Consider the following 56204-nt stretch of genomic DNA (forward strand, 5'->3'; position numbering starts at 1 on the left):
GATTTGGGATATAGCACCCATGCAACGCTTGTCCAAGAGCCAAAGGCGATTGGCAACAAGCGACTGCTGGGGTCCGGGGTGAATCTTTTTTATCCGCTCCCTGACCGCGCGACACCACGTTGTCTACGCCCTGAACCGTGGCCCTTCGCCACGGTTTTTTACGTTAATCCCTTTTGCGCCACCACGCTATGCAGCTTATTACCTTTAAAGTAATAAATCACGAACACCACCGAGCGGACGGCCCAGTCCAGGATCATGGCCAGCCAGGTTCCCCAGACCCCCAGGCCCATTCCCTGGGCAAAAACATAGCTAAATACAATCCGGGCAAGGACCATGGAGAGGATGGACACCACCATGGGGAAGGCTGCATTGCCCATGGCCCTGAAAGCATTGGGCAGGGTGAAGGAAATGGGCCAAATGAGCATATCCATCATCCCGTGGGTCCACAGAATTCGAGTCGCTGTTTCCGCCGTTTCCGGGGTAAGGTTATACAGTATCATAATCCCTGGCAGCACTGCCAGAATCAGGATAGTCATCACCCCCATGGACAGATAGGTCAACCCCATGAGCCGCCGAATATAATACTTCGCCTGTGCCCCATCCCCGGCTCCGGCGCAGCGGCTGACCACGGTAACCATGGCGTAGCCCATGGACATTCCCGGTAAAATCATGAAATTGGCCACTGCCATGGAGACAGCGTTGGCTGCAATGGCAGAGGTCCCAAAGGTTGTAATCAGCCCCAGTACCACCAGCTTGCCAATTTGAAACAGGGAATTCTCCACCCCACTGGGGATACCGATGCGCAGAATCCGCCGAATCATGCCGCCATTAAATCGGAAATGCCGGATATGGTCGAGATACACCGCCTTATTGGGATGCCGAAGAATGACCAATCCGATAATGGCGGCCACCACCCGGGAAGCCAGGGTCGGAATGGCGACCCCTGCGGTACCAAAATGCAGCCCGTAAATCAGGAGGGCATTCCCGCACACATTGATGGCATTCATAACGATGGCAATACGCATGGGCGTGGCGGAATCTCCCTGGGTCCGGTAAATGGCCGCTACCCCACAGTACAGGGCAATCCCCGGAATTGCCGCTGAGCAAATGAGCAGATAGGTCCGGGCATGGACGTACACATCATCTGAGATCGCACCAAAAACCCCGTGGAGGATAAAGTCCTGACCCAGATACATAAAGGCCGTGATAGCCAGTGAAAAAACAAATAAAAATCCCATAAGCTGTTCTGCGGCCCGCCGTGCTTCTCCGGCACTGCGGCTGCCCAGATACTGTCCAATCACCACTGCGCCACCGGTGGCCAGCGCCGTCAGCACCTGGAGGATGAGGATAAACACATTGTCCACCAACGATACCCCGGAGACGGCGGCCTCCCCCACACTGGCAATCATAATAGAATCCGCCATCCCCACCAAAACAGTGAGGAACTGCTCCATCATCAAGGGAAGGATCAAGGCGATTAAAGCCTTTCGGGTAAATAAAAGCTTACTTTTATCCACCGTTATCCGATTAATCATTAAATTCTGTCACTTCCTTCTTTAAAGTATATTTTTTATTATACCATAGGCCCTCCCCCGGGAAAGCCAATTGCTCTGGGAATCTAAAAAAGCCACCGTGTCGGGGGCTCCAAACACTGTGGCTTTTTTACGCTTATCCTTCCATATCTGCCTTGGCCTTTTTCTGACCATAGGAATTATGGAACTTATCAATCATTTTTTCCATTTCAGCTTCATCCAAAATCACCGGAGTACCGATGGCTCGGGCATAAACATAGACCTTACAGCATTGTTCGATTTCTTCGACAATATTGAAGGCATTGAGAATATCCTCTCCACCGCCAATCAATCCGTGGTTAGCCATAATGGCCGCATAGCGATCCTTCATAGCTTCAAAGGTTACTGTGGCCAGCTCCGGTGTTCCGAAGGAAGCATAATCCCCACAGCGCACATCCAAGCCTGAGAAAGCAACCAGGTAACTGGAAGCCGGCAATCCTTCACGGATGGTCCCTAACACCGTTGCGTAAGTGGAATGGGTGTGGACTACCGCATCAATGTCATTCCGGTCGGTGTAGAAGATCCGGTGAAGGCCATGCTCGCTGGAGGGCTTCCGTTTGCCATCCACAATATTCCCTTCAAGGTCCATGACCACCACATCCTCAGGCTCGGTTTCAAAATAATCGATTCCCGAGGGGCTAATGGCAAACAGTCCCTTTTCCCGATTTAAAATACTGATATTCCCGCCAGTTCCCTTGGTCAAACCGGAGGTAATGAGTTTCTGACAATATTTTACGACGTCCTGACGTTCTTTTTCTAATAACATAAAAGTTTCTCCTTCACTTTTTTAAATTTTCCATTCAAAGGCAAATCTGCGGGCAACTACGCACGATACTCGTACAACAGCCGTCCGCCATCCACAAAGCGCTGTACATCCTCTACGAATTGACGGGTATGGTTCGTCAGTACCGCATCGGTGGCTCCGGCAATATGAGGGGTAATGACCACATTATTGAGTTCCGTAATATAAGGATGGTTACTGGCAATGGGCTCTGAGGCATAAACATCGAAGGCGGCGCCGGCAATGCGGTTTTCCTTCAGGGCATCCACCAGGGCGTCCTCATCGAGGATGGCGCCCCGGGAGCTATTAATAAAATATGCGGTGGGCTTCATTTTAGCAATCATTTCACGACTGATGATTCCCGTGGTTTCCGGGGTAATCTTCATATGACAGGTGATGAAATCGGAACCCGCCATGAGATCTTCCAGCTTTTCCACCTTTTTAATACCCACGCCTTCAATATCAATGGGACAGCAAAAGGGATCGTAAATCAGCAGCTCCATCCCGAAAGCACTGGCGATTTTACCGACTCTCCGACCAATACTGCCGTAACCGACAATCCCAAGGGTACTCCCCTTAAGCTGGGTCCCCTTAAAGACCATATAAGGCGCACCGGGCTTCATATCCCACACCATATCGACCTTTAATCCATCCTTGGTTTCCTTCACAAAATTGGGATCCGCAGTGAATTGACCCTCTTTAAGGGCCCGGTAAGCCATGGGAATCCGCCGTGCCACAGATAACATTAAACCAATGGTCATTTCCGCTGTGGTATCGGAATTACGCCCCGGGGTATAAATCACTGGGATGCCCCGTTCTTTCGCTGCTTCCATATCCACATTAACCGGGGTTGCCCGGGTCACAGCAATGAGCTTTAAGTTTGGTGCATTTTCAATGACCTTACGGGTGACATCGTCGTAGCTGGTGATGATGATATCCGCATCCCCTGCTTTTTCGGCAAACTCATCCTCTGGCATTTTGGCCAGGCCAATGGCCCAGCCGTCCTTGACCACTTCACCAATCTCATATAATGGGGTCAGTGCTTCCTCGTCGTACTCCGCTGTAAAAAAAATCTTCATGTCTTAGTCCTCCTGGATTGAAAATTCGCCGTTTTTAATCCGCTTTAACAGGCGTGCCCGTTCATGCCACAAATCGGCATTGGCCACGCGAATCGCCTTGTAAAGCGCGTATATCTCTTGGTAAATCGCCGTGTTTTCTAAATTGGGGAAATACACCTGGGTCGCCCGGCAGCATTGTCTGGCGGCATCAATATAATTCTTGTATTCGCCTGCCGCAACCCCCATCATCATGGCTGCTCCCTTGGCACCAAGCTCCGCCCCATCAGAGATAACCACCTGCATTCCCAACACATCGGCAATCATCTGCGCCCAAATGGCACTCTTGGCACCACCCCCGGCCAGATAAACCTTGGCGTTGGCATCCACCGCCACATCAGCCAGACAGTCTTTAATGGAGAGGGTAATGCCCTCATACACCGCATGGGTCAGCTCTGCCCGACCGGTTTTAGCGCTAATGCCGAAGAAATTAGCCTTGGCATCGGGATTGTAGAATGGAGCCCGTTCCCCTGCCGCACTGATGTAGGGATGGTAAATCACTCCGCCGCTGCCAGCGGGCACATCGGCAATCATAATGTCAATTTTAGAGAAATCCTTGGTCATGGCGATTTCTTCCAACACCCAGTCCAGATTGGGGGTCCCGTTCATGGTTGGCATAAGATTCATAAACAAATCTCCCACTGCGTGCTTTTCATAGCGGGTGCCTTCTTTGCCAAATTCACAACGTTCCCGTTTAATAAAGCTTTCATTGGCACAGGTCGTTCCAAGAATGACGCAAACATCGTTTTCCCCAACAGCGCCAATCCCCACTGCACTGGCCACCACATCGATGGCTCCGGTGATAACCGGTGTCCCAGGTGTCAGTCCCAGGAATTCTGCCATGTCAGCGGTCACACCGCCAGCAATGGTATCGGAGGTACTAATTTCCGGAATATAGGAAATATATTCTCCCAATCCCAGGGTTTCCAACAAATCTTCTGCAACGACACCTTTATCGGAATCCATCAAAGAAGTTCCGGTATCACTTAAATCGCCTCCCAGGAGACCCGTAAGTTTATACCGCACCCAGTCCTTACAGAAGAGCATATGGCTGGCTTGATCCAAGACTTCTTTTCGATTGTTTTTCATCCAGGATAACAGCATCAGCTGAGTGCCGGTTAGTGCTGGTGTTCCCGTAATCCGATGAATGAGCGCCCCTAACTGGGGGTCATCTTCAGTCACAACCCTGACTTCCTCTGTCGCCCGGCCATCACACCATAGAATTGCATCCTGGACCGGCTGACCGTCCCCATCAATGAGCCAGATTCCTTCCCCCTGGGCTGTTACGCCAATACCAAGGATTTCCTCTGCCTTTGCCGGGCCGCTGGCTACCAGATTTTTGATGCACAGGGCAACCTTATCCCACAGCAGATTCATGTTCTGCTCGACTTCAACATCCCCAATGTAGATTGGCTCGTTTTCCAGGCTTTCCACCGCCAGTTCTTTCCCTGCCGTATCAAACAGCACTGCCTTGACGTTGGACGTCCCGGCATCAATTCCAATGATATACTTCATCAGACCCTCCTCCTGAGTGTAGAATACCAGCTCCCCCCAAGGGTCTGATATTCCCGTTTAATTTATATCATCCACTACAGTGGAATCCATCGAATTTTGTGATAATGCGCTCACAATGGCGCTCGCTGTACAATCGTCCAAAATCAGGGTGTCAATGGCCCCGGAATTGAGACAGGCCATTATCGCCTCTACCTTGTCCAGCCCTCCCGCAATGGCGGTGACATTCGGAATGGATTTAATTAAATCCATATTCGCACTGACAAAACGTTTCCGGGCCGTACACCCCGTGTAGCTCCCATCCTGTCGAATGGGATTAATACACAAGTCTCCCACAAACCCCTCACCTCGGATTCTGTCAATATCCTCACTCCGCATAATGCCCCGGCTGTACATTGTGGCATTGTGGCTGAGCTGCCCGATTCCAAAGAGTGCCATATCACACTGGCGCATGATTTCAAAGGTATGTCGAATCGTCCGCTCCTCCATCAGGAGCTTCTTTGTTTCTTCTTTTTCCAGCATGGCTGGAGCGTAGAGCATGTAGGATACACAATCCAGCTTATCCGCCAAAATTCTGGCAATTTCATCGGACTTAACCATATCCACATCAATATTCTGAGCACCCACCATCTGAACCACTCGACAATCTCCGCGATTCATATAGGATAGCCGGGAGATGGTCCCTGCCAGGGTTTCCCCCCAGGACACCCCAATGGTCATCCCCTGGCCGATTTCTTCCTCTAAATAGCGGGCTGCCCGTTCAGCCAGAGCCGGTCGGAAATCTTCTTCACCATAGGTTTTGGCGATGATGACGCGCCGGAGGCCATAATGCTCCTCAATGGCCGCTTCTTCCTTTACCTTCCCACCATTAAAGCCATTGACTGTAATGGTCACAATCCCCAAATCCAACAGGGAATTGATAATCCGGTTAACCCGCTGCCGAGTTGTTCCCAGACGCTTTGCGATTTCATCCTGGGTGAGGCCCAGGGTGTAATACCAATGTGCAATTTTAATATACAAGCTGCGATCTTCCATAAAAACCTCCGTCAATCGTTATATTACCATTATGACATATGGTTTTTATCTCAACAACCGTAATACATTTGTATTTTTAAATTACTTTTGTATCGCATGGTCATTATACGACAGAATCGTTACATATGTCAAGAGCAAAAACATTTTTCTTCTCTTTCCTGCCCTAAGATTCCTAAAACTCGTCATTCACGCCTTACCCCCCCAGTTCAAATTTCCGGCTGCATCACCCATCCATCCCATTTAAAAAGGATCTGGACATCGACTTTATCGATGCTCAGATCCTTTTTGCTCGCCTTATTCTCTTTCTTTTTTCTTTTCTGGCAAATCCAGGAGCATGCCGCTAAAGGCTGGCAAATCCAGGCTGAGGGTAAAGGTGCCATCCTTGTCCTGCTTGTAGTGAAGCCCCCTTTGCCTCTCAGGTGATCCTCCGCCATAGATGGCTTCCTCTGTTCTGAATAAAATTTTCGGACGGCCGCCCGTCAATCCCCCCAGGGTATAGTCCGACTGGGCTTCCTCTCCAAAATTAAAGAGGGCCAGCAGGGCTTTCCCGCCGCCCCGGCGGATAAAGGCATAGGTACAGGTCCCGTCCGCCTCACAATCCAGCCATTCAAAGCCCTGGCGATGGTAATCCTGGGCGCTGAGGGCTGGATGCTCCAGATAGAGTTTGTTTAAATCCACCATAAAATGGTAAAACCCATCGTGAAGGGGGTATTTTCGCAGGTCCCAATCCTGCTCCCGCTTTTCATCCCATTCCCTAAACTGGCCGATTTCGTTCCCCATGAAATTCAGCTTTTTCCCGGGATGGGCCATCATATAGAGATATAGGGCCCGGGCCTGGGGGAATTTCATGGCATAATCGCCATACATCTTGTTAATAATCGTCGCCTTGCCGTGGACCACCTCGTCATGGGAGAGGGGGAGGAGATAGTGTTCATTATAAAAATAGGCCATGGAAAAGGTCAGCTTATGGTAATGGTCGATCCGCTCTTTCGGGGTCTTTTTAAAATAATCCAGGGTGTCATTCATCCAGCCCATGTCCCACTTATAGTCAAAGCCCAATCCCCCCTGGTTCACCGGGGTGGTTACCTGGCCATAGCTCGTGGAATCCTCGGCAATGAGCATGCAATCGGGAAAGAATGTCTTTAAGTCGCTGTTCATGGTTTTAAGGAATTCCACCCCATTGGCATTGACCCCCCGGGCTTCATCCCCCTGCCAATAAATAATGCGGCTAATGGCATCCATCCGCAAACCATCAACGTGATAGATGCGCAGCCAATAGTCTGCCGCAGACTCCAGGAAGCTTTGAACCTCTCCCCGGGAATGCATAAAGTTACAGCTTCCCCATTCGCTGACCCCCACAGCCTCGTGGGGGTATTCATACAGGGCGGTGCCATCGTAGTGGGCCAAGCCATAAGCATCCACGGCAAAGTGGATGGGGACAAAGTCCAGAATAACACCAATGCCATTTTGATGCAGCGTGTCCACCAGAGCCATCAGCTGGGTGGCGGTGCCGTAGCGGGAGGTTGGGCTGTAAAACCCCGTGTTCTGATAGCCCCAGGATTCATCACAGGGGTGCTCGGATAAGGGCATGAATTCCACGTAGTTATACCCCGATGCCTTGAGATAAGCTACCAGGGGTTCTGCCAGAGCATCGTAGGTGTACCAGCCATTTTCATCCTCGGCATTCCTCCGCCAGGAGCCCAGGTGCAGCTCGTAGATATTAACGGGCTCAACCAGCCCCGTCCCCCGGGCCGCCATCCAGTCCCCGTCCCCAAAGGTGTATTCCTCCAGATTCCGGATGATGGAGGCGTTCGCCGGGCGCAGCTCCATGCCGGTGCCGTAGGGATCGGCGTGGTCGATAATACTGCCGTCGGCCCCGGTGATTTTATATTTGTACATCATCCCCACTTCTGCCTCGGGGACAATGACCTCCCAGAAATTACCATCGTGGACCTTCTCCATGGGGATGGGGTCCCACCCGCTAAATTCCCCAATGAGGCTAACATTCCTCGCCATGGGCGCAAAGGTTCTAAAAACGTGGCCCGCCCCAGTGGGATGAACGCCGAGATAAGTATACGCATCAAAGCATTTTCCAGTATAGAAATTAAAAAAATCCATGGTGACTTCCCCATTTCTCTAAGGTTGTGTGTTAACCCTATTATATAATGGGAAAGTCGCCATGGCTATGGACAATTCAATTCTTTTGGTTACTTCATGCCAAGCTACTGCTCTTTTCCATAGCTGTAAAGAAAGCGATGGCGCTCTGATTCAACGTATTTCTCGGGAATGGTGGTCATTTCCACCCCGCCACAGAGGGCCAGATAACATTTTGCCGCCTTCTCTGTGACCTGACTGCACAACAGTGCTTCTTTTAAATCCCGTCCCACGCACACCGGGGCATGATTTCGAATGAGTACGGCATTCTTATTGCCAAGAGCTGCCACTGTCACCTCACCCAATCGCACATGCTGTTCGGCATTGACGTATTCATCGGTGATGGGGATTTCACCACCAATCATCTGGCTCATTTCTTCAAAAATAACGGGGATGCCGTGGGGTGCTGCACACATTGCCGAGGCATAAACCGGATGGCAATGAACAACCGCCCCCACATCCGGGCGATGAACGTAGATCAGACGGTGGACATGCATTTCAGAGGTCGGATTATTGTGACCTTCCAGCTTTGTACCCTCAAGATCCACAACGACCATATCCTCTGGCTTCAGGTCGGAATAATCAATACGACTCGGTGTCACCATGATATTCCCGTCGGGCAAGCGCATGCTGACATTGCCCCAGGTCCCGATAACCATTCCTGCCTTTTCAAGCCACAGACAGGCTTCAATAATTGCATGACGTCTTTCTAAATATTCCACAGGTTATTTATCCTCCGCTGTTTCTGCGATACTGCCATTCATTTCTATATTCCCGTCGCACGGATAAAGGACCGGAAAAGCCTTCTGGAGCAGGCGTCCTTCTCAAAAATCAACTCGGGATGCCATTGTACCGCTAAGCCATAAAACGATGTCGTCACACGAATGGCCTCAATCAGGCCATCGTCGCTTATGGCCTGGACCTCCAGGTCCTTTCCCAGGATATCGATGGCCTGATGATGAAGACTATTCACCCCCATTTGACCACAGCCACAAATCCGTTCCAAAAGCGTCCCCGGCTGTACCTGTACCCGATGATGATAGATCTGCTCCAGATGATCCCCTTGCTCATGGCAAAGGCCCAGGTTACTGTCCTCGGGCTTCAGGTCCGAATAAAGGGTCCCCCCCATGACCACGTTGATGAGCTGGAGGCCTCGACAAATCCCCAGAAAGGGTTTATTTTGAGCCATGACCTCGTGGAGGAGCTTCACTTCAAAACGATCCCGCTGACTGATGTCCTCTGGATCTGCTCCGGGGACATACAAGCCCGGGCCAATATCCACCCCACCGGTGAAAACGAAGCCATCCATGGCATCCACTAGTTCGATAATATCCTGGGCTTCTCCCGCAAAGGGGAGAATGACGGGAATCGCCCCTTCATCCAACAGGGCTTCCAGATATTGGGGAAAGAGACGCACCACCTTGGCATCGACCTCAAATCCCTTAAGCTTACCGACCTGGGGTGTTACCCCGATCAGCGGTTTACGCCCCCTCATTGCTGTGTCCCTCCTTGCCTCACACCGACTATTCGTATCTGTTCCTTCACTTTATCCTCGACCATTTCCTCGTCCTCTTAAATTTTCAAAGTTTTTCATATTATATCCTGTTTTCCTGCATTTTGTCTATGTTTATTCCTCCCATCCAGAGATCCCGACCAAAGATGATAAATTTTTAACAATTTTTCCCCTTTCATCATCTAATCTTGGCTATTTCTTTAGCGAGTATTTTCCCTTGTTTCTCCCAGGGCCTTGTCGTATAATTCTACTTGTAAGCATTTCGTTAATCATTTAACAAACAATCGACAATACAAGGAGGCTATTATGAATCGATTTACATTACCCCGTGATTTATACTGGGGCAAGGGTGCCCTGGAACAATTAAAAACACTCGATGGGAAACGTGCCATTATCGTCCTTGGCGGCGGCTCCATGAAACGCTTTGGCTTTGTGGACAAAGTCCAGGACTATTTAAAGGAAGCCGGGATTGAGACCCAGGTTTTCGAAGGGGTGGAACCTGATCCATCTGTGGAAACTGTAATGAAGGGGGCGAAAGCCATGCGGGAATTCCAACCCGACTGGATTATTGCCATGGGCGGCGGCTCCCCCATTGATGCGGCAAAGGCCATGTGGGTCTTTTACGAATACCCCGAAACCACCTTTGAGGAAATTATCCAGCCCTTTTCCTTCCCCACCCTGCGGCAAAAGGCAAAATTCCTTGCCATTCCCTCGACCTCTGGTACCGCTACCGAGGTAACGGCCTTTTCGGTCATTACGGATTACACTAAGGGAACCAAGTATCCTCTGGCTGACTTCAATATTACCCCGGATGTGGCCATTGTTGATCCGGAACTGGCTGAAACCATGCCAGCCAAGCTCACTGCCCACACCGGAATGGACGCCCTGACCCACGCCATTGAGGCCTATGTCTCTACCCTGCACTCACCCTTTACCGATCCCCTGGCCCTCCAGGCCATCGTTATGATCCGGGAGTACCTTAAGCCTTCCTACAACGGGGATATGGCTGCCCGGGAACAAATGCACTATGCCCAGTGTCTGGCGGGGATGGCCTTTAGCAATGCGTTGTTGGGTATTACCCACTCCATCGCCCATAAAACGGGTCCGGCTTACGCCGTCGGACATATCCCCCATGGCTGTGCCAACGCCATCTACCTGCCCTATGTCATCCGATTCAATGCCAAGGATCCCCAGGCCTGTGCCCGTTACGCTGAAATTGCCCGTGCCCTGGGACTCACCGGTGATGATGATGAAACCTTAAAAGAGGCCCTCTGTGCACTCATCGAGCAATTCAACCTCGCCATGGATATTCCCAATACCATGAAGGACTTTGGAATCCCTGAGGATGAATTCCTTGAAAAACTGAACTTCGTGGCCAGCTTAGCTGTGGAAGATGCCTGTACCGGTTCCAACCCCCGTGCCATTGATGTCCCACTCATGACACAGCTGCTTAAGGCTATCTATTACGGAACCCCCATCGATTTCTGAGTGATCTAAACCTTATAATTTCTGTTGATCGACCAAGGGACCACTCCGATACTCGGGGTGGTCCCTTAACTTTTATAGAATTTGGGGAAATCCTGGCAAATGCCATAAAATGTCTAAAGCATTCTTCAGTAATGAAGGCTATACTGGTATGAATGAACAGCATGAGAAAGGATTGTGATTAAAATGGCAGATAAAACGGTAAAGGAAACCATCAAGGCTTCTGCTGTGAATGTAGCACTGAATTATTTAGATAAGGACCCGGAAAAGAACCTTCCCAAGCTGCTGGATTGGGTGGATCGTTTTGATCGGGGGGACATGTTCCTTTCCTTCAGAAAGCTCTTTCGGGAGGTCCTTGACGACCCCGACAATAATTGGTATCAGCTGATGATGAGTCTCTGGAATGATGTGGACACCGACGTCCGCAAGACGACCTTCAAGAATTTTATTGTGAACAGCGCCCTTATCGGACTGCCCCGGGGAGATGCCTACCGTGAAAAATACCAGTGTAATATTCCCTGGGCCATCCTTTTAGACCCTACCACCGCCTGTAACCTCCACTGCATCGGCTGCTGGGCCGCAGAATACGGCAAGAACACCAATATGGATTATGCCACCCTCAGCGACATCGTCCGGCAGGGTAAAAAAATGGGTACCTATATGTATATCTTTACCGGCGGGGAACCCCTGGTACGAAAAAAGGACATCATCCGTCTCTGTGAAGAACACTCGGACTGTCAGTTCCTCTCCTTTACCAACGGGACGCTCATTGATGATGCCTTTGCCGAAGAAATGCTTCGGGTGAAAAACTTCGTTCCGGCCATCTCCGTGGAAGGCTTTGGGGAAGCCACCGACAGCCGCCGGGGTGAAGGGACCTACGATAAGGTCATTGCGGCAATGGAAATCCTGCGCCGGCATAAACTGCCCTTTGGTGTTTCCTGCTGCTACACCCGGACCAATACGGAAGTCATCGGCAGTGAAGCATACATCGATGATCTCATTGCCAAGGGGGCTAAATTCGCCTGGTTCTTTACCTATATGCCAGTGGGTAAAGATGCCGTCCCAGAGCTTTTGGCCACCGATGAGCAGCGGAAATTCATGTACCATCAAATCCGAAAATTCCGAAAAACCAAGCCCATCTTTACCATGGACTTCTGGAACGATGGTGAGTATGTCCGGGGCTGTATCGCCGGGGGAAGGAACTACCTCCATATTAATGCGGCCGGAGATATTGAACCCTGTGCCTTCATCCACTATTCCGACTCCAATATCTATGATAAAACCCTTTTGGAAGCCTACCAGTCCCCTCTCTTTATGGCCTACAAAGAAGGTCAGCCCTTTAATGACAATATGCTGCGTCCCTGTCCACTCTTAGACAACTACGGTGCCCTGGCCAAGATGGTGGATACCTCCGGTGCCCACTCCACGGATATGGAAAGTCCCGAGGATGTCCATGACCTCTGCGATAAATGCAAGGCTGTCTCGGAAAAATGGGCCGAAACCGCCGATGCCCTTTGGGAAGAAAATCCCCATTGGAATCGGACGGAACGGGAATTTAAGTATTAGGGGAACCTTGACACCCTCCATTCCCACCGTTATAATGACAGTACAACCATATATAAAGGGGAGCTTGTACACAGGCTGAGAGGAAGCGTGACGCTTCGACCCACACACCTGATATGGGTAATGCCATCGTAGGAAATAATATACGAACCGACTAAGGGAACACCCCATACCCATGGGTGTTCCCTTATCAATTTTTTGGAGGAAAATAATGTTAGAAAATTATCTTAACCAGGTCCGAAGCACCACACCTTTGGTCCACAATATCACCAACTACGTCACCGTTAATGACTGCGCCAATATCCTCATCGCTTGTGGGGGCGCCCCCATTATGGCCGACGATATAGACGATGCCGTGGAAATCACCGCCATTTGCGGGGGGCTGAACCTCAACATCGGCACCTTGAATTCCAGGACCATCCCGGCCATGATGGCCGCTGGTATTCGAGCGGGCGAACTAAACCATCCCATCCTTTTGGACCCCGTGGGAGCAGGCGCTTCGGCCCAGCGTACCCAAACGGCCCTAAACCTCATGGAAAACCTGCCCCTCACTGCTATCCGTGGCAATATCTCTGAGATCAAAACCCTGGCCACCGGCACCGGGGCCACCCGGGGCGTCGATGCCGATGTGGCGGATACCGTCACCCCGGAAACCTTAGACGCCGTTATTGCCTTCGCCCAGGAATTCGCTGCCAAAACCGGAGCCGTCATCGCCATCACCGGGGCCACAGACATCGTGGCCACCGGAGATCGGGCAGGAATCATCCGAAATGGAGTGCCCATGATGGCAGATATTACGGGCAGTGGCTGTATGCTGTCCGCCATGGCCACCGCCTATCTCACCGCCAATCCCGGGGATTCCTTTATGGCCATGGTTGCGGCAATCTGTGCCATGGGCGTGGCTGGAGAAATCGCCGTGAAAAACATGCTTCCCTCAGATGGGAACGCTACCTTCCGCAACCGCCTCATCGATGCCATCTACCATCTGGATGGGGATACTCTGGAAGGACGGGCCAGCTATGAATTGCGCTAAGGACCTCCTCCTCTACGCCGTTACCGACCGATACTGGCTGGGGAACCACACCTTGTCCCAGGATGTGGAAGCCGCCCTCCAGGGTGGTGCCACTATGATCCAGCTCCGGGAAAAGACCCTCTCCCATGAGGATTTTCTCGCCGAAGCCAAGGTTATCAAGGCACTGTGTGCCCAATACGACGTCCCCTTTATAATCAATGACAATGTGGCGATCGCCCGGGCCTGTGATGCCGACGGCATCCACGTGGGGCAACGGGACATGGAAGCAGATGATGTCCGGGCCCTTATCGGCAACACAAAGCTCCTGGGAGTCTCTGCCCAAACCGTGGAACAGGCCCTTTTGGCCCAGTCCATGGGGGCCGATTATCTGGGTGTCGGAGCGGTATACACCACCGGAACCAAGGCTGACGCCGACCATGTCTCCATGAATACCCTGGCCGATATCTGCGCCGCCGTGGATATTCCGGTGGTGGCCATCGGCGGCATCACCCGGGAGAACCTCTCTGGGCTTTCTGGTACGGGGATTGCCGGTATCGCTGTCGTCTCGGCCATCTTTGCTGCTGAAGATATTAAAGAGGCTACCCAGGAGCTGCTGACCATGACCCGGGAAATGATCCATGACCGCTAAGTCCATTTCCCTGGGGGACATTGCCATCCCCATCACCGGGGTCATCTTTGATCTGGATGGGACGCTATTGGATTCCATGCCCATCTGGGCCACCATCGCCTCGGACTACCTTCGCTCCCAGGGCATCCCGCCGGAGCCCGGTTTAGATCAGCGTTTTATGTCTTTGAGCATGGCCCAGGGTGCCGCCCACTACAGAGACCACTATGGCCTTGATAAGCCAGTGGATAAGATTATCGCCGAGGTCTGCGCCATGGTCTACGAGGCCTATGCCACCCGGGTCCCCCTAAAACCCGGGGCCCACGACTTTCTCACCACCCTCCATGCCGCCGGTATCCCCACGGTTATCGCCACGGCCTCGGAGAGGGATCTCATCCATGCTGCCCTGGCACAGCATCAACTGACCCACTGCATCGACCACATCCTCACTTGCTCTGAGGCGGGGTTTGGCAAGGATCGCCCGGAGATTTTCGAAGCCGCATTGGCTCTTTTAGGGACATCTAAAAAAAGCACCCTCGTCTTTGAAGATGCCTACCACGCCATAAAAACCGCTGCCGGGGCGGGCTTTACAGTCATCGCCATGTCCGATGACAGTGCCGCTGCCGATGCCGGGGCTATTGAGACCCTCTGCCCCATGACCATTCACACGTTTAAGGAGCTTTTATGAAAACCGTTTTGACCATCGCTGGATCGGACTCCAGCGGCGGTGCAGGTATCCAGGCGGATATCAAAACCATCGCCGCCCATGGGCTATACGCCACCAGTGCCATTACCGCCCTCACAGCCCAGAATACCCTGGGGGTCACCGCCATTCAGGAAACGACCCCGGATTTTCTGGCTGCCCAGCTGGATGCGGTTTTTACAGATATTCCCCCGGATGTCGTTAAAATCGGCATGGTGGCCAACGCTGCGTTGATCGCAGTCATTGCCGAAAAGCTGGTCCAGTACAGGCCCGCCGCCATCGTGGCAGATCCGGTGATGGTGTCCACCAGCGGCTCTGCCCTCCTGGTCCCAGAGGCCCGGGAGACCTTAATCCATACCCTCCTGCCTTTAGCCACTCTCATCACGCCGAATATCCCCGAGGCTGAGGTCCTTTGGGGACAGGCCATCCCCAATAAAAAGGCCATGGAGACCGCCGCTCAGGCCATCGCCCACCAGCTTAAGGGGCCGGCAGTTCTCATTAAAGGGGGACACCGGGTGTCTGATGCCACCGATCTTCTCTACACCCAGGACACCCTGACCTGGTTTTCCGGCCAGCGTATTGCGACGGAAAATACCCACGGTACTGGCTGTACCCTCTCCTCGGCCATTGCCTGCCAGCTGGCCCTCGGTGAGGATGTGCCCACCAGCATTAAAAGGGCCAAGGCGTACCTCACCGGCGCCCTTAGGGCGGGGCTTAACCTCGGTCAGGGCTCTGGACCTCTGGATCACGGTTGGCAAAGGGGTAATTAAACAGACAATCCCATGCTAAAAGAATCTTGACGATGCCCTTGCTGCGTTATACAATAAAAATATCAAATCAAAAGGGAGATTCCCATGAAAACCTATGAATTGGTCACCGATCTGATCAACCAATGCGGTGGCGCGGCCAACCCGGTCACCACCTTTTCTGACATAGAGGCCGAAAGCCCCGAGGCTTATCTCCAAGCCAAACATCCCGTGGATTACGCCGACTTCAAGAAAACCACCTTCGACAATGGCGATGTTCAGTTCGTTTTAGATAAATACGCCTTAACCTACCGGTATACCTTCAGCGCCTGACCCGACTGCTTCGGGTGGCAAAAACACCCCAGCGCATGGTCATTCACCACCCCCACAGCCTGGAGAAAGGCGTAGATAATGGTACTGCCCACAAAGCCCATCCCCCGACCCTTCAAATCTGCAGAAATGGCATCGGACAGGGGGGTCTTTGCCGGCAGAACATCATCGTTATTTACCAAAGTCTGACCCTGGGTAAAGCCCCAAAGATAGGTATCGAAGCTACCGTACTCCTCCTGGATCTCTAAAAAAACCTGGGCATTTTTAACCGCTGCATCAATTTTCCGGCGGTTACGCACAATCCCAGCGTCCTGCATCAAGGCTTCTTTTTTAGCCGTATCGTAGGCCGCCACCGCCGCCGGATCAAAGCCATCGAAGGCCTTTCTAAAATTCTCCCGCTTCTTTAAAATGGTCAGCCAGGACAGTCCAGCCTGGAATCCCTCCAAAATCAGCATCTCAAAAAGCAGGCCATCGTCATGGACCGGCACCCCCCATTGATTATCATGATAATTGATATATTCGGCAGATTTCAAATCCACCCAGGTACAGCGTTGTAAGATCACCAGTGTGAGTCCCTCCTCTTTTTTATCGATTATAATCGCCATCACTTCCTTTCACAACCCCCTTTTAAAATTTATCCCTCAATTCTAAAAACCCGCCCTTTGATTATGGTATAATAAAATTATTATTATTGTAAAAGGAAGGTGTAATGGACGATGGAATTAAAACAATCCACCCTTATGTATTTCAGTCCAACCGGCTCCACCGCCCAGGTTATCCGGTCCATGGCAGACTACTCTGCGGCCCCGGTATCTGAAGTAAACCTCACCCCGATTCAAGACCCCTGCAGACGATCCTTTGATGATCGAGAGCTCCTGATTATTGGGGTTCCTGTTTTTGGGGGACGCATTCCCCCGGTGGTTAAGGACCGTCTGGCCTATATTAAAGGCGCGGACACCCCTGCCGTCGTCGTCGCAACCTACGGAAACCGCCACTACGACGATGCTCTCCTGGAGCTTTCTGATTTCCTGTCGGCGAAGGGCTTTGTCACCATTGCTGGTGCCGCCGTGGTCACACGCCACTCCATTGTCCCCACCATTGCCGAAGGCCGTCCGGACGAGGGGGATTTTGCTGCCTTCAACGCCTTCACCCGCCAGATCTTCGAAAGGGTTGCGGCCATGGAACAGGGGCATCCCAAGGCGGTGACCCTGCCAGGCAACCCAGAATATAAGGATTTCAAAGGGATTCCCTTTAAACCCATTACCAATATGGACTGTGTGGCCTGCTGTGCCTGTGTGGATGTCTGCCCCATGGGCGCCATTCCCATGGATTCCCCCAGCAAGACCATTAAGGAAAAGTGTATCACCTGTATGGCCTGTGTTTGGGCCTGTCCAAAGGAAGCCCGGGCCCTGGGAAAGATGGATATCCTCTTTACCAAGCAGCATATCGGCAAAACGGCTAAAGTTCATAAAGACCCCACGTTTTTCTTATAAATTAAATCAATACAAAGGAGATGGAAGTATGATTGATGTCCGACTAGAAGGGGACAAGATGATTACCCCTGAAAAAGCCCAGTCCCATATTAAAAAGAGAATGGATTTTGAAGATAACTACGGTGCTACCCCCGACGCCCTTTGGGATGCCTTAAATGATATTGAAGAACCCACCGCCATCACCCTGTATGATACCCAAGCCATGTTAAATAACCTGGGACAATACGGCTATGATCTTTTGGATACCTTCCAGGATGCGGCAAAGGTCAACGGCGATCTGTTATTTGAAGAAGACTAAGGTATCCAATTTGTCAGTGCCAAACGCTATACCGATATCCCTCTTTAAACGCCTGGGATCAAACAATCTGGATAATATTCTTCCAGTGGATAATGCGTATACGAGGAGATAAACACAATGCCAAAAAATTCTCATCATAGGCCATCTGAAAAAAGTATTCATACCCTTGGACTGACCAGCGTGGATAATGCCCGGGATCTGGGCGGCTATTGTACGACCCATGGTCAGACCGTTAAATACAAAAAGCTTCTGCGCATGGGCAAGCTTTCAGCCATCAGCCAAGAGGATATCCAACGCCTGAGGGCTGAGGATGTCACCCTGGTATTGGACCTGCGAACGACCCAGGAAATTACCGATTTTCCGGACATTCATATCCCTGGCGCCCAGTATCTGAGCCTCAAAATCCTTGATGAAAATGCCAAGGATGAAAGCCGCCTGATGTCCAGCCAGTATGTCAATGCGATCGACTCCGTCCAGGGATTGGTGGATCTGATCGCCAGTGGCCGTCTCACCGACAATTTATACACTGGGATTCTATCCTCCACCTATATGCAAACCCAGTATCGTACATTTTTTAAACAGATCCTGGCCAATGCGGACCACAGTACGGTGTTCCATTGTACCGGAGGAAAGGATCGCACCGGGATTGCTGCGGTGCTGCTCCTCACCGCCTTAGGCGTGGACCAGGAAACCTGTTTGGCAGACTTCGCTTTAACCAATCTTTTTTATCAAGAAAAAATAGAAGCTGTTCTGGCTCAGACGAAACATCTCACTGAAGAGCCCAAAATTCTTGCTGGAGCCGCCGCCCTTATTGGTGTAGATCCTATCTACATGGAAAAGCTCTTTAATGAATCCAAAAGCCAGTATGGTTCAATGATGAATTTTCTTGTCCAAGGTATTGGCTTAACCCATGATGATTTTATTTCCCTTCGAAAGAACTTCCTCGAATAGTACCCAAAAGGGCCATGGCCCTTTTTTTGATGCCATATTGCTTTATAAGGCGCGCCCAGAGAGATGGATGGAAAATTCGTAGCGGCTGCCGTCCACCACCATACGCACAACCTCAATGGGATGATCCTCCATATAGGTCACCCGATTATTAATCAGTAAGGGGTGCCCCACGGGCACATCCAAAAGCTGGGCCTGGGTAAAATCCGCCACCGCTGCCCGGATGGTATCATCGGCATCGGTTATTCTGACCTGATGTTTTTTCTCTAAATAGGCATATAAAGAGGTAATCTGATCCTGATCCTCTAAAATCCCCGGGGCAATGTCCGGGTTCAGGTAATTCGTCATAATGGCGATGGGTCGGCCATCTGCCATCTGGATGCGCTGGATGCGGATCACTGCCGATCCCTCCGAAAGCTTGAGGGCCTTCAATACTAAAGGTGGGGGAATGATTTCATCAATATAAATCCCTTTGGAGGAAACATCATGCCCTTTTGCCCGCATGGTTTCCGTAAAAGAGGTCACCTGGTTGAGGCGCTGGGTGGCGGTGGCATCGACCACCTCGGTACCCCGGCCCTGCTGAACGTGGAGAAGCCCCTCCTGCTCGAGCAAGGCCACTGCCTTACGGATGGTGGTTCGGCTGACCTCAAATAGGCTGCAAAGCTCTGTTTCTGTGGGAATCAAGGTTCCCGGTGGATATTCTTTATTGGTGATACGCTGTTTTAATGCATCGTAAACACGACGATAGCTTGGATATCGGGACATGGCAAACCTCCTCTTATTTTTTAGAATAGCATAGCCCAAAACATTTGTCCAACCCTTAAATTAAACATCACTAAAACATTTCTATTGACATTCAAAAGATAACTATGTATAATCAAAAACAAATCCGGATAGAGGGACTTATTCCCAAAAAATCATTTTATGGAGGAAAGATCATGTCAGTTTTAGATATGTTTAGTATGAAAGGTAAGTGTGGGTTTGTAACCGGCGGCTCCAGGGGGATTGGCTATGCCGTGGCAAAGGCATTGGCCGAAGCCGGGGCTGATGTCGCCCTGGTCGCTACGAATATGACCATTGCCGAAAAAGCGGCGGCGGATATTCGCACCAGTACCGGGCGAAACATTACAGCAATCGGCTGCGATGTGACCAAGCCTGAAGAGGTAGATGCCATGATGGCGATTTTCCTGGAAACCTACAAAACCATTGACTTCGCTGTCAATAACGCCGGTATTTTCAACGGCTTTGCGGTGGAGGATATCCGACCCGAGGATTTCAAAGCCGTACTGGATGTCAATTTAAACGGTGTTTTTCTGACCGCCCAGGCGGCCGCCAAGGCCATGTTAAAGGAGGGGAAGAGCGGCAGCATTATTTCGACGGCCTCCATGTCCGGGCACATCGTCAATGTTCCCCAGACCATCGCCAATTACTGTGCCTCTAAGGCAGCCGTTATCCACCTGAGCAAGGCCATGGCGGTGGAATGGGCCGAACGTGGGATTCGCGTCAACACCGTAAGTCCCGGGTATATCACGACCGAGCTGGTGGCCGAACTCACCGATATGCACCCCATCTGGAATGAGATGGTCCCCATGAAACGCCTTGGGACTGTGGAGGATCTGGTGGGTGCCTACCTCTACCTCGCTTCCGATGCTTCCCGCTACACCACCGGCTCCGATATCATCGTTGACGGCGGCTATTGCTGCCGATAGGAGAAGCAATGACGTATTCAAAACACGATATTGCTCGGATGATTGACATCAGCGCCGTCCAGGCCCAGTCCACCCAGGCCGATGTGGATGCCATTATCGCCGCGGCCAAGGCCCATCGCTTTATTTGCGTTTTTCCCCTCCACGGCTTCTTAAACCGGGCCCTGGATGCCATGGCGAACGAACCGGATATTATGGTTGGCGGGGTCATCGGCTTTCCATCTGGTGGTGAATTGACTGAATTCAAAATCCATCAGGCCAAAATCTTGACCGCCATGGGTTGCGGTGAGGTGGATATGGTCCTCAATGTGGGGATGCTGAAATCTGGGCAGGACGGTGCCGTCGCCCGGGATATCCGCCGGGTCGCCGACGCGGCAGGGAATACCCCCCTAAAGGTCATTATGGAGGCGCCGCTTCTCACCAATGACGAAATCGCCCGGGCTGCAAAACTGATCTGTGACAACGGCGCCAGCTTTATTAAAACCGGTACCGGCTGGTCCGGCACCACCACTGACCACCATATCGACGTGATTAAAAAAGCGGTAGGGAATACCCTTCCCCTTAAAGTAGCGGGTGGGGTGCGCAATCTGGAAACCGTTCTGCGGATGGTGGATATGGGTGTCAGCCGTTTCGGCATTGGTTATGCATCCGCGCTGAATATCCTCAATGAAGTTAAAGAATAATGGAGTATCCTTCGATGAAAAAAACAGTGATTGCCTACGATTTAGGAACCGGAGGGATTAAGGCCTCCCTTTATGCCTCAGACGGAGCACCCTTAGCCAGTACCTTTAAAGCCTACGATACCACCTTTCCCGATGAATCCCGCCACGAACAACGTCCCGAGGATTGGTGGGATGCGGTGGTGGCCACCAGCCAAGAGCTCATCGCCACCAGTGGCATTGATGTAAATACCATTGAAGCCCTGGCCATTTCAGGCCACAGCCTCGGTGTTGTTCCCATTGGTACAGATGGCCAACTGTTGGCGGATACCACGCCCATCTGGTCTGATAAACGAGCCACCTGCCAGGCCGATCGTTTTTTTAAAAAAATTGATTACGAAGAATGGTATAACCGTACCGGCAGCGGCTTTCCCCGGGAATGCTACTCCCTTTTTAAAATCATGTGGTACCAGGAAGAACAGCCTGACTTATTCGCCAGGGTCCATAAGATCATTGGAACCAAAGATTATTGCAACTATCGTTTCACCGGACGACTGTGTACCGATTATTCCTACGCCTCCGGCTGCGGTGCCTTCGACCTGAAGACCTGGGACTATATCCCGGAATATATGGCTGCCGCTGGTATCGACCCCAGTCTCTTCCCTGAAATTTTAGAGTCCGACGCCATTGTCGGGACGATTACTCCGGAGGCGGCTGCCCTCACCGGTCTGCCCACCACGGTAAAGGTCATTGCTGGCGGTGTGGATAACGCCTGTATGGCCCTGGGTGCCCGGGGAATAAAAGACGGTCGGGTTTATACCTCCCTGGGAACCTCGGCCTGGATCGCCTTAACCTCCCAGGAACCTGTTTTGGATTTCAAATACAAGCCCTATGTCTTTGCCCATGCCATTAAAGGGATGTATGCCTCGGCAACGTGTATCTTTTCTGCCGGTAACAGCTACAAATGGGTTCGGGATACCCTCTGCCCGGATTTAAAGGCCGCCGAAGAGGCCGGTGGCCCCGATGCCTATATGGCCATGGATCAGCTGGCAGAAGCCTCACCCATTGGCGCCAATAAGCTCCTCTTCAATCCCAGTCTGGCTGGGGGATCTATGATCGAAGCCAGCGACGATATCGTCGGGGCCTATGCCGGGCTCAAGCTTTCCACCACCCGGGCAGACCTGATTCGATCGGCCATGGAAGGTGTTGCCATGAATCTGCGCATTGCCCTGGACATTCTGTGTGCCTATGGCAGTGAAGCCCTCACCGAAATGCTCATTGTTGGTGGCGGCAGCAAAAGCCCGCTTTGGCGTCAGATCTTTGCCGATGCCTACGGCCTGGATATCCTAAAAACCAGCGTGGATCAGGATGCTGCCTCCCTGGGAGCTGCTGCCCTGGCCTTTAAAGGCGTCGGTCTGTGGGAGGATTACTCCCCCATTGATGGCCTCCATACCCTGGAAGCCCGAACCCCGGTAAACGCCGAAAACCAGAAACAATACGAAGCCCTGCTTCCGATTTTTAAAACAGTTGCCCAGGCCATGGCCACTGCAGGGGATGCACTAAAGCAACAATGAGAATGTGATGATAGTGTTATTTTATAGCATTCCGGGTCAGCTTTTGATATTGGGAGTGGGGCAGTCCAGTACCGTAGAAAACCTGATAATATTCGGAAACTTTTTCTTCCAAATTATACGGGCACTGCTCCGGGTAAAGAATCGCGGTTAACCAGAGGAGCCCCAGATATCGGTTAACGGTTGGCGGATAACCCACCCAGCAATAGGGGCCTACCGGCGTTTCATAATACCGGCCGCTGCCGATGGCCGATAAATCCTGCCATTGGGGCAGGGTACCCACCTCACTATAAAGACTATCCTTTAAAAATAAAATGACATCCGGGTTCCAACGGTGGATTTCCTCCACATCCACCGTTCCGCTGTTTCCAGTGACATCTGCTACATTGGTGGCAACCATGTCCAGAATTTGAGAATGGGAGCGCCCCTTAACGGTAACTGTCGTGCCATCCGGACCAGAACACAGCAAAACCCTCGCTCGTTTATCCTGGGGGATGGCCGCTAGGATTCGGTTCACCTCTCCATTGGTTTTTTCACAATAAACCGCCAATTCTTCGCCGCGGTCCGCCCTGCCAAGGAGCTGGCCCAGGGTCCGAAAAGCCATTGGTGCAGTCTCCAGCGTCGAATTGATATGGATGGTCGGAATACCCGACTGGGCCTGAATTTTATCCATGTCCGACGCCGCATCAGTCTTGGTATCCCCCAAATCGATGATGACCTCGGCTCCACTGCCGGCCACTTCTTCCAAATTCAGATTCCGCTGGCCATAGTATTGCCCCATTACAGGAAGACCGGCGTAATCAAAATCCATATAGTCTCTGGCATCCACCTCGATGCCAGCGTTAATCCCCACCAAAAGCTCCGGAGCTAAGGATAAAAGCATACATTGCCCCGTTGTCCCCAGAGTCGCTACCCTGGTGAGGGTTTTCGGCAGGGTTACCCTTCGTCCCAAGTCATCGGTAAAGGACTGTGTCGCTCCGGATGTTCCCCCTGACCCGGGATTGATGCCACAGGCACACAGGGTGCATAATAGCAGGCTCACTAAAAGAATGGACAAACCCCTTTTAAAACCAGAAAATCTTCGATCTTTCATTTTTTCCACTCTCCTTTATTGACTTTTTTCCATTAAAACCTGCGCTGGAATACACACCTGCACCCGGTCACCGTAAAGGCGTTCAATCTGAACATCAATCTGGTAAAGCCGTTTCAGCAGTGCCGCATCCATCACCGCATCCGGCGGTCCAAAAGCTTCAATGCGCCCCTGCTGAAGGGCCAAAACCACATCAGCAAAAAGAAAGGCCTGATCCGGGTTATGGGTGGATTGGATGATGGTATAGCCCTCTGCTGCCAATTGCCGCAGGCGCCCCTGCACCATGATCTGATTGCCATAATCCAGATTTGCCGTGGGCTCATCCATCACCAGCACCTTCGCCCCCTGGACGATAGCCCGGGCGATGCAGACTAACTGCTGCTCACCGCCGCTGATTTTCATAAAGCTCCTGTCCTTTAAATGACTGATCTTCAAGTGCGCCATTACGTCATCAGCACGCTTCCTCTGAGCCGAACCAGGAGCTGCTACCAAATGAACCTGGGCAGCGGTCCCCATTAAAACCATATCGTAAGCACTGTAACTAAAGGCCGGTGCATTATTTTGGGGGATATAGGCCATTTGCCGAGCCCGCTCCTTTATAGACAGGGCACACACATCCCGTCCCGCCACTGTCACCTGACCAGACTGCCCCCGACTTAGCCCAAGAATGCACCGAAACAGAGTGCTTTTACCCACGCCGTTAGGTCCCAGCACGCAGAGCAGCGTCCCCGATGCCACCGCAAAGGTTACATCCCGGAGGACTGTATGCTTACCATAAGCAAAGGTTAAATGGCTGACCTCAATGCTCATTGCAGTCCCTCCCTTCGAAGTAGCAAATAAATAAAGAAGGGCACGCCGATCACCGCATTTAAAATGCCCAGAGGAAGCTCCGTGCTCAAAAGATTTCTTGAGATATCATCAACCACCAATAAAAAACATCCTCCCAAAAGCATGGTCACTGGAATCAGACTACGGTAATCATTGCCCACCAGACGTCTGGAAAGGTGGGGGATCACTAAGCCGACCCACCCAATCATGCCGCTGACAGCCACACTGGCCGCGGTCATCAATGTTGAGCAAACAATGACGATAAAGCGGACCATCCGGACATCCACCCCCATGGTCAGGGCTTCCGTATCGCCAATGGACAGCACATTGATACGCCAACGGATGAGAAAGAGGGGAATCATCCCCAAAAGCATTGGAAAAGCAGCAAAGCGAACATCCGCCATGGTGGATCCGTTAAGGCTCCCCATGAGCCAATAAGTAATGGCCGGCAGCTGGGTCTGGGTATCGGCAACCAGCTTGATGAAAGAAGTTCCCGCTGAAAATAACGAGCTAATCATAATTCCCGACAATACCAGCCCCAGGGTCTGATCGCCCTTAGCCATTCTGCTGATAATATAGACGACGAGAACCGTCACCATGCTGAAAAAAAAAGCACTTAGCATGATAAGAGCACCATTCCACCCATTAATAATGGCTAAGGATGCCCCAAAAGCGGCTCCTGCAGAAGCGCCCAAAATATCCGGAGCGGCCATGGGATTTTGAAATATTCCCTGATAGGATGCCCCGGCTGTTGACAGGCAGGCGCCTACCATCACCGCCAGCAAAATCCGCGGCAAACGGCTGTACAACACGATACTTTCCTGCTGCGCTGTCCAGAAGGGTGAGGCCCCCGTGAGGGGAGCACTTAAAATACCCAGGAGCTGCTCTGGCGTGATGGATAAGCGTCCCAGAAAAAATGATATGAACATCACAGCCAGTAAGGTGATGGATAGGCACAGGATACTGCGATGCGACTGCTTTAGTTTTGCTTTCAAACAAATCCCCCTTTGCGCTTTCAGTGCTATCCGGGATAGCATGTTCCGCTTTCTACAATGGTTGTTCTAACAACTTTTCAAAGGCTATTCCAACCAAAGTAAACGCTCCGGGTCCAAGCCCAGGATCACTGGCTGGCCAATGCTCAACCTGGACATTTTGCTTTTTTCCACCGCCACCACCAGACGTCCCTTTTGGGCCCCGGCCACTTCAACACGAACCACGGCGTTGCCCTCAAAGGGTAATTCCAACAGGCATTCAATCTTCCCTTTTATGAGAATGGGCGCTGATGATTCCGTTCTGCAAAGTATTTCGATATCATGGGCACGGATACCCAGATGTGCTCGTCCGTCAATCTGGGGAATCAGGGAAACCCCCCATTCCGGGCAGTCAACCTGTCCCCCCGGGACAGGTTCCACTGTCGCAATATTTTTACATCCGGTGATGTTGGCCCCAGACACAGTAATAGGGTCATGGAAGACGGCTTCCTTAGTCCCTACCCGTTCCATTTTTCCCTGGCTGATGATCCCCATCCGGGAGCATAGGCTATAGACCTCGTCCCGGTTGTGGGAAACAAAGAGCATGGGGGTGTGATATTTTTCAAAGACCTCCAACACCTGAAGCTCCAGGGTCATTTTCAGATTATGGTCCAGGGCAGAAAAGGGCTCATCCAGCAAAATCAGCTCTGGCTTAGCCGCCAGCATCCGGGCCAGGGCCACCCGCTGCTGCTGGCCGCCGGAAAGCATCCGGGGATATTTCGACTCCAGGCCGTCCAGGGAAAAATCCCGGATGAAGTCCGCCACCACCGCCTCCTGTTCACCCTTGGGTACCGCCACTCCAATGTTAGCGGCCACGGTCATATTGGGAAAGAGGGCATACTGCTGGAAAAGGTAGCCCACCCGACGCTCCCGGGGGGGCAGATCAATTCCTTTCCCGGAATCGTAGAGGACCCGGTCATTTAAGCAGATCCGCCCCGAATCCGGCTTCTCAATTCCTGCAATACATTTTAGGGTCAGGCTCTTGCCGCAGCCGCTTTCCCCCAATACCGCAAAGATTTCCTCCCCGGTTTCAAAGGCAACCTCCAGGGTAAAATCTCCGAAGGCTTTGACAATATTCACAGATAGACCCATTTAGCTCCTCCTTCCATCCAGCCGACGCTGTCTGCCATTGACCCAATTCATTCCCAGGATAGAAATCACGGAGATGGTCACAATAACGGCCACCCATTTGTAAGCTAAAGTCCGATTGCCGTTTTGTACGGCCGAGTACACCGCCACCGCCACGGTCTGGGTCTTCCCGGGAATGTTTCCCGCCAGCATGATGGTGGCCCCGAATTCTCCCAATGCCCGGGCAAAAGCCAGGATGGTCCCTCCGACGATCCCTGGCAAACAACTTGGAAAAACGATTTGCCAAAAGATCCGAATATCCGATAGTCCCAGGGTCTGCCCCGCATAAATGAGGGTTTCATCCATTTGCTCAAAGGCCCCCCGGGCGGTGCGGTACATCAGCGGAAAAGCCACCACCGTGGATGCCACCACCGTCCCCAACCAGGTAAAGACCACCTGGATACCAACCTGGGATAGCCAGACCCCCACACCACTGTTTTTCCCAAAGAGGACCAACAGAAAAAAACCCACTACAGTGGGTGGGAGCACCAGGGGCAGGGTAAAGAGGGCGTCAAACAACCCCGATCCCCGCTTCAGGCCAACCACCTTCCAGGCGGCCAGGGTCCCCAGTAAAAAGGTAAGCCCCGTGGCGATAAAGGCGGTTTTTAATGATAAGAATAAGGGTGACCAATCCATAAATGCTCCTTTCAGAATATACAAAACAGGGCTGTGTGCACACAGCCCCCAGAGCGTAGACAAAGTGCCTTAGCGCGGTCAGGGAACGGATAAAAAAGATTCACCCCGGACCCCAGGCGCTGACGAATGAAGGGAAAGCCCTCATCCGTCAGGGCGCAAAACCTACGGTTTTGATTGGGTTGTAGGCAGGTTTGCTTCCTTAATGTGATAAAAATCGAAAACGCCAGCCCGCAGGGGCGCCGGGGTTCTCGTATTTTTATCAGCTCCCCTCCCTGGGTTTGTCGACAAGCTGAGGGCTGTGTGCACACAGCCCCGGCTCACCAGAACCTATTTTTCCTGGTAGATGGTAAAACCGTACTTGGTCAAAATATCCTGAGCTTCTTTAGTTTGCAGGAACTCCGTAAAGGCCTTGGCTGCATCCTTTTGGGTGGAAGCCTTCACAATTCCCATGGGATAGATCACCGGGTCGCAGCTGCCTGCTGGTGCTTCAGTAATGACCGTTACATTATCTTCAATGGCGGCATCCGTGGCGTAAACCACACCGCATTCTGCATTGCCCGTAGCTACCCAATCTAAGACCTGACGAACGTTGGTGGCCAGATTCGCTTTAGCTTTGACAACATCCCAAATCCCCAAATTTGTAAAGATAGTTTCTGTATACTGCCCCACCGGCACATCCTCATTCCCAATGGCAATCATTTTCACCTTATCGGTTCCAACATCCTCAAAGGATTGAATGTCCAGGGTGGAATCTTTCCCCTTAATGAGGACAACTTTGTTCTCCAGAAGCTTGGCAATGGAATCGGAATCCATCAAGCCCGCATCATTTAAGGTATTCATCTGCTTCATGGCTGCAGATACAAAAACATCGGCATTGGCGCCTTCCTTGATCTGTTTGGCCAGGGTTCCCGAGGAATCAAAGCTGAAGTTCACCTTGACATCCGGATATTGTTCTTTAAATTTCGTTGCAATTTCAGTAAAAGCATCCGTTAAACTGGCCGCTGCCATAACGGTAATTTCACCCGTCTGATCACTGGTCTTTGCCTTGGAACCACAACCTGCCAACACACACACCATGGCCAGGATGGCCACCATCGCTAATACGATTCTCTTTTTCATTGTTTTTCTCCATTCATTTCAGTTGCATCACTTCGATCCCAAAATCCTCCAACACCCCTTACTTTACCACCGCCTCTATCCGCTCGATGGGATCCCCCACGGCAATTTCCCCACCGTGGATGACCTTGGCGAAAACCCCCTGGGTGGGCATAATGCAGGTTCCCATTTTTTTATGGATTGCACAATGGTTATGGCATTCCTTGCCGATCTGGGTCATCTCCAGAATCACCTCACCACACATAAAACGGGTCCCCACGGGAAGGGTACTGAAATCAAAGCCCTCTACCACCAGGTTTTCCCCAAAGGCACCATCCACCACATCGGCCCCCTGGGCATTAAAGGCAGCAATCCGCTCGTAGGACAGCAGACTGACCTGGCGATGCCAATTACCGGCATGGGCATCCCCTTCGATGCCATGATCCACCCGAAAGGTCCCCTTTCCCTGATTTTTCTTTTGAATCCCCTTACGCTCACTGGTACAAACCGCTCGTACAACTCCCATGATCATCCTCCTATTCCCACCATCCGGCGGGTTTCTTCATCCTCCTGTCCCTGGATTTCAAATCCATGGCGCAGGGGTTTGTTTAAAATAGCCGTTGCTAAGGCCTGGGTAAGGGCCCCATCGTCCCCACCGTCACGCAGCAGCTTCCGCAAATCCACATGCCCTGCCCGATTGAGGCAAAGCTTCAAAATCCCATCCGAGGTTACCCGCACCCGGTTGCAGGTCTGGCAAAATTCATGACTGACCGCACTGATAATGCCAATTCGCCCTAAATAGCCCGGAATTTTAAAGTACTGGGCGGGGCCATTCCCCAGTGGCTCTGACACGGCCGTCAAATTAGGATGCTTTTCCTTGAGCATGGCCATGACCGTATCCCCGGTACAGCCACTATAATCCCTGCCCATTCCGATGGGCATCATCTCAATATACCGCACGTGTACCGGCCAAAACCGGGCCAAATCGGCAATCCCCAGCCAGTCCTTCCGGTTCTGGGGCATCAGTACGGTATTGGTTTTTACCCGGATGCCCGCATCCACTGCTTTTTCCAGGGATTGCAGGACCCGGTCTAGGCCATCCCGTTTGGTAATCTCCCGGAACCGCTCCCGATCCAGGGTATCCAGGCTGATATTAATGCCATCGATCCCCAGCGCTTTCAGAGCTTCCACATACTGGCCCAGGACATATCCATTGGTGGTCAGGGTGACCTGCTCCACCCCAGGAAGGGCCTTCATCCGGGCCAAAAGGTCCACCGCCCCTTTACGCACCAGGGGCTCTCCTCCGGTTACTTTAAACCGGGTAATCCCCAGGTCCACCGCACTGCGGCAGATCCGAAGAATCTCATCAAAGGTAAGTATCTCATCGTGGGTGATGGGGGCCACCCCATCCTCCGGCATACAATACACACATCGAAAATCGCAGCGATCTGTAATGGACAGGCGCATATAGTCGATGTGACGTCCGTACTGATCCTTCATCGCATCACCAATCCTAATGGCCAAAGCCGCAATTGGGGAAGGTACATACATCGCAGAGAAGACACAGCCCGCCTTCGCCAAGGCGGATGAAATCCTCAGCCACAAGAACGTCATCTGCTAAAATCCGGGGCAGCACCAAATCAAAAATGGTGCGTCTGGCGTACATCACACAGCCCGGCAGACCCATGATGGGCACCCCGGCTTCGGTATAAGCCAGCATGAACATGGCCCCCGGCAGCACTGGCGCCCCATAGGTAATAATATCCGCTCCGGTATTTTTAATGGCCAAGGGGGTCCGATCGTCGGGGTCCACACTCATGCCCCCGGTACAAATAATCATTTCACAGCCCCTTTTGAGCATTCCCTGGATGGCCTCGGTAATGGTATGGGGATCGTCCCCGCTTAAAACATGCTCATCCATGGACAGCCCATACTCTAAGAGCTTCTCCACAATGACCGGGGTAAAGGAATCCTCAATGCGTCCCTTGGAAACCTCGCTGCCCGTGGTAATAACCCCAACCTTCTTCTTTTGAAAGGGAACAACCTGAAAAATAGGGGATTCCCCCGCCACCCGCTGGGCCGCTTCCATTTTATCCCGGGCAATGACCAAAGGAATGATCCGGGTCCCGGCAATTTTATCCCCAGCCCGGACCGGGAAATCCCCGTGCCGGCTGGCAATCATCATCTCACCCAGCCCATTGACTGCAACCAGGGCCTCCCGATTGATCTTAAGGAGCCCATCCCGATCTGCAATCAATTCGATTTTCCCCTCCTTCACCTCCGTGGGGTGCATTCCTTCCCCCTGGCAAATTCTGCGCAGAACCTCCGCCCCATCGTTTTCGTGGAGCATGGTTTCATCCGCTTCCCAAACGTAGAGGTTTTCCTTCCCCACAGAAAGCAGCACAGGGATATCCTCTTTTGTCACCACGTGACCCTTGCGAAACACCGCATCCTTGGTCACACCCTTAATGATCTGGGTGATATCGTGGCAGAGCACGTGCCCCACCGCATCCTCAGTTCGAATACTCTTCATCTTTCACTCCTCTATCTACAATTCTTTAATGCTAATATCCAATCGAAGGATGCCCTAGGCCCCGGCTTTTCCGGCCCGATGGGCAATGAGCTCCCCTGCAATACTAATGGCAATTTCATCCGGGGTTTCTGCCCCGATATCCAGCCCAATGGGATTATGGATTCGGGCGATATCCCCGTCCCCAAATCCCGCAGCCCGTAGCTTCTCGTGGGTTTTCGCAATCTTCCGGCGACTGCCAATCAATCCGATATAGGTGGCCGGCGTACGCAGTACCTGTTCTAGCACCGCATAGTCTGCCATATGGCCCCGGGTCATAATAATGGCATAATCCGATGCCTCCAGGGTGATCTTATCTCCAATTTCCTCAAAGCTCCCCTGGATGGTGGCCAGGGCCCCGGGAAATAAATCCAAATCACAAAACCGCTCCCGATCCTCGTAGACCACGGGCACAAATCCGATTTTTGCGATGACAGGAACCAGGGCCTGGGAAACGTGGCCCCCACCAAAGAGGTAGGCCCGGCCCTTCCGGGACAGGGGTTCGATGTAATATCTGATTTTCCCCGGAATATACAAAGAGCCGGAGCCAAACCAGTTGCCGGATTCTTCCAGGGCGATACCCTGACCAAAGACTAACCCGCCATCAGCATAAATCCCCATGGCCCCCTGGCCATCCTCTGCGATTTCTGTAATCAGCCAGGCATCCTCATTGGCCTCCACCTGCTGAGCCGCCATACGGGCAAAGGCCAGGGCCTGGGGATCATCACAGGCAAAATATTGGAAATACACGGTGGTATTTCCGCCGCAGATCATCCCAAGATCAGCCTTGGCGCTGTCGGATAAATCAAATTGCTCCACAAAGGAGCCCTTATCCTGATGAACCCGGGTTGCCAGCTCCACCGCCCGATGCTCCACGGCACCGCCACCAATGGTTCCCGTGGCACTGCCATCGGCCAAAACCATCATCTTCGCACCTGCTCCCCGGGGGGTCGATCCGCTGGCGGCCACAACGCTGCACAGCACCACATCCTGGCCCTTTTCCAGGAAATCACAAAGGGCTTTTATCGTATTTCTCATTTTTTCCTACCTTTTCATTTTTATCGGTTTTCACGAATTATTTTTTAAAGCAACTCGAAACCGTAACGTTACCACCGAATTCTTTTTTCAAGACACTCGATGGTAAAAATTTAAGACTGAAAATAGTCTTTGTATATTTCTTCCACCCGATCCTTGCATTCCCGTTCAAATCGGGTAAAGCGCAGGAGCAAATCCTCTCCCCTGGGAGTCAATTCTGCCCGTCCGCCGCTCTGGCCTCCCTGGAAGCGCTTAACCACCGGTTCGCCCATTTCTTTTTCCATCTTTCCAATCATCTTCCAGGCTTTGCTGTAGGATAAATGCATCTGTTCACAGGCAGTCCGAACCGATCCGGTTCTTTGGATGAGATGGAGCAGCTGAGCAGTCCCAGGGCCGAAGAACACCTCTTCCCGGGCCAGGCTCACCTTAATGAGGGGTCGAAGAAACACCTGATTATAGCTTGCAATCAAGGCTTCGGTTTCCGTCCCCAAGGGCTTTCCGATGCCGTCATCCATGATCTTAACACCTTTAACGCCGCATCTTTTAGCCAGGGCAATCAGAGATTCCGGGTCCTCTGCCGCCTCTACCGCCATCATCCCCGCCTCATCCATGCACAGGGGGTAGGGACAAGATCCCTCTTGGGTATCGGCCCAGGCAAAGGGTCTGGCCGCTGCCACCAGTTGTTCAATGGTTTCGCCCTTGAAAAAAGGGGTTTGTACACTGGGGACGACAATTCCATCACACTGATTTTTAATTTGGGCGATTCCCTGTTTAAGGGTTTCCAGCTCGGATGTGGATTCATAATCCACATCCCGCATGCAAATCACGCCAGTCCGCTCAACGTGCCGCTCCAATCGATCTGCCTCATAGCCTGTCATGACGACAATGGGCGAAACCTTTGCCTGTTGGAGGGTATAAATAATACGTTTGATGACAGAAATACTTCCTGCCTGGACCAGTGGGGCAAAGGACCCCGACGGTGGAGGCTGTTTTCCGGCAACAATCACGGCACCAAATCCCATAGCGGCCTCCTTTGTTGTGAATAATAACTTGTTCTCTTCCTAATATTTTTTTATTATAAACCATGTTGACAAGGGTTGCAATCCTTTTTAAGGAAGATCCTCGCCATCACAAAAATTTACTGTTTCTTCACGCCGGTCATCTTCCCCTTGTTTTTTATGTCCCTTGGCTTTACAATGAAGGTATTACTGAAATGGAGAAATCGATGAACGATCAACTTACCCATCTGGATGACCAGGGCAATGCCATTATGGTCGACGTGTCAGCCAAGGCAGCCACCAGCCGGAAGGCAGTGGCCCAGGGCTGCATCCAAGTCATCCCGGCCATCCTCTCTGCCCTGACAGCCGGAGAAAATCCCAAGGGGGATGTCTTAGCCGCCGCCCGGATTGCCGGCATTATGGCCGCTAAAAACACCTCGGGGCTCATCCCCCTCTGCCACCCTTTAATGATTACCCACTGCACCGTGGATTTTACCCTTGATGCTGTGGCCTCCACCATCACCGCCACCTGTACCGTCAAGGTGGGCGGGAAAACCGGGGTGGAAATGGAGGCTCTCACCGGGGTGTCCGTCGCCTTGCTAACCATTTATGACATGTGTAAAGCCCTGGACAAGGGAATGGTCATCTCCGACATCCACCTCCTCACCAAGAGCGGTGGAAAAGGCGGTGACTTTGAATTCGGAAAGGAATAAACCCATGAAAAAACGACTTGCCATCATCATCGCCAGCGACAAAGGTGCCGCTGGCACCCGGGAGGATCAAAGCGGACCGGCCATCGCCGCCTACATGGAAAACTTAGGCTATACCCTGGTCTCCACGGATATCCTCCCCGACGAACGCACCGTCCTGGCCGCCCGCATGGCAGAAATTGCCGATGGGAGCCAGGCTGAACTGATTCTGACCAGTGGCGGCACGGGCTTTTCTCCCCGGGATTTCACTCCGGAGGCCACTGCCGATGTCTGTGAGCGTATGGCCCCAGGGCTGGGGGAAGCCATGCGGGCTTACAGCATGCAGTTTACGGGACGAGCGATGCTTAGCCGGGCCACCGCCGGTATCCGGGGGACCACTTTGATCATCAACTTGCCCGGCAGCCCCAAGGCCGTGGTAGAATGCCTTAGCTGCATTGCACCCCAGCTGGACCACGGCATTGAGATTCTCACCGGTGCTGGCGGAGAGTGCGCCAGATCTTCTGAAAATCTTTAAAAAAACAATCAATATCCTTGACAGGCTAGCGTTTACTAGCTATACTAAAAGAAGCTAGTGAATACTAGCCTGTTCCCTTTTCGGATTTCACAGTATTGAATCATCGAGGATATAATGGAAGATCTCACACTACAGCAGTACTTAGAGGACGGCATCCGCCACCTCTCCCAGGATATTGTAAAGGCTACGGTAAAAAATCCCCAGACCAGTCTGGCCATGGCCCGATTTGCTAAAGGCCGGAGAGCTGCCGAGGCAAGGCGGGAGGCCTGCCAGGCCCAGGGTATCCACGTTCCTCCCTTTCTCATCGCCAGTATTACCAGTCGATGCAATCTGCATTGTAAGGGCTGCTATGCCCGGGCCGAGGGGACCTGTGTGGATGGGCCAGAGGAGCAGGGAATGGATGCGCCCCTCTGGAACCGCATTTTTGGGGAAGCCACTGACCTGGGGTGCAGCTTCATCCTCCTGGCCGGTGGCGAGCCCTTCCTCCGCCAGGATGTTCTGGAAGCAGCCGCCACCCATCCGGAGATTCTGTTCCCCATTTTTACCAACGGGACCCTTTTAACGGATCCGGCCCTAGATTTTCTAAAGAAACATCGCAACCTCATTCCAATCCTCAGTGTGGAGGGAGACGCCACCCTCACCGATACCCGCCGGGGTACCGGGATGTACCAGCGCTTGGTGGGCAGCATGACCACCCTCCATCAGCAGGGTCTCCTTTACGGTGCTTCGGTCACCGTCACCCGGGAGAATCAGGCTGTTGTCACCTCCTCGGATTTCCTGGATACCCTTACAGAGCGGGGCTGTCGGGTGGTTTTCTTTGTGGAATACGTCCCCATCTGCAAGGGTACTGGAGGCCTGGCCCCCACCCCAGCGGATCGAAGCCGCCTGATGACAGCCATTAATAACCTGCGGAGTCATTACAACGACTGCATCTTCATTGCCTTTCCAGGAGATGAGGCCCGAAGCGGGGGCTGTCTGGCGGCAGGCCGGGGCTTTTTCCATATCAATCCCAAAGGCGATGCCGAACCCTGTCCCTTTTCCCCCTATTCAGACACCAATCTGAAACAGGCTTCCCTTCTGGAGGCCCTGCATTCAAAGCTCTTTACCCAGCTGCAATCCCAGGGAACCCTCACCCAAGACCACGATGGCGGCTGCGTCCTCTTCGCCGAGGAGGCACAAGTGAAGGCCCTGCTGGAGGCTTAATGTGAAAACCCGGAATAAAATCATCTTCGCCGCCCTGGACCTTTTTTCTGTAGGGGGATACAGTCGCGTCAGCGTCAAGGATATCGCCGCCGCGGTGGGCATAAAGGATGCCTCTCTTTACAAGCATTTCAAGGGAAAGGAGGCCATTTTCAATACCATTGTCACCGAGATGGAGGAACGTATGGCCGAGATGTCCCACCGCCTCGCCCTCCCAGATGCCAATACGATCAATGTCGCTTCCTTTTACGCTGCGCTTAATGCCGATACCCTGATAGCCCTCAGTCGACAGGTTTTCCTCTTCTACTGGAAGGATGACTTTGCCGCAAAATACCGGCGAATGCTTTCCATGGAGCAATTCTGTAACCCTGAGGTCTGCACCATTTACCGAAGGACCTTCATGTCCGATGCCATCGAATACCTGACCTTAGTGTTCACCCAGCTTATCCAATGCGGCGCCTTCATCCCCGGAGACCCCCAGGTCATGGCCATGAATTTTTACGCCCCCATTTTTCTGCTCCTTAGCCGTTACGATGACTTCCCAGAAAAGGAGGACGAAGCCCTGGCCCTTCTGGATGTCCAGGTCCGGGAGTTTTATCGGATTTATCGGCGGGGTCCAAACACCCCACATATCACAAAAGCGTCGGAGCTTTAAAATAGCCTTCCGACGCTTTCATTATTTTTTAATGGTTTTATTTTGCCAATTCCAGCACCGCATCCTTGGGGATGGCCCCAACACTGCGGTTGACTAAAACACCGTTTTTAAAAACAACCAGGGTAGGGATGCTCATAACCTGGAACCGTCTGGCCAACTCCGGTTGTTCATCAATGTTTACCTTAGCGACCTTCAGCTCCTTTTGCTCTCTGGCAATCTCATCCACAACGGGGGAAAGGGCCTTACACGGTCCACACCAGCTTGCCCAGAAATCCACTAAAACGGTTCCCTGATGCATGGTCACTTCCTGTTCAAAATTATCATTGGTTAATGTCGTTACACTCATATCCATACCTCCAAATTTTATTACTCTCATTATACGCCCCAATCTTAAACTTATCGGTGACATTATCACATTGACACAGGGCGTATAATAAAATAAAAGAAACATTAAAGGAGTAAACCCATTATGAAAGTACTATTCGTGAATGGCAGCCCCCACAAAAATGGCTGTACCCACACTGCCCTTAATGAAGTGGCTTCCACCCTCGAGTCCCAGGGAATCCAAACCGAAACCTTCTGGCTCGGCAATCAGCCCATCTCTGGCTGTCTCGGTTGTGGGGCCTGTAAAAAAACAGGCCGATGTTTTATTGAGGACTGCGCCAATGTTTTCGCAGAAAAGGCAGCCTCCGCTGACGGCTTCATCTTTGGCTCCCCGGTCCACTACGCCGCGGCCTCTGGCGCCCTGACATCCTTTATGGACCGGGCTTTCTACGGGGGTAAGGCTCCGGTGGCCGGTAAACCTGCCGCAGCTGTGGTCAGCTGTCGCCGGGGTGGTGCCTCTGCGGCCTTTGACCAAATCAACAAATATTTTACCATCAGCAACATGCCCGTCGTCGGTTCCCAATACTGGAACCAAGTTCATGGCAATACCCCGGAAGAGGTCCGTCAGGATGCCGAGGGGCTGCAGACCATGCGGACCCTTGGCAATAACATGGCCTGGCTGCTGAAATGCATCGCAGCTGGCGCGGCTGCCGGAATCACCTTCCCTGAGCGGGAGCCCGGCATCCATACGAATTTTATTCGATAGAATAATCGTTCACCCAAAGAAAAAGCATCGAAGTCTTCTTTCTTCGATGTTTTTTCTTTAAGCCCTGAAATCTACTGGCGGCGGGCCTTGGCAGCGTACAGTGCCCGATCCGCCTTGGCAATGAAGTCCGGAATGTAGGAATACCTTGGAGTAAAACAGGCGTAACCGATGCTTACCGAGATGGGGAAGGGGAGACATTCTGCTTCGGCTTTCAGGGCCATATCAATCTGATCACAGAGTCCTTGGGCTGCGACTTCATTGGGAAATTCCCCAACCATGACGAATTCATCGCCCCCGTATCGGGCAATGAAACAGTTATTCTGATAGCCAATATCCTGAAGGACCCGGGCAACATGAATCAAGGCAACATCTCCCTGGACATGCCCGTAACGATCATTAATGGATTTAAAACGATCAATATCCATGATGAACAGGTACAGCTCCTGGTCATAACTACGAATTTTCCGGGCCAGATGCTCGAACAATTGACTTCGGTTATTGAGCTTAGTGAGGCTGTCTGTCGAAACCAGCTGTCCCTGGAAATCAAGGAAAACCTGAAGGAGCGCCAAGGTAATCCCCATACACAACAGTGGTATATTTGGACTGAAAATTTGCGCAAGACCACCAAGAAGCGGAAAAATGACGAATGAAGCCAAAGCCCGGTAGCGGGCACGCAAGGCATACTTTTGCTTCTGAAGTGATTTCCAAACCGCACGAATGGACGTCACAATGATATAGCCATAGGACAGCATCAATTGGAGAAGGAGCAGCTTTCCTTTCTGATAATGTCCAGTCTCATCAATATAGAAAAGCCATCCGGTCTGGACGGACAGAAGGGATAAAATGACAAAAATAAACCAGGGAATGGCACACAGCCATTTCTTCTCTGGTTCATTCACCCATGCACTCTGCTGGGTGGATTCAGAAAACAAGAACCAGAGAAGGGCCATGAGACCAGCTGCAGAAAAATAAAGACCTTTAATAATTGCACTCGTCTGATAGGCTACCTGAATATAACCAGAATCCATCAGTCCCCACAATAAATCCAGAGCCATAGTCGCAATCCCAACCACCACTGTTTTAATGAAAACAGACCACACCAAATCCTCTGTGAAAACTCGCTTCATCTGCTGAAGAACGATAACGAGCAGTATCATACAAAATAAATTGATTTCTGAATAAAGTAATTGTGGCATAGGAATCCTTTCTGCCGCAGCGGGAAATATTTGTGAATCAACCTGCAATGTAGTCGTATCTCATCATTCCTTTATTTTTATTATAGAGTATATAACTCTATAAATCAATAGAGTATATTCCTCTACGCTATGATTAACAGAGGAAAGGGGGTAGCCTATGCAGTATTTAAAACGAATTCGCGAACTGCGGGAGGACCATGATTTACGCCAATGCGACATTGCAGCGCTTCTCCATGTCGGACAAAAAACCTACTCGGACTATGAATTAGGAAAAACACGTATTCCCTTGGATTGCGTATTAATTCTTGCAAAATTTTACGACGTTGATGCCAATTATATTTGTGGGATCTCCACTATTAAAAGCCCATTTCCCCGGCGATAGGTAAGCTTCGTCAAAAGATCACCCCTCATTGCCATTCCGGGCCTTATACCCCTTTCCCCATATCTCCAGACTATCCAGGATGGGGTTGAGACTTTGGCCAAGGGCTGTGAGGGTGTCGTGGAGAAAAAAGCGGGGCAGAGCATTCGTCTTCAGCGAGCTTTGATTATACCGGAAAAGATACACCATGTATTTCTTGGATTTTACAGTAAAATATGGTTTCCGGGATCTGTACAGCGGCGGTTTCTATCCCTAGGATTTCCTGGACGATTTTGGGGCTATAAATAATGTGTAAAGCGAGCAACCATCATGCAGTTGCTCGCTTTACACTTATTTTGAATTGATTTTTTCCTTGTATTTTGCAATAAGCGCACCGAATTCGGGAGCCTGCTGAAGAAATGAATACTCTGGATTGCTTTCCAAATCCAACAATAGTGCCGGAAGAAAAGTATGCCACATATTGTTTGAACCTTCTTTGCGCGACTGATGAAGATAAAGCGGACACGCAGAAAAATCCCAAGTTGTCACTGTAGTCTCAAGCATTTTTCCAATTACAGTAATCGCCTTAGAGGTATCTTGCATCGAAACGGCCAATTGCATAGGAGCGAGATAGGCACTGTATTGCCATAATCCAAATGCTTCGTATTGTAGCTGACATGCTTTTGCAAGCTTCTCTGCTTCTGATAATTTATTCTCGTAGACCAATATGGGAATGAGTTTCGTAACTGCCATCAATGTTTCCTGTAAGCTACTTAAAGCCATGCGTTCTAAGATTACTGCGACATCACTGCTTTTTCCTTGCATTGAAAGGAGATTTGCTTGCAAGCTTTGTTTGTCAGGAATATCAGATTTCTTGGGTATTTGGTCTAACAATGCTTGTGCTTTATCATATTCTTTTCGTTTCAAGCATTTTGATGCCAACATGAATTTTGCGTTGTTGGCTAAATTTTCGTCATCGCATATGGCCACTTCCTCTTAAAGCCTATCTATTTGCAAAGTGAATTTTTGGCACTCATCTTCTGTTAGGTTAGCAGTAAGCAGGCCACCTTCCAAAACTAAAGCAAGGCTATGCTTTAGTTTTCCGCAGCGAGGATATTCCCTTATCTGCTCCATCGCCAAGAAAAATCCACGCTGAAAGCTATCGCTTTTGATAGCTGTACTCACTTCGTTTAGAAACACTCCAATCTCCTGATCAGACAGATTTTCTTCAAAGCACAGCAGAGTATTCGGATCTGTTTTTAGCAGTCGTGCTAATGCGGGCAATAAAGTAATATCGGGGCAAGATAAGCCCTTTTCCCATTTGTTCACGGCGGGGGCGGTAATACCAAGATAGCTTGCTACCTGCTCTTGTGTTAAATTTAATGCCTTGCGTTTATTACGCAGAATATCGTTCATATTCATAAAATCACCTCTGAGTTGAAATTCTTTATGTCTTTATTTTAGCATGGAGCGATTTGAAATACTATTGAGCAGTCGTTAAACCAGGGGTGTGTTTTATTTACCATCAGTTAATATCGTAAAACCCACCGTCTTTTTGCAAGGATACCCTGGACGATTTTGGGAATGTAAAAATCAAAAGCTGCTGCATTGAAATATAAATGCAACAGCCTTTTAGAATTTTATTCGTTTTTCGCCTTATATTGCAGGCCCCAGTCCCACATGGAGTCCAGAATTGGTTTTAAGCTGTACCCGGTCTCCGTTAATGTATACTCCACCCGTGGCGGCACCTCGGCATAGACTTTTCGATTTACAAGGCCGCTTTCCTCCATGGCGCGGAGCTGGGCGGTCAGCACCTTCTGGCTCACGCTGCCGATGGATTTCTTCAATTCTCCAAAGCGTTTTGTGCCGCCCATTAAGTCCCGCAGGACAAGGACTTTCCATTTGTCGCCAATTAAAGTCAGTGTTGTTTCCACCGGGCAGGCAGGCAGAACCTTCTTTTCTTCCATGATGTAATCCTCCTAAAAACGTCGTAATTGCACATTAGTTTCTTTTAGGTAACTATGCCACAATATTGTGCTTACTTTACAGCTTGGCTGTATGGATTTATTATAGTCTCACAGGCAAGCGAACGCAAGCCCCAAAATTAAGGAGGAACCCCTTATGGGATTTCTAAAAAACCTGTTTGGCAAAGGCCAGACACAAACAAAAAAATTGGAGGATAACACCATGAATGAAGTCGTAAATTTTTTGCAGGAGAACCCGGTGCAGTACCTGGCTACGGTCGGCCGTGACGGAAAGGCCAAGTGCCGCCCCTTTATGTTCTGCTTTGAGCAGAACGGAAAGCTGTGGTTCTGCACCAACAACACCAAAGATGTCTACAAGGATATTCAGCAGAACCCCAACATCGAGGTTTCCGTTTCCAGCCCCGCCTACGCTTGGATTCGTCTCAGCGGCAAGGCTGTGTTTGAAAACAACATGGCCGTCAAAGAGGGCTGCATGGATAACCCCATCGTCAAGGGCCAGTATCAGACCGCTGAGAACCCCATCTTTGAGGTGTTCTATCTGGAGGGCGCAAAGGCGGTGATCGCCGATTTCTCCGGCAATCCTCCCAAGGAGTACACGCTGTAAGCAAGTAATCAAATCTTCAGGGCGGGGTGCAACTCCCCACCGGTGGTAAAGGCCACGAGCCATAAGGCCGATTCGGTGCAATTTCGAAGCCGACAGTATAGTCTGAATGAAAGAAGATATGACAAGAGCGCCCGACTTGTTAAGCCAAGTTTGGCGCTCTTAATTTTTCTCATATCTCAGTAAGGAGCAACATGAAATCTCAAAATAAAACCCGTACTCTCGTATCCGTAGCCATGCTTTCCGCCGTGGCCTACTTGCCGGCATTTATCGAAATTCAAGTACCGCTGTCACCGACCTTTGCAAAATGGACATTTCCGATCTACCAGCACTCATTGCCGCATTCGCCTTTGGCCCCGTGTCCGGCGTGTTGGTGGAGCTGATTAAAAACGGCTTGCAACTGATTTCCACCAACACGGCAGGCGTTGGTGAACTGGCAAACTTTTTGATGGGCAGCGCCCTTACTTTTACAACGGGTTTAGTCCATCAGAAGCGCAAAACGAAAACGACAGCCTTATTCGGTTGTATAACCGGCAGCGTGGCAATGGCTTTTGCGGCCTTTATCCCTTTTATCCATACGAAGCTCGTTTGGAACGCCGTGCCGTTCAACCTGCTGAAAGGATTGGCAATCTGTCTTGTCACGATGCTGATTTATAAGCCGTTGACCCCTATTCTGAAAGGAGGATATGCGCATGAACGCAAAAAAGTATCTTCAATATCTGCAAAATGAAATCCACTCTACCGTCTTTGCCACAATAGATGAAAATGGTAATCCCACCACCTGCGTCATTGATATGATGCTGGCAGATGAAAACGGCCTGTACTTTTTGACCGCAAAGGGCAAGGCATTTTATACCCGCCTGAAAGCCCACGATGCAGTTTCCATCACAGGCTTTCATGGTGAAGATACCATGTCCTCCAAGTCTGTTACAGTACGCGGCCGAGTACGGGAACTGGGCAGTGAACTTCTGCCGGAGATTTTCAAGGTAAACCCTTATATGGCAGAAATCTACCCCGACGAAAAAAGCCGTGCCGCCTTAACGGTATTTCAAGTTTATGAGGGCGAGGGCGAATTTTTTGACCTCTCCGCAAAGCCTATTTTCCGAGAGAGCTTTTCTTTTGGCGGCGCTGCGGAAACCGTCAGTGGTTATCTGGTGACGGACAAGTGCATCGGCTGTAAGCGGTGTTATTCCGTTTGCCCGCAAAAGTGCATCGACATCACCACAAAGCCGGTTGTCATTGAACAGGCACACTGTCTGCACTGTGGGCGCTGCTCGGAGATCTGCCCGGCAAGCGCCGTTGAAAAGAGGACTTGATATGACACGCTTCAAGCAAATTGCATTTTTGAATCAAATACTGTTGGAGGAAATGCCCCAGTATCGGCAGCAAGCGGCGCAGTTTCCCTCTGAGGAAACCCAGCAACGGCGGCTTTTGCGCAGTCTCATGAATCTACGCCCGCCCATGCCGCTGAATACGAAGTTTCTCGCTGTGCAAGATTCACTGCTTTCTGCCGAGCGGGAGGAAAAGGGTGTTGTGAATGCTGACGCCCTGCCTGCAACGGCTGACCCACGTATCATCCTTTGGCAGGGCGACATTACCCGCCTTGCCGCCGATGCCATCGTGGACGCAGACAACAGCGCCTTACTGGGCTGCTTTTGCCCTTGCCACGGCTGTATCGACAATGCCATTCACTCGGCGGCGGGCTTGCAGCTTCGTGATGAGTGCAATCGGCTTATGCAAGCACAGGGACACGAAGAACCCACGGGGCAAGCCAAGATTACAGATGGCTACAATTTGCCCTGCCACTATGTGCTGCACACTGTCGGCCCCATCGTCCGTGAGGCACTGACGCCCAAACACCGTGATGAGCTTTCAAGCTGCTATCGCTCCTGCTTGGAGCTGGCAGCAAAAAAGCAGTTAAGTAGCGTGGCATTTTGCTGTATTTCCACCGGAGAGTTTCATTTCCCGGGTCAGGAGGCCGCCCAAATCGCCGTGGCGACCGTCAAAGAATTTTTAAGCCGGGACGGCAGCGGCATGAAAGTGATCTTCAATGTTTTCAAGGATATTGACTACCAAATCTACCATGAACTACTCTACACCGATTGAACGGCTGCAACAAGCCTTGCAGGATGCGGATGCCGTGGTCATCGGCGCAGGGGCGGGGCTTTCCACCTCGGCAGGATTCACCTATTCCGGTGAGCGCTTTGAAAGGAGCTTTTCAGATTTCATTGCCAAGTACCACTATTCCGATATGTACTCCGCAGGATTTTATCCATACCAGTCTTTAGAGGAATATTGGGCCTATTGGAGCCGCCATATCTTCCTCAATCGCTATGTGCCGATTCCAAAGCCGGTTTACAGTGATCTGTTCAATCTGGTACGCGACAAAGACTACTTTGTCATTACCACCAATGTTGACCATTGTTTTCAAAAATCCGGATTTGACAAAAAGCGACTGTTCTACACGCAGGGGGACTACGGCCTGTTTCAGTGCGTAGACGGATGCGGCGGCAAGACCTATGACAACGAGCCTGCTGTTCGGCAGATGGTGGAGCGGCAGCACGATTTACGCATCCCCTCGGAGTTGATCCCCCGCTGCCCGCTGTGCGGAAAGCCTATGACGGTTAATCTGCGCTGCGACAACAGCTTTGTGGAGGACGAGGGCTGGCATTTGGCAAAGACTCGTTACGAAGATTTTCTTCATGCACATAAAACTGCCCGCGTGCTGTATTTGGAGCTTGGTGTGGGCGGCAACACCCCGGTCATTATCAAGTATCCATTTTGGAGGCTGACCGCACAAAATCCCAAAGCAATCTATACCTGCATCAATCTGGGTGAAGCGGTAGTGCCGCATGAAATACAAAGTCAATCTATTTGTATGGATAACGATATTGGTACAATCATAAGCAGCTTGCGGTAAAAGTAAGAGCCTTCTTGATTTTAATATCAAAGGGCTCTTACTTTTTAGCATGATAAAGGAAACGATTCAAACGAAAAGCCAAAATCCGTTCACCCGCCTTTTTGCAAGGACGCTCTGAACGATACTTGGCCTGTAGAGAAAGTAAGAGCCAATGCACCGTTAAAAGTGCATTGGCTCAATTTAGATAAAGAGGGCTACAAATGCTGCTTATTTGGAACAAAACACCTCAATCGCAGCAGCCATAAACTCAGCTGTTCCTTTTCCATTTTGGTCTATTTTTTGGGTAAAACGCTCATCACCAATATACATCAGACCCAGGCAAGATAAAATCTCTTTTGTGCAATTGTAAAAATTAGCGGTAATATAATCTTGCCATTTCTTTACGAGAATCTGCGCTTCATTGCTGTCCGGCTGAATATTACGGTTTTCGCCAAAAGCTTGTAAAATTGCTTCGCCCTCACCGGATAGCATTTTCCACTGGGTTTGGTCATAACTGCTTGTTTTTTCCTCACTTTCAGCATAGGCGGCAGTGTTGCCCCAACGTTCCTTTACCTCGGTGGCATACTTTTTCTTAGTTGCTTCAAATTCGGTGTTATCAAATTGCTTGAAACTCATATCACGTTCTCCTTTTAATGTGTTATCCAGAAGGCCTATTAAATCGTCTATACGACTTCGCTTTTGCAAAAGCAACTCCCGATGTTTTGTTAAGGCGTTTGCCTTGTCGTAATTTGGATCGGTCATAATTTCTTTAATATCTTTAAGAGAAAAATCCAATTCTCTAAAAAACAGAATTTGCTGTAAGGTTTCCAGTACGGTGCTATTATAAAGACGATAACCTGCCGCTGTGGTTTCACTTGGCTTTAATAAACCAATTTCATCGTAGTAGTGCAGGGTTCGTACTGTCACACCGGTCAGCTTTGCAACTTCATTTATTTTCAATTCCAAAAATCCTCCGTTTCCTTTAAGATATCCGTGGTAGACGTGATGGTTGCCTCGTAAATTGATTTGCCTGTCTTTTTCAAATAGTGCGCAACAAGGGCATAGCCACAGGCGTATCCGCCGCAATAAGGCATCCCCACCGATGCCCCCCCACGCATCGCCATAATTTCATCTCCATAAAGGAATGATGACAGTTTATTGAAGTCAGACTCCATTAGGTTTTCTTTAATCCTTGGCTTTATAACAGTTTCAAGCATTTCGGGGCTGGTTTCAGTTACCCATTTTCCGATTTTATCCTCTCCAAACATGGCGGCAGAAAAATTCTCTGCAAGACCCTCGGAAACAATCATATCTGCCAGTGTGATATTGGGATTCCACTGCACAAATTGCCAGCGTACATTGTGATTTGCTTCATGTGCTAAGGCAACCGGCAACATTTTCAGAGATTTTTCATTTGGGATAATTGTTCCGATAATGTATCCGGGAATACCGCCATCGCCACAGTAATCATCCGTCATAGCAGACATCGGATTTTTTGGATTGTTCAGTATAACAGTGAAAACATAGTCCTGTGTCGGTAAGGTAATACCGTGCACCTCAAAGCCTTCTAATGTATTGTGAATACTGTTTTCGCAGTCATTCCAAAAGGCATTGTCGCTGATTTGCTCAATTTCCCCAAGGCGTTCATTTGTGATTTGTGATGGTGTATAATCGCCGCCCATTCCGGCAGCTGACACTACATCATAACCTCCCATCTCTTCAGCTTGCAATGGAATCCCGATACATTGCCACTTGAATTCAAATGGTTTCATTAGCTCATAGCGATAAATGCTTTCTTTTTCTTCATTTGTTACGCTCATCATTTTTGTGTAGATTTTATCAGAACGGATTGCTTTTATATTCATAATCAAATTCCTCGTTTCGTATTTTTAGTGCTGTGTTCGAACCACAATTATACTGTACACTATTACGCAACGTCAGAGTCAATCGTTTTTTGAAAAAATACTGTACTCAATTAAGATAGGAATATGCCTGCTTGTAATTATCCAGATTTTATTGTGCAGGTGAAATTAAGTACCGGTAGAGGCTGTGTTCATTATCTCTCCAAGAAGATTATCTGTTCGTCAAATTACCTGTTCTTCTTTGCTGTTCTTCAGAATTTTGCCGACAATTTTGCAATTTCTTAATTCATTTCATCTTTGTCTATCGTAAAACAAGGCCTCCTATCAGCCTTCCTCATGTTTATTGCAAACATAGGCTACTTTTCTAAAAGTACAGCAATCGTTTGGCTTTCCTGGGAATATGTAGTACCTGCCACATCAGAGAAAACACCGCATCGCTTAAAGCCTGCCGCCAGCGCTTCTTCTATCAAGCTCTCCGGTGTGAAGTAAGTGGTCCACAAATAGTAGACCGATACTTCACTTTGCGTGAGTACCACAATCTGCTCCAGCGTTACGTTGTCACAATAGCGGTAATTGCCGTTTATCACAGTGTGTGGCTGTTCCGTCCAAAAGCCGCCATCGGGGCATCGTTCCCATGTTTGTCTCTCTGCAAAAGCCGCAAATTTTTTCATGGAAAACACATCAAGCAAGAACCTTCCACCTGGCTTTAAATGCTCATATATCCTTTGTAGAAGACGCTGTCTGTTGCTTTGAGAAAGTGCCCCGTAATCGCAATAAATCATCGCCACAAGATTAAAGCGCTCCCCCAGTGCAAGTTGCAAATAATCTTGATAGTGGTATGTAATATCAAGCCCTTGTTCTTCGGCTGAACTGACTGCATGTTGGATCGACCGCTTGGAGAAGTCCACTCCCGTTACATGGTAACCTGCCTTAGCGAAGCGTTCCGCGTAAAGTCCGGGGCCACAGCCCACATCCAGAAGTTGCGGATACTCGGCAGATGGTACCAGCGCCTTAATCCATTTTACAGATTGGTCAATAAAAGCAAAGCTGCGGCTGGCTCCCTCATATTCAGAATTCAGGTGTGCCTTAAGCATCTGCTTTGAGATATGCTCATCATCCCAAAATGGTATGCCGGTTTCTTTATAAAGCTCCGGCTTTTTCAGTATTGTGTTTATATCATAGGGCATTACAATTCCCCCTCCCGTCTGTGAAATAGTTTTATATGGCAGTGGCAGCGTAAAATCACAGCATAACGACAATGCCCACAATGAGAAATACAAGGGCGACACATCTTACCACCAGGATGTAGGCATCAGAAGGAGCCACCTGTTCTTTGTTTTTCCAAGATTCTACCACCTTCCAAATCTGCTTTGGTAATATCAAAATGACAAGTGCAATTAGAATCATTAAAATACCGGCAATTTGTTCTTGTGTCATAATCTTCTCTTTACTTTCATAGGTAACACCCTGTAAATTTATTTCTTCTGCAAGATAATCGCTATAAAGTTAAGATATTTCCCGGCGCCGGCTTCCATTGCCTTTCTATCGTTGATGGCGTATTCGTTGTCTTGCTCCAGCCAATCACTCCAGACCTCATCATTGCTTTGCATTTCATGAACGGAAAGAATATTCACCTCGTCAGTTTGCTCAACTATGTTTCTCCAATACGTCACATCGTGCATATAGTCGAGTTGTTCCGGTGTCCATGAAAGAAGCAGTTCTGGTGGCAAAGCATCATGGCAATCCTGTTTCATTCCTGGAATCGCAATATAGATATATCCACCATGTTTTACGAATGGCAATAGCTTATTTCTCAGATAATCTGCATCACGTCCAAAGTAGTTGTAGGAATCTGTGCTTACAACCGCATCAAAGAATTCCTTCTCAAACGGAAGTGCGGTTGCATCTGCTTTAAAAGGGATGATTTGTGTAGAATTAAGCCCCATTTTCTCAAAAAAGGCTTGATTCTCCACAGGATCACTCCAAAGGTCGGCAGCATATACCATAAAGCCGTATTCCTTCGCCAAAAACACACTCGTCACCCCTTCCCCGCTGCCAAGGTCGCATATAATGGCCTTACTTGGGATTTTGTGATTGTTTAGCAATTCCTCTTGTATTTTTAGTGGGTTTGGCCCCATGATTTTTGCCTGTACCTGTGACGTATTGTATTTTTCACTATGTATATATTTCATTGTGTGATTCCCCCTTGTTTTAAGATTTTTTATTTGCTCATTTCATTTGTGAAATGAGCAATATGTTTTTGCAACAACGCAAAAACTTGCCCTTTGTCGATTGCGCCATCATAAAGGCTATAAAGTGTAAAAACAGGTGCATAAAAGTGTAATGCGCGCAACTTTGCATTCTCCGTTCCGTTCGACATCTTGTTAAATAAGTCCTCCATATATTGTAGTGGACCCGACACGAAGTATTGCTGATACAATTGTGACATCTCTGAATTTCGATACTGCTCAAGTGTCATCATCTTACGAAAATTTGACGAAAATTCATCCTCCGTCCAGTGGCGAAATTGCGACTCAGTATATATTTTAATATTTTCAATCGGTGTCCGGTTATACACTTCTTCCATTTCTTCAAAGGTTCCTTCCGGCATATCGTAGTGCTTTGCACCTTCGATATCCATTTGGCTCATCCGAGCTAAAATATTATCAAAAATATCTCGTTTACTCTTGTAATGCTTGTATAAAGCACTTTTAGTCATCTTCAGTTCCTTTGCAATCGCACTTACCGATACGGCTTCGTATCCATCTCTTGAAAACAAGTCAAGTGCTATCCGCAAAATGCGTTCTTTTGTATTAACCATCTCATATCCTCCCAAGCATCAATAAAGTGACCTATCGTTCACATTAAGTATAGTGATCTATCGTTCACCTGTCAAGAGTAGGAAAGAAATTCTTAAAACGACGCAATGTAAACCACCGGTTCAGAGGAAAATAAGCCTGTATGGCAAGGGCGGCATTATCGCCTCCGGCAGCGTTTTGACAATCCATCGAATCGATCAAGGCTATTACTGATTGATTGTAATAATTTTGTTCATCATAATAATTCCTTTTGCCTAAATCGAATTTACAAGCTTTCCGCCTGTCTCTTTCCCATGCGTTTCCAGTTGATAAATCCGTAAATATCATTGATTAGAAATGCCATAAAGCATACGACAACAGAGATATAAGAAATATCTTCCCGCATTGCCAGAAACCATAAGACCACTAAAACAAGGTCATTGGCAGTATAACCCAGTGCAAAAAGAGGGCTTCTGCGAAAGGTAAGATACACCGCAATAAAGCTGGTTGTTACGGAAATGGTGCTTGGGACGATATTAACTGTATTAAAATATTTTAAAATGAAATAAAACAATAGTGTAACGATCGCTGAAGCAAAACACATTACGACAAGCTCTTTTCTCGATAGATGATTGACTTTTACTTCTGCTTTATTCCCGTTGTAAGGGTTTTTCATCCAAGAAATCAAAGCAAACATCGCCATCGGCATTGTCATTCCAAGATAAGTTATCATCTCTCCATAGTAAGCGAATTTTAGGGAAATCAAACCGTAAACCAAGCTAAATACAATCATCAAAAATTGACCTATGGGATTTCCCTTTGCATTAAAAATCAGTGATGTAACACCCACAAGAGAGGCAAAAAGTGTCAGAAAATTATTCCTGTCAAACAGTACAAAGAATACCACAATAATCAATGCCGAACCCATCCATAAAAACAATTCTCCCTTGGTAAAGTATTGTGTAAACATCCTTGTTTTTTTCATATAACCTCCAAAAAATAAGCACCCATACACACATCTTCCATGACCTAACGATGTGTGTATGAATGCTTGTGCATTCTTACCCGGTGGTAATTTTTAACTTATTATACACGCTTATGTTCAAAAAATCAATTCACGAATGGCTTAATGGCATTGACTTTCCTTCGACAGGGATACATTGGAAGAGCAGTTGTTCTCGTCCATGGGTGTCGCCATCCCACAAGGCCAAACACCCGATAGATTGAATATCCTCCGTGGAATCCTTTCCTTCCAATGGTACATTACCAGGTCCTGTATCCAGCCCCTTCCTTTGATTTTTAAGGTTTTTATATTAAAATAAACACCGTTCATAAAAGGAGCAGTGAATGCTATCCGGGGTTTTATACCGGGCATTCCCAGGTCATCCTGCCGAAACAGCGCATCGAGAGCTGCCAGGCCATGGCCGCCTGTTTCCAGCTGATGAAAACGGACTTATCGGCCCTTACCACAGGAGGCGACTGCCGCTTTCTGTATAAATTGCTGCAGCGGTCCCTGCACTGACGGCGCAGCCCTTGGGAGGTATTTATGACCAATTCTTTAAAAGTACACAAACACACCCTTTTGCTCATTGGCGGCATTGTCTGGGGTTTCGCTGGCTTTAATATCCTGCGTATCGGCCTGTTGGCCTATCCCCCTTACGTCAGCATCATCAATATCCTGCTGACCCTTCTGGTCTATGCCGCCTTCCAGTTTATGGTCTTCGGCAAGATGGTACGCAAGCATACTATCCGTATCACCCAATATGCGGAGGATCAGCAGTTTTTTATGAAGTTTTTTGATGTCAAGGCCTTCTGCATTATGGCCTTTATGATTATCTTCGGGGTAAGCCTGCGATACTCGGGCTGGGTCCCTGAGGTCTTTATCGCTGTTTTTTACACAGGTTTGGGCGCCTCTCTGGCCACGGCCGGTGTACTATTCATCGTCAATTATGTGAAGGAATGTCGGGAAGCCCGACAAAATGGAGGAGTAAAATAATAAAAGTGCATGCTTCAGTAAAAACCACTTTGTCAAAGGATTCTTCGATGTGATATAATTAAATAAATTTCTGACTTGGAGGAAAATCATGTCCCTGCTTTACATCGATGCCTGCATCCGAGGCGATGCCTCCCGCACAAAGCGACTGGCCACAGCCTTCTTAGACACGTATTTTGAAACCCATCCCGGGGATACTTTAATAACCCGGGAAATTGCCAAACATCCTCTCCCGCCCCTAAACGCCAAGGACTACGCCAAACGTGAAGCTCTCATGGCCACGGGGAAGCTGGATGCACCCGTCTTTGCCCCAGCCTTGGAGTTTGCCGAGGCAGAGCACATTGTCATCGCAGCCCCCTTTTGGGATTTAAGCTTTCCCGCCGTGGTGAAGGCTTATCTGGAGCAGGTTTCCGTGGCGGGGATTGCCTTTAACTACACCGAAACCGGCAGCATCGGGCTCTGTGTGGCAAAGGATCTCACCTTTATTACCACCCGGGGCGGCATCACCACCGGAGATCTGGCTTTTCTGGAGCAGGGGGCCCGCTATCTGGAAGTCCTCAGTCAAATTTACGGTATTGCGCGTTTCCAGTGCATTGCGGCAGAGGGGTTGGATATCGAAGGACTGGATGTCCCGGAAATTATGGCCCAGGCAGAGCACCAGGCGAAGGAAGCTGCAGCGGCGTTATAGCCACAGGGTTAATCCCCATATTCGATAACGGAGACATCAATGACAAAAAAACGTATCACAATTTTAGCCACTGGCGGTACCATCGCCGGGACGGCACCGTCCGCTACCCAGACCAGCGGCTACACTGCCGCCGATTTAAAGGTGGAGGCCCTGGTCGATGCCATCCCCGAGCTTCGGGAACTGGCCTGTATCCATATGGAACAGATTCTTCAAATTCCCAGCCAATCCATGGACCCCACCCGCTGGCTCATTTTGGTTCACCGGATTAATGCCCTGCTGGCAAAACCGGATGTTGACGGCATCGTCATTACCCACGGTACCGATACCCTGGAGGAAACCGCCTATTTTCTAAACCTCACGGTAAAGAGCAATAAGCCCGTCGTCATCACCGGAGCCATGCGTCCAGCCACGGCACTTTCTGCTGACGGTCCCATGAATCTCTACCAGGCCGTCCAGGTGGCTGCTGATCCCCAGGCTGCCGGAAAGGGTGTCCTCGTCGTCCTAAATGATACCATCCACGGCGCCCGGAATGTCACCAAAGCTTCTACCCATCACATTGAAGCTTTCGAAGGTGGTGAGCTTGGGATTTTTGTGGGGGGACGCATCCAGTTTAACTGTGCCTCCCTTAAACGTCATACCCTCCTCAGCCGTTTTGATGTCGAGGGACTCACCAGTCTGCCCACCGTGTCTATCCTCTACGAAGCCGCGGGTCTGGGGGATACCCTCTGGAACTGTGCCCGGACATCCTCCCAGGGTATTGTCATTGCCGGTATGGGTAACGGCAGCCTGGGAGAGGGTCTGACCCGAAGGGTTTCGGCCGGAGTGGATATCCCCGTGGTACGCTCCTCCCGGGTGGGCTCTGGCGCCGTCATCCCCGGCGGTGAATTTGATGACGACCGCTACCACACCATTCCCGGCAACGACCTCAATCCCCAGAAGGCTCGGGTCCTTTTAATGCTGGCCCTTACCCAGAGCACCGATCCCGGAATTATTCGGGAGTGGTTTGAAGAGTATTAAGGACATCATCATTAATTTGCATCAAAATTGTAAAATTTGCAGCCAATGTAAATTTTACAAAATAGCTCTTGACTTATTTTTCATACGGCTGTATAATAAATTTGTATCAGCCGAAGGGAAGCCTTCGGGGGAAGGGAGCGATTCTTGTGTTATTCTATAGCTATATCGCTGCAGAGTTAGCCGCTAAGAGCATGTCTAAATAATTCGACTTGACATGTCTAAAAATAATTTGATAAAATAGTATTACCGAGTTGCGAGAGCGTAAGTCCAGGAATGGACCTGCGCTCTCGCTTTTTTGCGGTGCTGTCCAAATCTTGATTTGGTCAACAGCACCCATGAAAGGCTGGCCCAGGAGTCCGAGCCAAAGGCGACAGACCCGGGATATCAAGTCCTCATACATGGATAACCTGATCATTTTCAATAAAATATTATCACAATCAATAATATTTTATTTTTTCTCTTCCCATCTTCTCACAAAAATGCTATGATAATCAAAGTTAATAAAATTTTATCAATTGGAGAGAGAAAATTATTATGTCTAGGTTGAGTATCATTACGAAAAGCCGGGCTCAGCAGGTTGTGGAAGGGTTGTATAAAAACCTGGAGCAACGCATTGTGGCCAGTCCTCCGGGGTTATGCCCTGTGGATATTTCACACGCCTTCCTTCAGCTCTGTCACGCACAGACCTGTGGAAAATGTACCCCCTGCCGCATCGGGCTGGGACAAATGGGGAATCTCATGGTGGATATTTTAGAGGGCCGGGGCTCCATGGCCACCATCGACACCCTGGAGAAAACCGCCCGGGTGGTTTATGAAACGGCAGACTGCGCTATCGGCTATGAAGCGGCCCATATGATTCTAAAGGGATTGGCTGGCTTCCGGGATGATTTTGAGGAGCACGTCACCCATAACCGCTGTATCTGCCACTTAGACCAACCGGTGCCTTGTGTGGCCCTGTGCCCTGCCGGTGTGGATATCCCAGGTTATCTGGCTCTGGTGGGCGAAGGCCGCCACCAGGATGCGGTACGGCTCATCCGAAAGGATAATCCCTTCGTCACGGCCTGCGCCATGGTCTGTGAGCATCCCTGCGAGGCCCGCTGCCGCCGGAATATGGTGGACAGCTCCGTCAACATCCGGGGGATCAAGCGCTATGCCATCGATCACGCCGGGGATGTCCCCGTGCCGGATAACGCCGCATCCACAGGGAAACGCATCGCCGTCATCGGCGGTGGTCCCAGCGGCTTAAGTGCTGCCTATTATCTCCAGCTCATGGGCCATCAAACCACCGTCTTTGAACAGCGGGAAGCCCTGGGGGGAATGCTGCGCTACGGTATTCCGGGCTACCGGCTGCCGGAATCCGATTTGGATGGGGATATCAATGCCATCCTCTCCACTGGCGTGGAATGCCATTTAAATACCCCCATTGGCGGCGGGAAGGGCATCACCCTGGAGGCTCTTCAGAAAAATTACGATGCGGTTTACATTGCCATTGGTGCCCATAAGGACAAGAAAATCGGCATCGACGGTGAAGAGGGACCAGATGTCATTTCCGCAGTGGATATGCTCCGGGATATCGGCGAGGGCCGGATGCCCGACTTCACCGGGAAGACCGTCATGGTCATCGGCGGGGGCAATGTGGCCATGGATGTCTCCCGGACGGCCATCCGTCTGGGGGCCGACCAGGTGGGTGTGGTCTACCGTCGCCGGAAGGCAGATATGACCGCCCTTCCAGACGAAATTGAAGGGGCTGAAGCCGAAGGGGTTCAGATTTTAGAGCTCCATGCCCCTAAATTTATTGAGCGGGATGCTGCGGGCCACGTCAGTGCCCTTTGGGCCGACCCCAAGGTAATCGGGCTGATGGACGCTGCCGGACGTCCCCGCCCGGCGGATTCCACCGAGGATGCTCGGGCTATTCCCTGTGATACCATCATTGTCGCCATCGGTCAGGAAATTGACTCCAATCATTTTGCTGAAGGCGGACTCCCCGTCGCCCGGGGCAGCCTGGTGACCGATGCTGCCGGTGCGGTGGTGGGCTTCCCTGGTGTCTATGCCGGAGGAGACTGTGCTACCGGACCTGCCACTGTCATTAAAGCCGTGGCCACCGGTAAGGTGGTGGCCGCCAATATCGACAATTACCTGGGCTTCCACCACGCCATTACCTGTGATGTGGAAATCCCTGCCCCCCGTATGGGAGATCTGCCGGCCTGCGGCCGCGTAACCATGAAGGAACGCAACGCCAATGCCCGCCGCCAGGACTTTGAGCAGGTGGAATATGGCATGACCTGCCAGGAAGCGGAGCAGGAATCATCCCGCTGTCTGCGGTGTGATCACTTCGGCATCAGCGCATTAAAAGGAGGGAGGGTTAACCAATGGTAAAGGTGACCATCAACAATAAGGAAATCGAGGTAGCTGAGCACTCTACCATTATGGAGGCCTGCGAAAAAGCGGGCTGGCCGGTGCCCAGCCTGTGCTACCTAAGGGATATCAACGAAATCGGGGCCTGCCGCATCTGCGTCGTGGAAATTGACGGGGTGGACCGATTGGTGACTTCCTGTAATAATGAAGTGTGTGAGGGGATGGTGGTTTCCACCAACTCCCCCAAGGTACGGGAGGCCCGTCGGACGAACCTGTCCCTCATCCTCTCCCAGCACGACGGCCACTGCCCCACCTGTGCCCGTAACGGCAATTGCACCCTCCAGAATATCAGCTACGATTTAGGAATTGAGGACAGCCTGTATAAAAAGGATGTACCGGAAAATAACTGGCCCCAGGACTTTCCCCTTATTCGGAATGAATCCAAGTGCATCAAGTGTATGCGCTGTATCCAAATCTGTGATAAGGTCCAGGGCCTGGGGATTTGGGACATTGCCAAATCCGGTTCCCGGACCACCGTGGATGTCTCTGGTGGCCGGAAGATTACCGAGGCCGATTGTGCGGTCTGTGGCCAATGCGTCACCCACTGTCCGGTGGGCGCCCTTCGGGGACGGGATGATAAGCCCCAGATTTTCGCCTGGAACAAGGCCGTCAGTAACCCCGATGTCGTCGCTGTGGTCCAGGTGGCACCCTCGGTCCGGGCTGCCTGGGGCGAAGCCCTGGGTATTCCCCGGGACAAGGCGACCCCTGGCCGTTTAGCTGCCGCACTGCGCCTCTGTGGCTTCGACTACGTGTTCGATACTAACTTCGGGGCAGACCTGACCATCATGGAAGAGGGCAGCGAATTCCTGGCCCGCATCGGAAGTGGCCAGACCCATCGCTACCCCATGTTTACCTCCTGCTGCCCAGGGTGGGTGCGCTTCTTAAAATCCCAATACCCGGATATGGTGGACGATTTATCCACTGCCAAATCTCCCCAGCAGATGCAGGGAGCGGTGATTAAGTCCGCCTTTGCTCAGAAGGCCGGTATCGATC

Annotated in this window: 62 protein-coding genes and 2 riboswitches (1 of these 64 running past the window's edge); of the genes, 29 read left to right on the plus strand and 33 right to left on the minus strand. The window is 50.4% G+C overall.

All coding sequences use genetic code 11. From position 1 onward, the window contains the following. Positions 1-158: 158 nt before the first annotated feature. The 8 genes from BLU30_RS07580 to BLU30_RS07615 all read right to left on the minus strand — a co-directional run bounded on the left by BLU30_RS07580 (position 159) and on the right by BLU30_RS07615 (position 9663). Positions 159-1535, minus strand: a complete 1377-nt coding sequence (locus BLU30_RS07580; RefSeq protein ID WP_090245184.1) for an MATE family efflux transporter — start codon at positions 1533-1535, stop codon at positions 159-161. A 133-nt stretch (positions 1536-1668) separates the two neighbouring features. Further along, positions 1669-2337 (minus strand): L-fuculose-phosphate aldolase, encoded by a 669-nt coding sequence (locus tag BLU30_RS07585; protein ID WP_090245185.1) that lies wholly within the window; start codon positions 2335-2337, stop codon positions 1669-1671. A gap of 56 nt (positions 2338-2393) precedes the next feature. Beyond that, complete coding sequence (locus BLU30_RS07590) at positions 2394-3431, minus strand: 2-hydroxyacid dehydrogenase (protein WP_090245186.1); 1038 nt, start codon at positions 3429-3431, stop codon at positions 2394-2396. Between the two features lie 3 nt (positions 3432-3434). Next, positions 3435-4982, minus strand: a complete 1548-nt coding sequence (locus BLU30_RS07595) for an FGGY-family carbohydrate kinase (RefSeq protein ID WP_090245188.1) — start codon at positions 4980-4982, stop codon at positions 3435-3437. A 57-nt stretch (positions 4983-5039) separates the two neighbouring features. Continuing rightward, a complete protein-coding gene (locus BLU30_RS07600) occupies positions 5040-6014 on the minus strand; it encodes a sugar-binding transcriptional regulator (protein WP_090245189.1) in 975 nt (324 codons plus the stop codon). A gap of 294 nt (positions 6015-6308) precedes the next feature. Next, positions 6309-8132, minus strand: a complete 1824-nt coding sequence (gene glgB / locus BLU30_RS07605; RefSeq protein WP_090245191.1) for a 1,4-alpha-glucan branching protein GlgB — start codon at positions 8130-8132, stop codon at positions 6309-6311. Between the two features lie 104 nt (positions 8133-8236). After that, positions 8237-8890: a class II aldolase/adducin family protein gene (locus BLU30_RS07610; RefSeq protein ID WP_090245192.1), complete on the minus strand. Its 654-nt coding sequence runs from the start codon at positions 8888-8890 to the stop codon at positions 8237-8239. Positions 8891-8934: 44 nt separating this feature from the next. Then, complete coding sequence (locus BLU30_RS07615) at positions 8935-9663, minus strand: gamma-glutamyl-gamma-aminobutyrate hydrolase family protein (RefSeq protein ID WP_090245194.1); 729 nt, start codon at positions 9661-9663, stop codon at positions 8935-8937. A gap of 324 nt (positions 9664-9987) precedes the next feature. On the opposite strand from BLU30_RS07615, the gene BLU30_RS07620 reads away from it, so the two are divergent. The 7 genes from BLU30_RS07620 to BLU30_RS07650 all read left to right on the plus strand — a co-directional run bounded on the left by BLU30_RS07620 (position 9988) and on the right by BLU30_RS07650 (position 16148). Beyond that, positions 9988-11169, plus strand: coding sequence for an iron-containing alcohol dehydrogenase (locus BLU30_RS07620; protein ID WP_090245195.1), 1182 nt, complete (start codon positions 9988-9990; stop codon positions 11167-11169). Between the two features lie 183 nt (positions 11170-11352). Then, positions 11353-12732, plus strand: coding sequence for a radical SAM protein (locus tag BLU30_RS07625; protein ID WP_090245317.1), 1380 nt, complete (start codon positions 11353-11355; stop codon positions 12730-12732). 46 nt (positions 12733-12778) lie between these two features. Next, positions 12779-12885, plus strand: a riboswitch (TPP riboswitch). 55 nt (positions 12886-12940) lie between these two features. Further along, the gene (gene thiM, locus BLU30_RS07630; protein ID WP_090245197.1) at positions 12941-13762 is read left to right on the plus strand and encodes a hydroxyethylthiazole kinase; all 822 of its coding nucleotides are present in this window, start codon (positions 12941-12943) and stop codon (positions 13760-13762) included. Then, entirely contained in the window at positions 13749-14390 is a 642-nt protein-coding gene (thiE, locus tag BLU30_RS07635) for a thiamine phosphate synthase (RefSeq protein WP_090245199.1), read from the plus strand. The genes thiM and thiE overlap by 14 nt, the downstream gene beginning before the upstream one ends. Further along, entirely contained in the window at positions 14380-15054 is a 675-nt protein-coding gene (locus BLU30_RS07640; protein WP_090245201.1) for an HAD family hydrolase, read from the plus strand. The genes thiE and BLU30_RS07640 overlap by 11 nt, the downstream gene beginning before the upstream one ends. Next, positions 15051-15839, plus strand: coding sequence for a bifunctional hydroxymethylpyrimidine kinase/phosphomethylpyrimidine kinase (thiD, locus tag BLU30_RS07645; RefSeq protein WP_090245202.1), 789 nt, complete (start codon positions 15051-15053; stop codon positions 15837-15839). Before BLU30_RS07640 ends, thiD begins: the two co-directional genes overlap by 4 nt. A gap of 84 nt (positions 15840-15923) precedes the next feature. Continuing rightward, positions 15924-16148, plus strand: a complete 225-nt coding sequence (locus BLU30_RS07650) for a hypothetical protein (protein WP_090245204.1) — start codon at positions 15924-15926, stop codon at positions 16146-16148. Here BLU30_RS07650 and BLU30_RS07655 read toward each other — a convergent pair. After that, a complete protein-coding gene (locus BLU30_RS07655; protein ID WP_090245205.1) occupies positions 16124-16750 on the minus strand; it encodes a DNA-3-methyladenine glycosylase I in 627 nt (208 codons plus the stop codon). The genes BLU30_RS07650 and BLU30_RS07655 overlap by 25 nt on opposite strands. 111 nt (positions 16751-16861) lie before the next feature. Here BLU30_RS07655 and BLU30_RS07660 point away from each other — a divergent pair, with 111 nt between their 5' ends. The 3 genes from BLU30_RS07660 (at position 16862) to BLU30_RS07670 (ending at position 18887) form a co-directional block, all read left to right on the plus strand. Further along, positions 16862-17638 carry an EFR1 family ferrodoxin gene (locus BLU30_RS07660; RefSeq protein WP_090245207.1) on the plus strand — a complete coding sequence of 259 codons (777 nt, stop codon included), beginning with the start codon at positions 16862-16864 and terminating at the stop codon, positions 17636-17638. Positions 17639-17666: 28 nt separating this feature from the next. Further along, positions 17667-17936, plus strand: coding sequence for a barstar family protein (locus BLU30_RS14230; protein ID WP_090307194.1), 270 nt, complete (start codon positions 17667-17669; stop codon positions 17934-17936). A 117-nt stretch (positions 17937-18053) separates the two neighbouring features. Then, positions 18054-18887 carry a tyrosine-protein phosphatase gene (locus BLU30_RS07670; protein WP_090245210.1) on the plus strand — a complete coding sequence of 278 codons (834 nt, stop codon included), beginning with the start codon at positions 18054-18056 and terminating at the stop codon, positions 18885-18887. Positions 18888-18929: 42 nt separating this feature from the next. On the opposite strand, the gene BLU30_RS07675 is transcribed toward BLU30_RS07670, so the two are convergent. Then, entirely contained in the window at positions 18930-19649 is a 720-nt protein-coding gene (locus tag BLU30_RS07675) for a GntR family transcriptional regulator (protein ID WP_090245212.1), read from the minus strand. 173 nt (positions 19650-19822) lie between these two features. On the opposite strand from BLU30_RS07675, the gene BLU30_RS07680 reads away from it, so the two are divergent. From BLU30_RS07680 to BLU30_RS07690, 3 genes are read left to right on the plus strand one after another with little or no spacing between them, the layout of a single operon-like run. Continuing rightward, positions 19823-20593: an SDR family oxidoreductase gene (locus BLU30_RS07680; protein ID WP_090245215.1), complete on the plus strand. Its 771-nt coding sequence runs from the start codon at positions 19823-19825 to the stop codon at positions 20591-20593. A gap of 8 nt (positions 20594-20601) precedes the next feature. After that, positions 20602-21273, plus strand: coding sequence for a deoxyribose-phosphate aldolase (gene deoC / locus BLU30_RS07685; RefSeq protein ID WP_090245217.1), 672 nt, complete (start codon positions 20602-20604; stop codon positions 21271-21273). 14 nt (positions 21274-21287) lie between these two features. Then, entirely contained in the window at positions 21288-22823 is a 1536-nt protein-coding gene (locus BLU30_RS07690; protein WP_090245218.1) for a xylulokinase, read from the plus strand. A gap of 16 nt (positions 22824-22839) precedes the next feature. Here BLU30_RS07690 and BLU30_RS07695 read toward each other — a convergent pair whose 3' ends face one another. The 11 genes from BLU30_RS07695 to BLU30_RS07745 form a co-directional block, all read right to left on the minus strand. Continuing rightward, positions 22840-23913 carry an ABC transporter substrate-binding protein gene (locus BLU30_RS07695; RefSeq protein ID WP_090245220.1) on the minus strand — a complete coding sequence of 358 codons (1074 nt, stop codon included), beginning with the start codon at positions 23911-23913 and terminating at the stop codon, positions 22840-22842. A gap of 15 nt (positions 23914-23928) precedes the next feature. Beyond that, positions 23929-24720 carry an ABC transporter ATP-binding protein gene (locus BLU30_RS07700; RefSeq protein WP_090245222.1) on the minus strand — a complete coding sequence of 264 codons (792 nt, stop codon included), beginning with the start codon at positions 24718-24720 and terminating at the stop codon, positions 23929-23931. Beyond that, entirely contained in the window at positions 24717-25733 is a 1017-nt protein-coding gene (locus BLU30_RS07705; RefSeq protein WP_422717897.1) for a FecCD family ABC transporter permease, read from the minus strand. Before BLU30_RS07705 ends, BLU30_RS07700 begins: the two co-directional genes overlap by 4 nt. Positions 25734-25817: 84 nt before the next feature. Further along, positions 25818-26861, minus strand: coding sequence for a sulfate/molybdate ABC transporter ATP-binding protein (locus BLU30_RS07710; protein ID WP_090245224.1), 1044 nt, complete (start codon positions 26859-26861; stop codon positions 25818-25820). Then, complete coding sequence (gene modB, locus BLU30_RS07715) at positions 26862-27533, minus strand: molybdate ABC transporter permease subunit (protein ID WP_090245226.1); 672 nt, start codon at positions 27531-27533, stop codon at positions 26862-26864. It abuts the gene before it with no gap. 327 nt (positions 27534-27860) lie between these two features. After that, on the minus strand, positions 27861-28652 hold the full coding sequence (gene modA / locus BLU30_RS07720) for a molybdate ABC transporter substrate-binding protein (RefSeq protein WP_090245228.1): 792 nt from the start codon (positions 28650-28652) through the stop codon (positions 27861-27863). A 58-nt stretch (positions 28653-28710) separates the two neighbouring features. After that, entirely contained in the window at positions 28711-29154 is a 444-nt protein-coding gene (locus BLU30_RS07725) for an MOSC domain-containing protein (RefSeq protein ID WP_090245230.1), read from the minus strand. 2 nt (positions 29155-29156) lie between these two features. Further along, a complete protein-coding gene (gene moaA, locus BLU30_RS07730) occupies positions 29157-30128 on the minus strand; it encodes a GTP 3',8-cyclase MoaA (protein ID WP_090245231.1) in 972 nt (323 codons plus the stop codon). Positions 30129-30141: 13 nt separating this feature from the next. After that, a complete protein-coding gene (locus BLU30_RS07735) occupies positions 30142-31161 on the minus strand; it encodes a molybdopterin-binding protein (RefSeq protein WP_090245233.1) in 1020 nt (339 codons plus the stop codon). Positions 31162-31215: 54 nt separating this feature from the next. Continuing rightward, the gene (locus BLU30_RS07740) at positions 31216-32235 is read right to left on the minus strand and encodes an XdhC family protein (RefSeq protein ID WP_090245235.1); all 1020 of its coding nucleotides are present in this window, start codon (positions 32233-32235) and stop codon (positions 31216-31218) included. Positions 32236-32345: 110 nt separating this feature from the next. After that, a complete protein-coding gene (locus BLU30_RS07745; RefSeq protein ID WP_090245237.1) occupies positions 32346-33254 on the minus strand; it encodes an NTP transferase domain-containing protein in 909 nt (302 codons plus the stop codon). 203 nt (positions 33255-33457) lie between these two features. Between BLU30_RS07745 and moaC the strand changes: the two genes are divergently transcribed. The 4 genes from moaC (at position 33458) to BLU30_RS07765 (ending at position 36309) form a co-directional block, all read left to right on the plus strand. Further along, positions 33458-33943 (plus strand): cyclic pyranopterin monophosphate synthase MoaC, encoded by a 486-nt coding sequence (gene moaC / locus BLU30_RS07750; RefSeq protein ID WP_090245238.1) that lies wholly within the window; start codon positions 33458-33460, stop codon positions 33941-33943. Positions 33944-33947: 4 nt separating this feature from the next. Next, complete coding sequence (locus BLU30_RS07755) at positions 33948-34454, plus strand: MogA/MoaB family molybdenum cofactor biosynthesis protein (RefSeq protein ID WP_090245240.1); 507 nt, start codon at positions 33948-33950, stop codon at positions 34452-34454. A 114-nt stretch (positions 34455-34568) separates the two neighbouring features. Continuing rightward, positions 34569-35657 (plus strand): radical SAM/SPASM domain-containing protein, encoded by a 1089-nt coding sequence (locus BLU30_RS07760; RefSeq protein WP_090245241.1) that lies wholly within the window; start codon positions 34569-34571, stop codon positions 35655-35657. A 1-nt stretch (position 35658) separates the two neighbouring features. Further along, entirely contained in the window at positions 35659-36309 is a 651-nt protein-coding gene (locus BLU30_RS07765; protein WP_090245243.1) for a TetR/AcrR family transcriptional regulator, read from the plus strand. 37 nt (positions 36310-36346) lie between these two features. On the opposite strand, the gene trxA is transcribed toward BLU30_RS07765, so the two are convergent. Next, a complete protein-coding gene (gene trxA / locus BLU30_RS07770) occupies positions 36347-36655 on the minus strand; it encodes a thioredoxin (RefSeq protein WP_090245245.1) in 309 nt (102 codons plus the stop codon). 123 nt (positions 36656-36778) lie between these two features. Between trxA and BLU30_RS07775 the strand changes: the two genes are divergently transcribed. Next, complete coding sequence (locus BLU30_RS07775; RefSeq protein WP_090245246.1) at positions 36779-37399, plus strand: flavodoxin family protein; 621 nt, start codon at positions 36779-36781, stop codon at positions 37397-37399. A 71-nt stretch (positions 37400-37470) separates the two neighbouring features. On the opposite strand, the gene BLU30_RS07780 is transcribed toward BLU30_RS07775, so the two are convergent. Then, positions 37471-38595, minus strand: coding sequence for a GGDEF domain-containing protein (locus BLU30_RS07780; RefSeq protein WP_090245248.1), 1125 nt, complete (start codon positions 38593-38595; stop codon positions 37471-37473). Positions 38596-38752: 157 nt separating this feature from the next. On the opposite strand from BLU30_RS07780, the gene BLU30_RS07785 reads away from it, so the two are divergent. Next, positions 38753-38977 carry a helix-turn-helix domain-containing protein gene (locus BLU30_RS07785; RefSeq protein ID WP_090245250.1) on the plus strand — a complete coding sequence of 75 codons (225 nt, stop codon included), beginning with the start codon at positions 38753-38755 and terminating at the stop codon, positions 38975-38977. 327 nt (positions 38978-39304) lie between these two features. On the opposite strand, the gene BLU30_RS07790 is transcribed toward BLU30_RS07785, so the two are convergent. The 3 genes from BLU30_RS07790 to BLU30_RS07800 form a co-directional block, all read right to left on the minus strand. Continuing rightward, a complete protein-coding gene (locus BLU30_RS07790) occupies positions 39305-39943 on the minus strand; it encodes a hypothetical protein (RefSeq protein ID WP_090245251.1) in 639 nt (212 codons plus the stop codon). Positions 39944-39949: 6 nt separating this feature from the next. Further along, on the minus strand, positions 39950-40375 hold the full coding sequence (locus BLU30_RS07795; RefSeq protein WP_090245253.1) for a helix-turn-helix domain-containing protein: 426 nt from the start codon (positions 40373-40375) through the stop codon (positions 39950-39952). 218 nt (positions 40376-40593) lie between these two features. Continuing rightward, positions 40594-40920: a winged helix-turn-helix transcriptional regulator gene (locus tag BLU30_RS07800; protein ID WP_090245254.1), complete on the minus strand. Its 327-nt coding sequence runs from the start codon at positions 40918-40920 to the stop codon at positions 40594-40596. A gap of 220 nt (positions 40921-41140) precedes the next feature. On the opposite strand from BLU30_RS07800, the gene BLU30_RS07805 reads away from it, so the two are divergent. From BLU30_RS07805 to BLU30_RS07825, 5 genes are all read left to right on the plus strand, one after another. Beyond that, positions 41141-41542 carry a pyridoxamine 5'-phosphate oxidase family protein gene (locus tag BLU30_RS07805; RefSeq protein WP_090245318.1) on the plus strand — a complete coding sequence of 134 codons (402 nt, stop codon included), beginning with the start codon at positions 41141-41143 and terminating at the stop codon, positions 41540-41542. A gap of 8 nt (positions 41543-41550) precedes the next feature. Continuing rightward, a riboswitch (FMN riboswitch) is annotated at positions 41551-41664 on the plus strand. A 182-nt stretch (positions 41665-41846) separates the two neighbouring features. Next, complete coding sequence (locus BLU30_RS07810; RefSeq protein ID WP_242873543.1) at positions 41847-42269, plus strand: ECF transporter S component; 423 nt, start codon at positions 41847-41849, stop codon at positions 42267-42269. Continuing rightward, entirely contained in the window at positions 42232-42855 is a 624-nt protein-coding gene (locus BLU30_RS07815; RefSeq protein WP_090245256.1) for a 4Fe-4S binding protein, read from the plus strand. Before BLU30_RS07810 ends, BLU30_RS07815 begins: the two co-directional genes overlap by 38 nt. Position 42856: 1 nt before the next feature. After that, a complete protein-coding gene (locus BLU30_RS07820) occupies positions 42857-43645 on the plus strand; it encodes a protein-ADP-ribose hydrolase (protein WP_090245257.1) in 789 nt (262 codons plus the stop codon). Next, the gene (locus tag BLU30_RS07825; RefSeq protein WP_340148138.1) at positions 43623-44459 is read left to right on the plus strand and encodes an SIR2 family NAD-dependent protein deacylase; all 837 of its coding nucleotides are present in this window, start codon (positions 43623-43625) and stop codon (positions 44457-44459) included. Before BLU30_RS07820 ends, BLU30_RS07825 begins: the two co-directional genes overlap by 23 nt. A 207-nt stretch (positions 44460-44666) precedes the next feature. Here BLU30_RS07825 and BLU30_RS07830 read toward each other — a convergent pair whose 3' ends face one another. The 7 genes from BLU30_RS07830 to pnuC all read right to left on the minus strand — a co-directional run bounded on the left by BLU30_RS07830 (position 44667) and on the right by pnuC (position 50083). Next, on the minus strand, positions 44667-45398 hold the full coding sequence (locus tag BLU30_RS07830; protein WP_090245321.1) for a MerR family transcriptional regulator: 732 nt from the start codon (positions 45396-45398) through the stop codon (positions 44667-44669). Further along, positions 45395-46303 (minus strand): DUF2268 domain-containing putative Zn-dependent protease, encoded by a 909-nt coding sequence (locus tag BLU30_RS07835; protein ID WP_090245259.1) that lies wholly within the window; start codon positions 46301-46303, stop codon positions 45395-45397. Before BLU30_RS07835 ends, BLU30_RS07830 begins: the two co-directional genes overlap by 4 nt. A gap of 353 nt (positions 46304-46656) precedes the next feature. Then, a complete protein-coding gene (locus BLU30_RS07840; RefSeq protein ID WP_090245260.1) occupies positions 46657-47487 on the minus strand; it encodes a class I SAM-dependent methyltransferase in 831 nt (276 codons plus the stop codon). Positions 47488-47542: 55 nt separating this feature from the next. Next, a complete protein-coding gene (locus tag BLU30_RS07845; RefSeq protein ID WP_090245262.1) occupies positions 47543-47737 on the minus strand; it encodes a DUF6199 family natural product biosynthesis protein in 195 nt (64 codons plus the stop codon). A gap of 38 nt (positions 47738-47775) precedes the next feature. Continuing rightward, a complete protein-coding gene (locus tag BLU30_RS07850) occupies positions 47776-48492 on the minus strand; it encodes an SAM-dependent methyltransferase (protein ID WP_090245263.1) in 717 nt (238 codons plus the stop codon). 29 nt (positions 48493-48521) lie between these two features. Beyond that, positions 48522-49121 (minus strand): TetR/AcrR family transcriptional regulator, encoded by a 600-nt coding sequence (locus BLU30_RS07855; RefSeq protein ID WP_090245265.1) that lies wholly within the window; start codon positions 49119-49121, stop codon positions 48522-48524. A 263-nt stretch (positions 49122-49384) separates the two neighbouring features. Further along, complete coding sequence (gene pnuC / locus BLU30_RS07860) at positions 49385-50083, minus strand: nicotinamide riboside transporter PnuC (RefSeq protein ID WP_090245267.1); 699 nt, start codon at positions 50081-50083, stop codon at positions 49385-49387. A gap of 561 nt (positions 50084-50644) precedes the next feature. Here pnuC and BLU30_RS07870 point away from each other — a divergent pair. The 5 genes from BLU30_RS07870 to BLU30_RS07890 form a co-directional block, all read left to right on the plus strand. Beyond that, on the plus strand, positions 50645-51094 hold the full coding sequence (locus BLU30_RS07870; protein ID WP_090245270.1) for a hypothetical protein: 450 nt from the start codon (positions 50645-50647) through the stop codon (positions 51092-51094). An 88-nt stretch (positions 51095-51182) separates the two neighbouring features. Further along, positions 51183-51779, plus strand: coding sequence for an FMN-dependent NADH-azoreductase (locus BLU30_RS07875; protein ID WP_090245271.1), 597 nt, complete (start codon positions 51183-51185; stop codon positions 51777-51779). Between the two features lie 39 nt (positions 51780-51818). Further along, positions 51819-52796 (plus strand): asparaginase, encoded by a 978-nt coding sequence (locus BLU30_RS07880; protein ID WP_090245273.1) that lies wholly within the window; start codon positions 51819-51821, stop codon positions 52794-52796. 534 nt (positions 52797-53330) lie between these two features. Further along, positions 53331-55172 carry an NAD(P)-binding protein gene (locus BLU30_RS07885; RefSeq protein ID WP_090245275.1) on the plus strand — a complete coding sequence of 614 codons (1842 nt, stop codon included), beginning with the start codon at positions 53331-53333 and terminating at the stop codon, positions 55170-55172. After that, positions 55166-56204: the 5' portion of a [FeFe] hydrogenase, group A gene (locus BLU30_RS07890; protein ID WP_090245277.1), read on the plus strand. The gene runs 728 nt beyond the window's last position; the window shows 1039 of its 1767 coding nt (coding positions 1-1039); it begins with the start codon at positions 55166-55168; its stop codon lies beyond the right edge, outside the window. Before BLU30_RS07885 ends, BLU30_RS07890 begins: the two co-directional genes overlap by 7 nt.

This window comes from Eubacterium barkeri (assembly GCF_900107125.1).
In the GTDB taxonomy this organism is placed as follows: domain Bacteria; phylum Bacillota; class Clostridia; order Eubacteriales; family Eubacteriaceae; genus Eubacterium_O; species Eubacterium_O barkeri.

Bases quoted from the DNA above. Each gene is read 5' to 3' on its own strand.
- BLU30_RS07695 (WP_090245220.1), bottom strand. From the start codon at position 23,913: ATGAAAGATCGAAGATTTTCTGGTTTTAAAAGGGGTTTGTCCATTCTT.
- BLU30_RS07660 (WP_090245207.1), top strand. From the start codon at position 16,862: ATGGAATTAAAACAATCCACCCTTATGTATTTCAGTCCAACCGGCTCC.
- BLU30_RS07815 (WP_090245256.1), top strand. From the start codon at position 42,232: ATGAACGCAAAAAAGTATCTTCAATATCTGCAAAATGAAATCCACTCT.
- BLU30_RS07725 (WP_090245230.1), bottom strand. From the start codon at position 29,154: ATGGGAGTTGTACGAGCGGTTTGTACCAGTGAGCGTAAGGGGATTCAA.
- BLU30_RS07785 (WP_090245250.1), top strand. From the start codon at position 38,753: ATGCAGTATTTAAAACGAATTCGCGAACTGCGGGAGGACCATGATTTA.
- thiM (WP_090245197.1), top strand. From the start codon at position 12,941: ATGTTAGAAAATTATCTTAACCAGGTCCGAAGCACCACACCTTTGGTC.
- modA (WP_090245228.1), bottom strand. From the start codon at position 28,652: ATGAAAAAGAGAATCGTATTAGCGATGGTGGCCATCCTGGCCATGGTG.
- BLU30_RS07590 (WP_090245186.1), bottom strand. From the start codon at position 3,431: ATGAAGATTTTTTTTACAGCGGAGTACGACGAGGAAGCACTGACCCCA.
- BLU30_RS07800 (WP_090245254.1), bottom strand. From the start codon at position 40,920: ATGGAAGAAAAGAAGGTTCTGCCTGCCTGCCCGGTGGAAACAACACTG.
- BLU30_RS07755 (WP_090245240.1), top strand. From the start codon at position 33,948: ATGAAAAAACGACTTGCCATCATCATCGCCAGCGACAAAGGTGCCGCT.
- BLU30_RS07640 (WP_090245201.1), top strand. From the start codon at position 14,380: ATGACCGCTAAGTCCATTTCCCTGGGGGACATTGCCATCCCCATCACC.
- moaA (WP_090245231.1), bottom strand. From the start codon at position 30,128: ATGAAGGATCAGTACGGACGTCACATCGACTATATGCGCCTGTCCATT.
- BLU30_RS07840 (WP_090245260.1), bottom strand. From the start codon at position 47,487: ATGCCCTATGATATAAACACAATACTGAAAAAGCCGGAGCTTTATAAA.
- BLU30_RS07655 (WP_090245205.1), bottom strand. From the start codon at position 16,750: ATGGCGATTATAATCGATAAAAAAGAGGAGGGACTCACACTGGTGATC.
- BLU30_RS07820 (WP_090245257.1), top strand. From the start codon at position 42,857: ATGACACGCTTCAAGCAAATTGCATTTTTGAATCAAATACTGTTGGAG.
- BLU30_RS07780 (WP_090245248.1), bottom strand. From the start codon at position 38,595: ATGCCACAATTACTTTATTCAGAAATCAATTTATTTTGTATGATACTG.
- BLU30_RS07835 (WP_090245259.1), bottom strand. From the start codon at position 46,303: ATGAATATAAAAGCAATCCGTTCTGATAAAATCTACACAAAAATGATG.
- BLU30_RS07875 (WP_090245271.1), top strand. From the start codon at position 51,183: ATGTCCCTGCTTTACATCGATGCCTGCATCCGAGGCGATGCCTCCCGC.
- BLU30_RS07625 (WP_090245317.1), top strand. From the start codon at position 11,353: ATGGCAGATAAAACGGTAAAGGAAACCATCAAGGCTTCTGCTGTGAAT.
- BLU30_RS14230 (WP_090307194.1), top strand. From the start codon at position 17,667: ATGATTGATGTCCGACTAGAAGGGGACAAGATGATTACCCCTGAAAAA.
- BLU30_RS07760 (WP_090245241.1), top strand. From the start codon at position 34,569: ATGGAAGATCTCACACTACAGCAGTACTTAGAGGACGGCATCCGCCAC.
- BLU30_RS07670 (WP_090245210.1), top strand. From the start codon at position 18,054: ATGCCAAAAAATTCTCATCATAGGCCATCTGAAAAAAGTATTCATACC.
- BLU30_RS07850 (WP_090245263.1), bottom strand. From the start codon at position 48,492: ATGAAATATATACATAGTGAAAAATACAATACGTCACAGGTACAGGCA.
- thiD (WP_090245202.1), top strand. From the start codon at position 15,051: ATGAAAACCGTTTTGACCATCGCTGGATCGGACTCCAGCGGCGGTGCA.
- BLU30_RS07855 (WP_090245265.1), bottom strand. From the start codon at position 49,121: ATGGTTAATACAAAAGAACGCATTTTGCGGATAGCACTTGACTTGTTT.
- BLU30_RS07740 (WP_090245235.1), bottom strand. From the start codon at position 32,235: ATGAGAAATACGATAAAAGCCCTTTGTGATTTCCTGGAAAAGGGCCAG.
- pnuC (WP_090245267.1), bottom strand. From the start codon at position 50,083: ATGAAAAAAACAAGGATGTTTACACAATACTTTACCAAGGGAGAATTG.
- moaC (WP_090245238.1), top strand. From the start codon at position 33,458: ATGAACGATCAACTTACCCATCTGGATGACCAGGGCAATGCCATTATG.
- BLU30_RS07885 (WP_090245275.1), top strand. From the start codon at position 53,331: ATGTCTAGGTTGAGTATCATTACGAAAAGCCGGGCTCAGCAGGTTGTG.
- modB (WP_090245226.1), bottom strand. From the start codon at position 27,533: ATGGATTGGTCACCCTTATTCTTATCATTAAAAACCGCCTTTATCGCC.
- BLU30_RS07675 (WP_090245212.1), bottom strand. From the start codon at position 19,649: ATGTCCCGATATCCAAGCTATCGTCGTGTTTACGATGCATTAAAACAG.
- BLU30_RS07710 (WP_090245224.1), bottom strand. From the start codon at position 26,861: ATGGGTCTATCTGTGAATATTGTCAAAGCCTTCGGAGATTTTACCCTG.
- BLU30_RS07870 (WP_090245270.1), top strand. From the start codon at position 50,645: ATGACCAATTCTTTAAAAGTACACAAACACACCCTTTTGCTCATTGGC.
- BLU30_RS07795 (WP_090245253.1), bottom strand. From the start codon at position 40,375: ATGAATATGAACGATATTCTGCGTAATAAACGCAAGGCATTAAATTTA.
- BLU30_RS07745 (WP_090245237.1), bottom strand. From the start codon at position 33,254: ATGGGATTTGGTGCCGTGATTGTTGCCGGAAAACAGCCTCCACCGTCG.
- BLU30_RS07620 (WP_090245195.1), top strand. From the start codon at position 9,988: ATGAATCGATTTACATTACCCCGTGATTTATACTGGGGCAAGGGTGCC.
- trxA (WP_090245245.1), bottom strand. From the start codon at position 36,655: ATGAGTGTAACGACATTAACCAATGATAATTTTGAACAGGAAGTGACC.
- BLU30_RS07880 (WP_090245273.1), top strand. From the start codon at position 51,819: ATGACAAAAAAACGTATCACAATTTTAGCCACTGGCGGTACCATCGCC.
- BLU30_RS07615 (WP_090245194.1), bottom strand. From the start codon at position 9,663: ATGAGGGGGCGTAAACCGCTGATCGGGGTAACACCCCAGGTCGGTAAG.
- thiE (WP_090245199.1), top strand. From the start codon at position 13,749: ATGAATTGCGCTAAGGACCTCCTCCTCTACGCCGTTACCGACCGATAC.
- BLU30_RS07775 (WP_090245246.1), top strand. From the start codon at position 36,779: ATGAAAGTACTATTCGTGAATGGCAGCCCCCACAAAAATGGCTGTACC.
- BLU30_RS07700 (WP_090245222.1), bottom strand. From the start codon at position 24,720: ATGAGCATTGAGGTCAGCCATTTAACCTTTGCTTATGGTAAGCATACA.
- BLU30_RS07650 (WP_090245204.1), top strand. From the start codon at position 15,924: ATGAAAACCTATGAATTGGTCACCGATCTGATCAACCAATGCGGTGGC.
- BLU30_RS07600 (WP_090245189.1), bottom strand. From the start codon at position 6,014: ATGGAAGATCGCAGCTTGTATATTAAAATTGCACATTGGTATTACACC.
- BLU30_RS07690 (WP_090245218.1), top strand. From the start codon at position 21,288: ATGAAAAAAACAGTGATTGCCTACGATTTAGGAACCGGAGGGATTAAG.
- glgB (WP_090245191.1), bottom strand. From the start codon at position 8,132: ATGGATTTTTTTAATTTCTATACTGGAAAATGCTTTGATGCGTATACT.
- BLU30_RS07825 (WP_340148138.1), top strand. From the start codon at position 43,623: ATGAACTACTCTACACCGATTGAACGGCTGCAACAAGCCTTGCAGGAT.
- BLU30_RS07595 (WP_090245188.1), bottom strand. From the start codon at position 4,982: ATGAAGTATATCATTGGAATTGATGCCGGGACGTCCAACGTCAAGGCA.
- BLU30_RS07845 (WP_090245262.1), bottom strand. From the start codon at position 47,737: ATGACACAAGAACAAATTGCCGGTATTTTAATGATTCTAATTGCACTT.
- BLU30_RS07735 (WP_090245233.1), bottom strand. From the start codon at position 31,161: ATGAAGAGTATTCGAACTGAGGATGCGGTGGGGCACGTGCTCTGCCAC.
- BLU30_RS07805 (WP_090245318.1), top strand. From the start codon at position 41,141: ATGAATGAAGTCGTAAATTTTTTGCAGGAGAACCCGGTGCAGTACCTG.
- BLU30_RS07585 (WP_090245185.1), bottom strand. From the start codon at position 2,337: ATGTTATTAGAAAAAGAACGTCAGGACGTCGTAAAATATTGTCAGAAA.
- BLU30_RS07580 (WP_090245184.1), bottom strand. From the start codon at position 1,535: ATGATTAATCGGATAACGGTGGATAAAAGTAAGCTTTTATTTACCCGA.
- deoC (WP_090245217.1), top strand. From the start codon at position 20,602: ATGACGTATTCAAAACACGATATTGCTCGGATGATTGACATCAGCGCC.
- BLU30_RS07810 (WP_242873543.1), top strand. From the start codon at position 41,847: ATGGACATTTCCGATCTACCAGCACTCATTGCCGCATTCGCCTTTGGC.
- BLU30_RS07680 (WP_090245215.1), top strand. From the start codon at position 19,823: ATGTCAGTTTTAGATATGTTTAGTATGAAAGGTAAGTGTGGGTTTGTA.